The sequence below is a fragment of the Streptomyces sp. NBC_01198 genome, assembly GCF_036010485.1.
In the GTDB taxonomy this organism is placed as follows: Bacteria; Actinomycetota; Actinomycetes; order Streptomycetales; family Streptomycetaceae; genus Actinacidiphila.
This window is the reverse complement of record NZ_CP108568.1, coordinates 3751540-3809210: the sequence shown is the minus strand read 5'-3', so window position 1 is coordinate 3809210 and position 57671 is coordinate 3751540. Positions and strand designations below refer to the sequence as shown.

Sequence of the window (57671 nt, the reverse complement as noted above, 5' to 3'; positions counted from 1 at the left end):
AGGACGTACTGGGTCGAGCTGATGCACAAGATGGACGTGTCGGGCGGCACCAACGACTCGGTGGTCAGGCACGCCCTGGAACCGGTGGCCGAATTCCTCGGCCCGGAGCTGATGACCTTCTACACCCACGGCGACGCACGCGCCTCCTCCGTCGTCCACGACGTGCTGCGGCTGTGGCTGACCAGCCGCCTGGCGACGTCGTGGCGGCCGCTCGCCGTCGCCTACCAGCGGTGCGTGGCCTGGCTGCCCGGCGCCTGGGCGGCGAAAGTGCGCCCGCTGGTGCTCGACCTGCTCGCCGCCGACGCCGACCGGCTGCCACCGGAGCTGGTGGCCGGCCTGCTGCGGCAACTCGACGGGCTCGTGTCCCGTGACCCGGACTGCGCGGCGCCGCTGCTGTCGGCGGCGGTGGCGGCGCTGGCCTCCCGGCCGTCGCCGCCGGCCCGCCAGGACCTGCTGGCCGCGGCGCGGAACGCGGCCCGGCCCTTCGCGGTGGACGACGTACGCGGCTGGGAGGCCTGGCTGACGGTCCACGACCACGGCCTCGCGGGCGCGGTCTTCGGCGGCACCGCCGCGGAACGCCTCACGTCGTCCGACCTGGACGCGCTCCCGCCGACCCTCCGGCACCGGATCCGCCGGGTCGCCGCCGTGGACTACCCGCAGATCCCGCTGTGAGCTGCTGCGAGCCGGCGTGAGCCGCTGTGCGCGCGCCTCACGCCGGGTGGCGCAGGCGCAGTTCGCCGAGCACGCGGGTGGTGCGGCCCAGGTCGCGTATCAGCTCGGACGGCGGGACGGCGAGGACCGCGCAGCCCGCGTGGGCCAGGCAGTGCCGGGCGACGCCGCCGTGGAAGAGCCGCCGGAGGCCGCCCCGGCGCCCGGTGCCGATCACGAGCAGGTCGTCAGGCCGGTCGGCGAGCGCGACGAGCGCGCCCGCGGCCTCGTCCCTGGCGGTGATCAGCCGCAGCCGCACACCGGGCGGTTCGCCGCCGAAGGCGTCGGTGAACGCCTGCCGCAGGCGCTCGCCCGCCGCGTTCTCCAGCGCCGCGAGCACGGTGGCGCAGGAGAAGTTCCTGCGGGAGCCGGCCTCGCCGCCGGGCGGTGCCCAGTTTCTGACGGATGTACAAGCCGCCGCGTACGCGGCGTACAACGGGGCGCCGTCCCGTCCGGAGTTGGAGCGGTTCTTCTTCCTGGACGTTGCTGACTGGGAGCTGATCGAGGGCGAGCGGCGGTCCCACAACCGGCTCGGCTTCACTGTCCAGCTCACGACCGCGCGCTACCTCGGTGTGTTCCTGGACGACCCGACTGACGTGCCGGCTGAAGTCGTCGACTACCTCGCCGAGCAGCTCGGCATCGCGGACGCGTCGGCACTGAAGGCGTACGGGGAACGGGAGAACACCCGGCTGGCCCACGTCCGTGAGCTGCGGAAGGTCCTGGAGTACACGGAGTTCGCCGAGGCGGAAGCCGAGTTGCGGGTGTGGGTGGACGCGCGGGCGTGGACGACCGGGGAGGGCCCGAAGGCGTTGTTCGACGCGGCGGTGGGGTGGCTGCGTGGGCGGCGGGTGCTGCTGCCCGGCGTGACGACGCTCGCCCGGCTGGTGGCCTCGGTGCGGGAGGCGGCGAACCAGCGGATGTGGGACAGCCTCTACGGGCTGCTGAGCACCGGTCAGCGGGCGGTGCTCGACTCCCTGCTGACCGTGCCGCCTGGCGCGCGGGTGTCGGAGCTGGACCGACTGCGGCGCGGCCCGGTGCGGATCTCCGGGCCGCAGATGAAGTGGGCGCTTGAGCGGGCGGCGGAGATCGACGCGTTCGGGATGGGTGAGCCGGAAATTTCCGGGATACCGCCGCGGCGACTGGCGGAGCTGTCGAGGCAGTGGGCGGCCGCCACACCGGGTGGGTGCGGCGGCCGGGTGGGATCGGCTCCTGGTTCGAGTCAGTCAGCCCGGAGCAGGGTGTGCAGCTCGGTAGTGTCGATGATGTGGGCTCGTGAGGGAAAGACCTGGTGGAGCAGGACGTTGTGGACTTCGGTGTCCGGGTCGGCGACGCCGTCGGACAGGACGTAGAGCTGGTAGTCGCGGTCTGCCGCGTCGATGACGGTGGACAGGACGACTCCGCTGGTGCTGATGCCGGAGACGACCAAAGTGGTGATGCCGCGCTCGCGTAGCTGCTGGTCAAGGTCGGTGGTGGACATGCCGCCGTAGCGGATCTTGCGCACGATGATGTCGCCGTCCTGGGGAGCCAGGCGCTCGTGGATGGCAGCGGCAGGGTCCTCGTGGTGCATGACGCGGTGCTGGGCCAGCGGGGCGAAGGACTTGTTGGAGGCCGGGATCGCGGCCCAGTCGGCATCGGTGAAGCCGACGCGTACGTAGGCGATGGTGCCGCCATGTGCGCGAACGTCGGCGATGGCCGCTTCCACACGACCGAGCAGCGCGTTGCGGTCCTCGCCTTCGGGCACAAAGGCCAGGATCGCGGGCTGGTAGTCCATGACGAGAAGCGCGGTGTGGGTGGGGTCAAGCGCGGGGGCAATGCTCACGCGAGTGTTCTCCTTAACCGGTGGTGTGCCAGGTCGACGCGGACGCGCACCGGCGGACCGGCGGCGGCCTGCGAGTGGCAAGTTGTGGTGCCTCATGAGTGGCTGCGGGACAGTTCCGGCTCGTGGTGCTGCGACGTCTGGTCCTGTCGGGGAAGCAGGAGCGGGGTGGTCAGGATGAGCAGGCCCGCGACCGTGAGAGCGGTGCGTGGGCTGGTGACGTCGGCGAGCAGCCCGGCGAGCGCGGTGAGGACGGCGATCGACGCCTGCTGACCGATCGACCAGGCCGACAGGGCGCGGGCGACGAGATGCCTGGGGGTGTGCTCGAGCCGGTAGGTGGCGAGCACCGGGCTGTACAGGCTCATGTTGATGATGATTGCCAGCTCGACGGCCATCACGGTGACGAGGCCGACGATGCCGGGACGGGTGAAGGCCAGGCCGATCAGCCAGACGGCGCGCAGGGTGCCAACGGTCCGGAAGACCCGGTGCCGGCCGAAGCGGGCCACGACACGGCGGGCCAGCCGCGAGCCGATGAGGCCGCCGAAGCAGGGGACGGCGAAGGCGAGGCCGTACTCCCAGGGTGGGAAGCCGAGTTGGCGGAGCAGGAGCACGGCCAGCAGCGGCTCGGTGGCCATGATCAGACCGCCGACGAGCAGGTTGTTGAGGTAGAGCGGCCGCAGACCGGGGTGGCCCATGATGTGTCGCCAGCCGTCGAGCAGTGCGCCCGCTCGGATCGGGCTCTTGTCGGTCGTTCGCGGCGCTTCTTCCTGGCCGCGGATCGCGGTGATTCCCAGCGCGGAGAGCAGGTAGCTGAGCGCGTCGGCGACCACGGTGGTGACTGGCCCGAACAGGCCGACCGCCGCCCCGCCCAGCGGTGGCCCCACCGCGATGGAGCTCCAGTTCGTGGACTCGAACCGCGCGTTGGCGACGAGAAGGTCGTCCGGCCGCACGAGGGCCTTGAGGTAGGCGCCGCTGGCCGCGTTGAAGGCGATCTTGGCTGCGGCGACCACCGCCGAGACCACGAGCAGCTGGACGAAGCTGAGCCACCCGAAGGCGTAGGCCACGGGGATCGTCGCCATGGCCGTAAACCGGGTCAGGTCCATCATGATCATGACCGGGCGCTTACGCCGGAACTCCACCCACGGCGCGAGCGGCACCGCGATCAGCGCACCCACCGCAGGCCCCACCGCGGACAGCGCGGACACCTCAGCGGGTCCAGCGTGCAGCACCAGCACGGCGATCAGCGGCAACGCCCCGAACCCCAGCCCGGACCCGTAGGCGCTCACCGCATATGACGTCCACAGCCAGCCGAACTGCCGGCCCAACCGTCTCCTGCCCACCATACTCAGCGCACTCCCCTTGAGGTCCCACCCGAACAAACTGACGTTGACCGATGAGAGATAAGCGGGCAGGACAACAGCAGGTCAAACAACCGACCCGCCAGCAATCCACAACAATCAGTTGTTCACTAAGGTGGGTCGGCGTGGACCTCGAAGCAGTACGTACCTTCGTCGCCGTCGCGGAAGCGGGCCAGTTCCAGAAAGCCGCCGCCGACCTGTCGATCACCCAGCAGGCCGTCTCCAAACGCATCGCCACGCTGGAGCGCACCCTCGGCGTGCGATTGTTCACCCGTGCCCCACGCGGCGCCGAGCTCACCATCGACGGGCAGGCGTTCCTGCCCCACGCATGCGAGCTGCTGCGCGTCGCCGAGCGTGCAGGCGCGTCCGTGCGCCCCGGCCGCCGTCCGCTGCGCGTCGACGTGATCTCCTCGCGCAGCGCTCAGTCGGGCCTGATGCGCGACTTCCACCGCGCACACCCCGACATCGACCTCGACGTGATGATGCTGTTCGACATCGAGACGGCCGTCACCGCCATTCTCTCCGGTGCGATCGACACGTCCTTCCGCGCCGTCGCCGCGCCCGGCCGGCCCCTTCCCGAGGACATCGCCTCCGTCCGGGTCCTCGACGAACCGCTCCAACTCCTCACCGGCCCCGCCCACGCACTGGCGGGCGCGCGGTCGGTGACCGTCGCCCAGCTCACCGGGCACCGGATCTGGATGCCCGGCATCGCCCCCGGTACCGAGTGGGGCGCCTACTACGACGACCTCGTCGCCGAGTTCGGCCTCACCATCGAAGTGACCGGCCCCAACTTCGGCACCGACGCACTCCTCGACACCATCGCCGACACCCCTGCCCTGGCCACCTTCATAGGCGAGCCCACCCGCCTCATCTGGCCCACCGACCACGGCCTGCGCCGCATCCCGGTGACCGACCCGACGCCCGTCTACCCGCACTCACTCCTCTGGCACCGCGACAACCCCCACCCAGCGCTGGCCACCCTCCGCACCCACCTCGCCGCCACGACAACCGGCCACGACGCCGCTGGGACCTGGGCACCGGGCTGGGCGATTCGGCGCTGAGCGCCCCCGTCCGCGCGGGCCGGCCCTGCCCTGCCCTGTGCAGGCGGTCAACGGCGGGCGTCGCCGGGGGCGAGCGGGCTGGTCAGCTCGGAGATCGCCTCCGGGGAGGGCTTGAAGTGGCGGCGGACGTTCTCCGGCTTCTTGTGCCGGGACTTCGCCATCAGCATCAACAGCGAGGCACCCTGCTCGCCGAGATGGGTCAGGGCGGAATGGCCGTACCCGTGCAGGTCCCAGCCCGTACCCGGCCCGCGCAGGGCGGTGTGCTCGTCGAGCAGGGCGCGGGCCTGCCCGTACGACAGCCTGGCCGGCCCGGTGTCCGGGCACACGTCGCGGGAGCTGACGACCTTGCCCGGCCCTGGGCGGCGATGGGTGACGAACACCGGCCCGCGGGTGCGGCCCTTGAGCAGCCGGGGCAGCAGCCGGGCGGTGCCGGCATCCCAGTCACGGGCTCCAGCACGCGAGGCAGGGCCGACCGGGTCCGGCCGCGCGCTGCAAGAAGGGGGGCGGCCGGTCAGTCCGCGACCACGACCTGCCAGACGATGGCCAGCCGCGGGGCCTCCAACAGCACCCAGTGCGCGTACATCCCGGGCATCACCTCGGCCCGCAGCCCGACGCCGTCCGGGGTGCCGACGCCGATCGCGGAGGCGTCCGCCAGGCGGTCGAGCGCTTCGTGGACTTCCTGCTGCCGCTCTGTCCCGTATGTGCCAAGCTCCATTGCGACTTCTGCCGTGGTCGTCACCCTTACGCCGCTCACCTGTCCACCTCTTCTCCCGCCGCGGACGCTGCCGCGGTGCGCCTTCCGCCGTTCCAGAGCGTCTGCCCGCAAACCGCGCGGGCAGACTCCCGCCCCGGTGGTGCACGGGCTCCTCACCCCTATGAACGGGCGGATCAGGAAAGTCAGGCAGATCCCATCATCTGATGAGATGTCGAACCCCTGGGTCTTCCTACGCTGGCGGGGTGAGCAAACAGGGGGCGGGGGATATGCGGTGGCCGGCGATCGCCGGGCACCTGGACTGGATCGACGGGGTGCTCGGCGGCGAGCGGATACCGGCCGCGCGCAGAGCGGAACTCGGCGAGCGGCTGCGGGTCGTCCAGGCGCGGGCCGCCGATCCGCTGCTGCGGATCGCCGTGTTCGGGGAGGCGTCCAGCGGCAAGAGCACGCTGCTGAACGGGTTCGTACGGCGCCGGCTGCTGCCGTCGTCCAACGACGTGACGACCCGGACCACGACGGTGCTGCGCCAGGTCGGGGGCGCCGAGGCGCTGGTGGCGACCGTGTCGGGGCGGGGGGACGTCAGCTGGCCTTCGGGGTCGTTCACCCAGTGGACCCGGCCGCCCGGGCCCGGCAGTTCGGCGACCCTGGAGCAGGCGCTGCAACGGGTGCTGACCACCTCGCTCGCCGAGCAGGTGCTGCGGCTCGAAGTACGCCAGCACGCCCGGCTGCTCGGGGACGGCATCGTGCTGCTCGACACCCCGGGCTTCTCCGTGGTGGACCGCGGCCACCGCGAACTGGCCGAAGCGGCCGTCCGGCAGGCGGACCTGGCGCTGGTCGTCGTCCCGGCGACCGCGGCGATGTCGATGACGCTGGTCGACTTCCTGTCCGGGCCGCTGCACGACCACCTCGACCGGTGCGCCTTCGTCCTCACCAAGACCGACCTGCTGGACCCCGACGACATCGACGACGTCACCGACCTGGTCGAGCGACGGCTGCACGAACTCGGCGTCGCCGAGCCTGTCGTGCTGCCCTGCGCGCCAGGCCGCGCTCTCGCGGCACTCACGGCCGGCACCGCGGACGGCGGCGGGGCGCCCGACGCGCACGTGGCGCGGTTCCTCGCCGTCGAGCGGCGGATCGCCGAACTGGCCGCGGGGCAGCGGCAGTCCGCGGTGGCGGCGACCGTACTCGGCCTGCTGTCCGGGCTGCTGGCGGCGGTGGAGGAGACCGCGGGCGAGCAGCGGGTGCGGCTGGCCGCGGAACGCGAGGCGCTGGGACGGCTGTCGCTGCCCGACTTCCCGGCCTTCCTCGACCACTGGACCGCCGGCGCCCTGCGCGGGGCCGAACGCGCCCTGGACGGGACGACCCTGCTGCTCCGCCTCGACGCGGCGATCGCCTCGCTGGACGCCGAGGTCGTCGAGGCGGTGGCCGGCGACCGGATCGCCCAGGTGAACGACGCCGCGGCCGCGGTCTCCCGGCTGGTACGCGAACGCCTGCGCCGCGACGCCCAGAACACCGTGGACGCCGCCGCCGGGCGGGCCGCGCAGGCGCTGAGAGGCGCGGCCGACGAGCTGGCGCGCGACTTCGGCCGCCAGTACAGCGCGCTCGCCGGGCTGGCCGGCGAGCGGCGGACCGCGGCCCCGGTCACGCTGTCGGCGGCGGCGGTGCCCGCGCCCGACCTGTCGGCCACCGACGAGGCACTGGCCCGGGTCGGCAGCCAGCTCGCCCTCAGCGACAACTGGCGCACCGGCGGCGGGGCCGCGGCCGGCGCGCTGGCCGGCAGCCTGGTCGCGCCGGTGGTCGGCACCATCGTCGGCGGGATCCTGGGCGCGATCATCGGCAAGCGCGGCCCGGACGCGGCCCGCGAGCAGTTCCTCGCCCAGGCCAGACCGATCATCGCCGAGGCCCAGGAGACCGTGGCCGAGGCGGTGACCGACGCCGTCGGGCAAGTGGGCGCGGAGCTGGGGGAGAGCGTCGTGGCGCTGCGCGCCCGCTACCTGACCCAGTGGAGCGAGGAGATCGCCCGGCTCAACGCCTCGCAGGCCCGCCGGCAGGCCGCACTGGCCCAGAAGATCGCCGCCGCCGAGCGGATCGCGCTCGAAGCGCGCCGCCGCCGTACCGACATCGCCTCGCTGCGCCACGACATCAGGCGCACCCCGGCCTCAGCGAAGGAGTGACCGCCGTGGACGCCGAACGAGCCACCGCCCCCACCTCTCCACCCACCGCGACAGACCCCCCGCGGCCCCCGCTGCCCCGGGACGGCGCGTTGACCGCCGGACACGGCGCGGGGGCCGGGATTCCGGCGCCCGACAGCGCGTTGACCGCCGGGGGCGGCCAGGACGCGCGGTACGTGGCGGCTGACGAGCCGCCGACCGGCGACGCCGCCGGGAAGCCCGGCGATCCAGCCCACTCCGGTGTGCCGCCCGCGGGGACCGGCGGGATCGCCCGAGGCGCCGGAACGGCCGCTGCGGAATCCGGCGGGACGGCACCCGGCCGTGCGCTGTCCGGCGGGGCGGCCGGCAGGGGTGGCGGCGGGCCCGAGGGCGGGCCCCGGGGGGATTCGGTGCCGGACGTCAGCGTGCAGACGCCGGGATGGCTGCGGGAGGCGCGGGCCCTCGCCGAGCAGGCCGCGCTGCCGGAAACGGTCGCGGTGCTCGACGAGCTGGCGGCCGGGCGGGGGCGGCCGACCTTCCGGATCGTCGTGGTCGGCGAGTTCAACCGGGGGAAGTCGACGCTGCTCAACACGCTGCTCGGCCGGGAACTGCTGCCCACAGGGCCGCTGCCGGTCACCCGCACGCCGGTCGCGGTGCGGGCAGGGGCCGAGGACGTGCTGAGCGTCGAGTGGCCGGACGGCTCGCGGGAGGAGCGGCGGCCGGACGCCCCCGACGCCTGGCGCGGCCTGATCCTGCACCCGGACGCGCCCGCGGCCCGCGCCGCCGCGTCGGAGCCGGCCGCCGCGGGCTCCCCCGCGCTCACCCTCACCGTCGCCGGCGACTGGCTGAGGTCGCTGAACGCCGAGCTGCTGGACACCCCCGGCGTCAACTCTGTCGCCGAGGAGCAGTTCGAGCAGGTCAGGCAGGCGGTGGCGAGCAGCGACGCCGCGCTCTTCGTGGTCTCCGCGCTGTCGCCGCTGGGCGCCACCGAGCGCCGCCTGCTGGAGGAGGAGGTGCTGTGCCGCCACGTCGTCCACGCGGCGGTCGTCGTCACCATGCTCGACCTGCTCGACCCGGACGACCGGGAGCCCGCCCTGCTCGACATCCAGCAGCGGCTCGCGGACCTGTCCGCGATCCGGGTGCTGCCCGCGCCCGCCCCGTGTGCGGCGGAACCGGCCGCGCAAGGGAGCGCGGTGTCGGCCGCGGTGGCGGAGTTCGCCGCCGCCGGCGGCCGGGCGCTGTGGCGGGACCGGCGGATCGCCGCCCAGGTCGCCGACCAGTGCGCCGCCCTGAGCGCCTTCGCCGCCCGCGCGCTGGCCGCCGGGCGGGGCGAGGACGCGGAGGCCGAGCGCGAGGCGGCGCGGCAGGCGGCGGCGGAGACAGGCCGCCGCTGGGAGCAGCTGCGGATCGACCTGACGTCCCGCCGGCTGGCCCTGGGCGCCGCCGTGCGCGAGGAGATCCACAAGCGGCGCGAGGACCTGGTCGAGCGGCTGCGCTGGGAGCTGGAACGGGCCCAGGACCCGCAGCTGTGGTGGGGGCGCGACCTGCCGGTCCGGCTGCGCCGCGAACTCGCGCTGATGGCCGGCGCCTGCGAGCGCACCGTCGCGCTGCCCGCGCTCACCGAGGACACCCGCTGGCTGGACCAGGCGATCGCCGCGCTGCTGCCGGACGTGCCGCGCGGCCCCGCGCCGAGCGGCCTGCGGCTCACCGCCGAGCCGCTGCTGTCCGGCGAGGTGTCCGACCTGAGCAGGACGCGGCTGTTCAACCGCCTCGGCGCCCAGGGCGGGGCGATCCTCGGCTACCTGGTCGCGGCCGCCCGTTCCGCGGCCATGCCGATGATCTACGGCGCCGGCTTCAGCATCGTCGGCGGCCTGATCGCCGAGGCGTCCATCAGGTCGGCCACCGAGGAGCAGCGCCGCGAGGTCGACGCGGTGCTGGTGAAGGTGGTCGGCGAGAGCACCGCCGCCTTCCAGCGGCAGACCGCGCAGGTGGTCGCCGACGTGCACGGCGAGCTCTTCGAGCGCCTCGACCGCTCCCGCCGGGCCTGGCAGCGGGCCGCCGACCCCGACACGGCCGCGGCGCAGCGCCCCGGCGCCGACTGGGCGGACCTGGCCAGAACCGCGACCGGCCTCGCCACCCGTATCCGTACCGCCCTCCGGGGCTGAGGCACAGACAGCCGACGGCACAGAACAGGAGAACCGGGGACCATGACGACGGAACAGAGCGGCTACGAGGCCGCCGCAGGACAGCGCTCCCGGCTGACCGGCATCGGCCGCCAGGTGGCCGACATCGCCGCGCGGATCGGCAACGCGGGCGCCAAGGACTCCACCGCCGCCCTGCTGGAGCGGCTCGACAACGACGCCTTCCACGTGATGGTGGTCGGCGACTTCAAACGCGGCAAGTCCACCTTCGTCAACGCCCTGCTCGGCGCCCAGGTGCTGCCGGTCAAGGCCACCCCGGCCACCGCGGTGATCACCGAGGTGCGGTACGGCGACACGCCCACCGCCCGGCTGTGGCGGGAGGACGCGGCCGCCCCAGAGACGGTCGACCCCGCCCGGCTGACCGACCTGATCACCGTCAACAACGAGGCGCGCGACGAGCGCAACCCGTACGTGAAGGCCGAGGTGTTCTGGCCGCTCGAACTGTGCAGGCACAACGTCGTCCTCATCGACTCGCCCGGGCTCAACGAGCACGCCACCCGGGACGAGATCACCCTGTCGCACCTCAGCAAGGCCGACGCGGTGATCTTCCTGCAGCACGCGATCGCGCCGATGAGCCTGAGCGAGTCGCGCTTCCTTGAGGCGTATCTGGACAGCCACGACCCCTTCTTCGTCTTCACCTACTTCGACGCGATCGAGCCCGGCGACCGCGACGACGTGATCCGCGCCGCCCGGCAGCGCATCGTCGGCGTGCGCGGCGACGACCGGGACCGGGAGCGGCTGCACTTCGTCGACGGCCGCAGCGCGCTGCGGGCCAGGGAGGCCGGCGACGCCGAGGCGTTCACCCGCTCCGGCGTGGCGGAGCTCGCCCAGGCCCTGGAGCGCTACCTGTCCACCGAGCGGCACAAGGTGAAGCTGCTCTCGCCGGCGCGGGCGCTGCGCGGTGTCGCGCGCGAGCTGGACCGGGCCGTGCCGTACGAGATCGCGCTGCTCGACTCCCGCACCGAGGACCTGGAACGCCGCTGGAAGGCGGCGCAGCAGCCGCTGAAGGCGCTGCGCGAGCAGGCCAGGCAGATCAGCGCGGACACCCGCAACCAGACCCGGCAGCTCCAGGACCGGGTGGAGACCATGCTCGGCGGCTTCCTGACGGCCATCGCCGAGAGCGTGCCGTCCTTCGCCGCCCAGGCACCGGTGACCACCAAGCTCGGCCTCAACCCGCTCAAGGCCAAGGAGCGGGCGGAGATGGTGGCCAGGGAGATCGCCGAGGGCACCTCCAAGACGGTCGAGGAGCGGGTCGCCGAGTGGGTCAAGACCGCGCTCGAACCCGTCGTACGCCAGGACATGGAGCAGATCGCCGAGCAGCTGCACGGCGAACTGACCTCCTTCGAGGCACGTCTCGACCAGTTGCGGCTGCAGCTGGTCGACCCCAGGGACGCCGCCGCGTTCGGCGAGCGGCAGGAGGAGGCGCCGTTGCAGCGCTTCCTGGCCGGCGTCGGCGGCTTCGTCTTCGGCGGCGTCGCCGGCGGCATGATGGGCGCCCGCTTCGGGGTCCGCGAGGCGCTGCGCACCATGCCGATGGCCATCGTCATCGCGCTCGCCTGGCTGCTCACCCCGTTCGGCCTGCCGACGCTGGTCGCCGCCACCGTCATCCACGGCCTGGTGCGCGGCGGTCACGCCAGCGACCGGCTTGAGCAGAAGATGCGCGAGGCGATCGGCAGGGAGATGTCCACCCAGATCGCCATGGAGGCGCCCAAGCAGGCCCGCGAGTCCGCGCAGGCCTTCGCCGACGCCACCATGGAGCCCTTCGCCGCGGCCCTGGCCGGCGGTCTCGACGCCCGGATCGCCGAGGTCTCCCGCGCCGTCGAGAGCGCCCGCAGCGCCCGCGAGCAGGGCGCGGAAGTGGTCGAGCAGCGCAGGTCCGAGCTCAAGCAGGCGGAGGAGGAGCTGAACCGGGTGGCCGACGACATCGGCGACGTGGTGGACGAGCTGGCGGTCATGTGATGGCCCGCTTCTCCCGGCGGCTGCTGATGGCGGTGGACCTGCGCCACTACAGCCGCCACCCCTACGACGAGCAGGCCGACGCGCAGTACCGGCTGCGGCTGGTCGTGGAGCACGCGCTGCGCCGGGCCCGCGTGCCGCGGGTCCGGGTGCAGCAGCAGCTCCAGGGCGACGGCCAGCTGGTGGTCTTCCCGCCCCGCACCGACGTGGTGCGGGCGGTGCCCGCACTGGTCCTGGGCCTGCGCGACGGGCTCTACCGCGCCAACCAGGCGCCGGGGGCGTTCGGCCGGCTGCGGATGCGGGCCGCGCTCGGCCAGGGCTCGCTGTCCCGGGCGGACCGCGGCTACGTCGGCGACTGCGTCGTCCTCGTCAACCGCCTGGTGGACGCGGAGGCGCTGCGCCGGGAGCTGGAGCGCAGTACCGACAGCGATCTGGCCCTCGCGGTGTCCGACGACCTCTACCGGGACGCGGTGGTCCCGCAGTCGCGCGGCCTGCCCGCCGCCGACTTCCACCGGGCGGAGATCGCCACCCCGTCGAAGGAGTTCACCGCCACCGCCTGGCTGCACGCGCCCCGGTCCGCGCCTGCCGCGGACTTCGGTCCTGAGCCGGTGATCTGGGGGCACTCCAGGACCCGGACGGCGACGAAGGAGTTCGTGGTGCCCGCCCTGGGCGCCGCGCACCTGGCGGCGACCGCGCTGGCGCACAGCGCGGGGATGCGCGAGTGGCTGCTGCCCGGAGCCCAGCACGGCGCGGCGTCCGAGGCGTCCGCGGCCACCGACTTCGACGACTCGGGCCTGGCCTACACCGAACCGGACCCGCACGACGGCCACCACGACGGGCACCACGGCGACGCGCACCACGACGGCCACCACGGGGACGCACACCACGACGCGCATCACGGCGACCCGCACGACGCCGACGACCACCACGGGGACGACCACCACGGGGACGGTCATCATGCGGACAGCCACCACGGAGACGGCCACCACGCCGACGACCACTACGGCGACCCGCACCACGACGCCGACTCGTACCACCACGGCGACGCGCACCACGGCGTGGACGCCGGGCACGTGGACCAGCCCGGGCACGGGCCGCTGGACGGCGGGCACGGCGGGCACCACTTCTTCCACTTCGGCGGGCACGGCTCGTGACCGGGCAGGACACGGGCGCGGAGATGGCGGGCGCGGTCGCCGCCATGGCGTCGTTCCAGCAGGTGACGCAGCAGGCCGACGCGAAGGCCGGGACCATGGCGACCGTGCACGTCGGGCTCGCCGCGGTCGTGGCGTCCCAGGTGGGGCAGGCGGGGCTGCCTGCGCCGTCGCGTCCGGCAGCCGTGCTGTTCTGGGCGGCGAGCCTGGTGTACACCGTCACCTTCGTGGTGTCCGGCTACCTGCTGATCCAGGTGATCCGGCCGCGCATGGCGGCGCCCGGCGCTCCCAACCGCTTCTCGCTGGACGTCGCCGACCACGTCGGCGCGCGGCCGGAGCGGCTGGTGCACGAGGCCTGGGCGACCGCGGGCGCCATCGCCCGGATCGCGGAGCTGAAGAACGCCTACATCGCGCGGGCGGTCATGTGGGTCGCGGCGGCCGTCGTGACGGCGGGAGCGTGGCTGGTGCTTGCGGGGATGGTGCGATGAGCGCCGTCACGTCGGGGCCGGCGATACCGTCGAGTTGTGCCGTGTCGCGGATGAAGATCCTGCGGTATCCGGTGTCGATGACCTGGTGCTGCCGCAGCGCGCGCAGCACCCGGTGCACGCTCGGCTCCGAGGCGCCTACCAGGGTGGCCAGTTCGGGCTGGCTGAGGGTCACGCCGATGGCGACGCCGTCGCCCTCACGGCGGCCGTACGAGCGGGCCAGCTCGACCAGCACCCGGGCGACGCGGGTGTGCACGTCGCTGCCGCCGAAGTCCTGCCGGCGGCGGGTCGCCCAGCGCAGCTTCCCGCCGACCGCCCGCATGACGGCCTGCGTCGCGCCCTCGTCGACGGACAGGAAGCCGAGGAACTCCTGGCGGCCGATGAGCCGCGCGGCCCCCTTGCCGACGGCGAGAACGGTCGCCGAGCGGGGCTGGGTGTCGAAGCAGGCGAGTTCGCCGACGATGTCGCCGCCGGCCCGGACGGCGAGCAGGGCCTCGCGGGAGTCGTCCATGGTGGCAAGCACCTTGAACCAGCCCTGGAGCAGCAGGTAGACCTCGGTGCCCGGTTCGCCCTCGCGCAGCAGCCGCTCCCCGCCGCTGAAGCGCACCGGCCGGCCGAGCGCGGTGAACCTCTCCCGGGTGCCGGCGTCCAGCGTGCCCAGCACGCTCGCGGGCGGCCAGGGGGCATGGGGTGCGGGTGATAAGCGGGACCGCAGGGTCGTGTTCAAGGGGATCCCCCTAGCAACGCCGTTGCACTGGCCTGCCGGAGGGCCGACCGGAGCTCAGTATGCGGCGAGGATCGCCCGCCACGCGCGGGAATCACCGGGGTTGGTGCGCCCGCTGGCAGTGAGGCACGAGAGGTGTGCGGGAGGCGCCGGCGGGGGGCCGCACGCGCACCGCCGGGCCGCCCACCGCAGTGGACGGCCCGGCGCCGGCCCGCTGGCCGTGCGGGTCGGGTCAGCGCACGTGGACCGTCACCGTGACGGTCTTGAGCACGGCGGGCAGCTTGGTGGTGTCGACCTTCAGGATCTCGCCGTTGTCGGCCTTGCCGGTGGGCGGCAGCACCTTCTGGTGGACGGTCCACTTCCCGTCGGGGTCGACGGCGATGGTGTCGACGCCGAAGTCGTCGTCGTTGGACAGGTACAGCGTCTTGCCGGCGTCAGCGGTGGCGACGCCCTCGACCTTGTCGTGCGGGAAGAACGCGCCGCTGGGGTCGAGCTGGCTGACCAGCGTGCCGACGTTGAGGTACGGCTGCTTCTGCGCGACGTGCACGCCGGCGCCGGTGAGGGTGGCCAGCGCGGCGTTGGTGCCGGCCGTACCGACCAGCGCCTCGGGCGACTTGCCGCCGACCGTCAGGCCGCTGACGTCGGTGGCGCCGTTGATGTCCACCTCGTAGAGCGACTTCTGGGCGAACGGCTCGTAGGCGCCGTCCCGCTCGTCGACGAGGAATTTCGTGCTGGACAGCGCGGTGATCTCGCTGTTGGCGTCACCGGTGGTGGCCGGGTTGTCCAGCAGGTACAGGTACTGCTTGGACTTGTTCGTCCGCAGGTCGACCGTCACGATACGGGTGGGGGAGACGTTGGCGGCCTTGGTGGTGCCGAGGTCCGGCTGCTGCAGCGCGGACTGCATGACGCCCACCAGGGTCGAGCCGTCGGGGGTGACCGTCAGGCCTTCCATGCCCTTGTTCTTGACGCGGTAGGCGAGTTCGGCGGGCAGGTACCCGACGATCTTGTGCTGCGCGTTGTCCGCGCTGTCGCGGTACGGGGTCAGCCGGCCCAGCTCGTAGCCCTTGGCGTCGAAGTGCGTGATGTACGGGCCGTACTCGTCCGAGACCCAGAAGGTGCCGTCCGGCAGCGCCACGATGCCTTCCGAGTCGTAGCCGTAGGCGTCCTTGGCGACCGGGGTCGGGGTGCCGCCGTTGGCGTTCGTCGCGTTGACGTCGTCGATGACCTCGCTGGTGTCGTGCGGCGGGCGGCCGCTGTAGTTCACCCCGCCGAGGCTCTTCGGGCCCTTCAGCGTGACCTGCTTGAGCAGTTCGGCCTTGCCGTCGACCAGCTTGAACTCGCGGATCTGAGGCGTGAAGGAGGTGACCATCTCGGACTTGTTGCCGTCGGGGGCGTCGGCGTTCGGCCCGCGGTCGGTCAGGCCGTAGAAGTAGCCGGACTTGCCGGGCACCGGGGCCAGCGAGGAGCCGTAACCCTCCCCCGAGAGCAGGGTCTTGGTGCCGCCCGGCCCCGCGACCGTGCCGAGCGGCGGCAGCGGGGCGCCGTTCGCCTGGGTGTCCTGGAAGAGCTGTACGGCGTCGGTCGTCGTGTACGTGAAGGTGTCCGTGCCCTTGAAGCCGGACTTCGGGGTGTACGTGAAGCTGCCGTCCGCCCCGACCTGCACGGTGCCGTCGGAGGGTGCGGTGTGCCGCACCACGGCTTTGGCGCCCGCGTCGTTGCGCAGGACGTTGCCGGTCACGGTGCCGTGGCCGGAGAAGGAGTCGGCGACCGCGCCGAAGTCGTGCGTGGGCGCCGACAGCCAGCCGCCGGCGTGGGCCGCGGCGGTGCCCGCACCCACCACGGCGACGCCGGCACTGATCGCGATGACGATCCGGGCGCGTTTGCGGGAGAAGGGTCGTGAAGTCATGGCTTGAACCTGTCGTTCCGGGGTGAACTCCAGGTCGACCCGCGGTGAACCGCCGGTTCACACCTCTCGTCAGCGAGGAATTACCGCCCGCCGGCCGGGCTTTCCAATTGGCCGGCCGACATATAGAACCCGGCCCATTGATCTCGCGTACCACGCCGGGTGATTCCGTAGACGGCCGTGCCCCTTGCTCATTACACTCGCACGAAATCCGGCGAGGCCGGGCCGCACCCGTGAAAAGGCTATCCGGACAGCCGATTCGGTTCGGCGGCTATCCGCACCACGTACGCGATTGATCGGTCTTCCCGGCAACTCCGCAGTCGCTCGTGTTCCACCGCTTTCCACGGTGGTCCGGCACAGTCACCTGGAGGAGAACCGCAGATGACGATGCCTTCGCTCCATTCCCTTGCTCCGCACACCGACTTACAGGTCGCGACGATGCCCGGGTGGGCAGGCACCCTCTCGCTGGCTACGTCGCGCTGATGTTCCCGGTGATAGGCCCCGGGAGGGCCCGCATGACCGCCTTCATCACCGAACCGCACCACTGGCAGGCGCTGTTCGTCCTGCTGGCCGCGGGCACCTGCCCGCCAGCCATCTGGAGCTCGCGGCCATCGTCACCGTCGCCTGCCTGGGCAAGCTGATCGGCGCCCTCGGAGGACTCCAAGGTCGGCGCCTGAGCCGCACGGCCGAAAACGGCGGAGGGGAAGGGTGGCGCGCCCTTCCCCTCCGCTGCCGCACGCGGCCGGCCCGGGCGGTCAGCCCGGCAGGCTCCGGCTCCAGGCCCGCAGCGGCGGCCGACCGCCGGCGGCGCCGACCTCGCCCAGGTCCTCCCACGCCCACGCCCGGTAGGCGGCCTCGGCCGCCGTGTTGCCCGCGGCGACCAGCGCTATCGCCCGGGCCGCGTCGCTGCGGGCCAGCAGGTGCTCCTGCAGCCGGGTGGCCACCCCGGTCCGCCGCGAGCGGGGCGGCACCATCAGCTCGGCGATGACGAAGACCTGCCCGGAGGCGGTCAGTTCCTCCAGATCCGCCGGCAGCCCCGCGCCGACGCCCTTCCACCAGCGCCCCGAGCGGTGCACGCGGAATCCGTACGCGCAGCCAAGCGGTTGGGGATTCTCGGCGACCACCATGTCGAACGCGGGCTGCTGGACGTCGTCCTCGAACCGCCGCAGGAAGTCCTGCCGGTCTCTGAACTCCTCGCCGGCGGCGCCCTCGTCGTACGCCTCGACGAACATGTCGGCGAACGGGCCCCGCTGTTGTTCGGCCTGCCACCGTGTCAGCCGGCGTAGGTAGAAGTCTGCCATGCCTACCCTCTTCCCCCCTCGCCCTACCGGCACGCCGTCGGGGGGCGGGTACCTGCGGCAATCGCCCCAGGACGGCGACCCCGGCGCCCCGTCCCGGGCCCCCGCGGCCGGGGAGGGGCGGTCGGAATGGAAGTGCCTGGTGCGGACAGACGCCGGTGGTGATGAGAACCGGGTTGGTCGGCGTGGCGGTGCTGGTGGCGGCGGCGGGGGTGGCTGCCGCGCTGGCGGTGTCGCCGTGGTGGTGGATCGGGGCCGTCCCGCTGGCGCTGCTCGCGCTGCTGGGGGTGTGGGACCTGGTCCAGCGGCGGCACTCGGTGCTGCGCAACTACCCCGTCATCGGCCACGCACGCTTCCTGCTGGAGCGGATACGCCCCGAGCTGCAGCAGTACTTCGTCGAGCGGAACTTCGACGGCCGCCCGTTCGACCGTGACGTCCGCAGCATCGTCTACGAGCGGGCCAAGGGCACGGACGCGGAGGAGCCGTACGGCACCGAGCGGGACGTCTACCAGACCGGCCACGAGTTCCTCGTGCCGTCGATGGCGCCGCGGCCGGTGCCCGAGCAGCCCCCGCGGGTGCGTATCGGCGGCCCGGACTGCACGCAGCCGTACGACATGGCGCTGCTGAACGTCTCGGCGATGAGCTTCGGGTCGCTGTCCTCGAACGCGATCCTGGCGCTCAACGGCGGCGCGGCGGCGGGCGGCTTCGCGCACGACACCGGTGAGGGCGGCATGTCGGAATACCATCTGCGGCCGGGCGGCGACCTGGTCTGGGAGGTCGGCACCGGCTACTTCGGCTGCCGGACCCGGGACGGCGACTTCGACGCGCGGGAGTTCGCCGACAAGGCGGCCCACCCGAACGTCAAATGCGTCTCGCTCAAGCTCTCGCAGGGCGCCAAGCCGGGTATCGGCGGCGTGCTGCCCGGCGCCAAGGTCAACGCGGAGATCGCCCGCGTCCGTGACGTCCCGCAGGGCCGGACCGTCGAATCGCCGCCCTACCACCGGGTGTTCTCCACGCCCCGGGAGCTCATACGCTTCGTGGCCCGGATGCGGGAGCTGTCCGGCGGCAAGCCGGCCGGCTTCAAGCTCTGCGTGGGGTCACGGGGCCAGTTCCTGGCGGTCTGCAAGGCGATGATCGAGGAGGGCACCGCTCCCGACTTCATCATCGTGGACGGCGCGGAGGGCGGCACCGGCGCGGCGCCGCTGGAGTTCGCCGACAACATCGGGACGCCGCTGACCGAGGGCCTGATCACCGTGCACAACGCGCTGGTCGGCGCCGGGCTGCGGGACCGGGTCAGGATCGGTGCGAGCGGAAAGATCGCCACCGGCAGCGACCTGGTCAAGCGGCTGCTCCAGGGCGCGGACTACGGCAACGCCGCCCGCGCCATGATGTTCGCCGTCGGATGCATCCAGGCCCAGCGCTGCCACACCAACACCTGCCCGACCGGCGTCACCACCCAGGACCCCCGCCGGGCCCGCGCCCTCGACGTGGGGGACAAGACGGAGCGGGTCACGCGCCTGCAGCAGGCGACCGTCGCCAGCGCCCTGCAGATCATGGCGTCCATGGGCGTCACCGACCCCGCCGAGTTGGGCCCGCACATGCTGCGGCGGCGTATCGACCCGCAGACCGTGCGCTCCTACGACGAGCTGTACGACTGGCTCTCGCCCGGCCAGCTGCTGGCCGAGCCGCCCGCTGACTGGGCGGCGGACTGGGCGGCCGCCGACCCCGACACCTTCACCGTCTGAGCGCCGCCGCCCGCGTGCGGCAGCCGGGTGGCCGGTCCGATCCGCCCCGATCTGTCCGGCTACCGTCTCTGATCCTGACCGCATCCCATCTGCCCGGAGGACCTCGTGGCCCGAACCGTAGCCCGCGTCATCGTGGACGCACTGAGCGAACTCGGCGTCAGCCAGGTGTTCGGTGTCGTCGGCGACGCCCTCAACCCGCTGACCGACGCCATCCGCACCACCGACGACGTGGAGTGGGTCGGCTGCCGGCACGAGGAGGCGGCCGCTTTCGCCGCCTCCGCCCAGTCCCAGCTGACCGGCGGCCTCGGGGTGTGCATGGGCACCGTCGGCCCCGGCTCCGTCCACCTGCTCAACGGGCTCTACGACGCGGCCAAGAGCCGTACGCCGGTGCTCGCCATCGCCGGCCAGGTGCCGCTGACCGAGCTGGGCAGCGAGTACTTCCAGGAGGTCGACAACGACGCACTGTTCAGCGACGTCGCCGTCTTCCGGGCGACCATCACCTCGCCGGACCAGCTGCCGCTGTTGCTGGAGACGGCGGTGCGCAACGCCCTGGGCCGCAAGGGTGTCGCCGTCCTGACGGTGCCCGGCGACATCGGCGACCGCGAGCTGACCGCGGACCGCCCGGCCCGCTTCTCCCTCACCACCCCGACCACCCGGCCCGAGCAGGACGCGGTCCGCGCGGCCGCCGAGCTGCTCGACCGTTCCGACCGCGTCACCTTGCTGGTCGGCAAGGGCTCCCGGGAGGCGCGCGAGGACGTCCTGGCGCTGGCCGACCGCCTGGCGGCGCCCATGGTGATCACCCTGAAGGCCAAGGAGGGCATGGAGGGCGACAACCCCTTCCAGGTCGGCCAGACCGGCCTGATCGGCAACCCCGCGGCGGCCTCGGCCCTGGAGGACGCCGACACGCTGCTGATGCTGGGCACCGACTTCCCCTACCGGGACTGGTATCCGCAGGGCCGCACCGTCATCCAGGTGGACACCGAGGCCGCCCACATCGGGCGCCGCGTCCCGGTGGAGATCGGGCTGGTCGGCGACGTGGGCGCCACCGTGCGCGACCTGCTCGCCCAGCTGACCGCCGGGCCGCCCGGGTCGGACGGCGCCCGCGACCGCGGTCATCTGGAGCAGGCCCGCGAACGCTTCACCAGCTGGCGGGAGGCGCAGGCCAGGCTCGCCGCCCCGGGCCACGACAAGGGCCTGATCGGGCGGCTGCGCTCCGCGGTGGACAACCGGCAGCACGACATCCGCCCCGAGGCGCTGGCCGCCGCGGTGGACCGGGCGGCCGCCGACGACGCGATCTTCACCTCCGACACCGGCATGGCCACCGTGTGGCTCTCCCGGTTCGTGGAGATGCGCGGGTCGCGCCGGCTGCTGGGCTCGTTCAACCTCGGCTCGATGGCCAACGCCATGCCGCACGCGCTGGGCGCCCAGTCCCTGGACCGGGACCGCCAGGTGGTGGCCTTCTGCGGCGACGGCGGGCTGAGCATGCTGCTCGGCGACCTGATGACGCTGAAGACCTACCAACTCCCCGTCAAGCTCGTCGTCTTCGACAACCGCCGGCTGGGCATGGTCAAGCTGGAGCAGGAGCAGTCCGGCCTCCCGGAGTTCGGCACCGTCCTGGACAACCCCGACTTCGCGGCGGTCGCCACCGCCGTGGGCCTGACCGGCATCCGGGTCACCGACCCGGCGGAGCTGGACGAGGCCGTACGGACCGCCTTCGCCACCCCGGGACCCGTCCTGCTCGACGTGCTCACCAACCCGGAGGAGGTGGCCGTCCCCGCCAAGCCGACGGTCGAGCAGGGGTGGGGTTTCGCCGTTGCGAAGATGAAGGAACTCGTCCGCAGCCACGGTGACGACAGCCCCGGACAATGACGGCCGCCGTACCGGCAGGCGATTGCCAGTTTGACCGCGCCACGGCGGGTAGGAGCTGTTTGGGAACACAGCACCGGAAATGCCAACAAATCCCGGCCGGCACGGCGTGACCGTGCCGGACGCGCACTGACTCAGGAAGAGGAATCACCCATGTACATAGGCCTTGGCACGGTAGTGCTCATCATCGTCATCGTCGCCGTCGTCATGCTTCTGCGACGCAGCTGACGGCCGCCCCCCAGGGCCTCGCGGCCCTTCCACCAGGCGCCCATCGACGGCCGAACCCCCTTGCCGCCGGACCCTTGTCAGTCCCCCCTGCTAGCTTGCACGGCGGGAACAAGGCCGGTCAGAGAACCTTCGAGGTCCGCGGTCAAGGGGGGTGGGCACAAAGGTCCCCAGGAGCCACCTCGGGACTGTCACGCATGCCACGACCCCACCCCCCTCCTCACCCGCTGTCGGGCTTGCCGTCCTGGTGCTCCTCGATGTGCTGGTATTTCAGGCCGCCCATCATGAAGAGCAGGGTGGCCACCGTGAACGCGATCACCGCCAGCGAGACGCCGATCGTCTCCAGAGCTCTCATCCGCAGGTCCTCCTCCTAGGCGCCGCCTGTCGTCCCGGCGGCGGCACGGGGTCATCGAGGTCCTCCTTCTCACCGTCTCACGGTCACCGGCCGTCGGCAGGTCGGGCCACCGGCGCGGATCACCATCCCCGCCGATCGACGGGCGCTCCCGGTCGCTGCCCCCGGTTCGCCGGAATACGGGACCGTGCGCGCCGGGCCGCCGGCCGCGTCGCGAAAGGGGACGGGCGCGGCATGATGGAGTCATGCCGACCCGACCTGTGCTCGTCTACGACGGTGACTGCGCCTTCTGCTCCACCTCCGTGGCGTTCGCCGAGCGGCGGATCCGCCCGCGCTGCGTGACCGTCCCCTGGCAGTGGGCGGACCTCCCGTCCCTCGGGGTCGACCAGCAGCGGGCCGAGCACGAAGTGCTCTGGGTCACGCCGCCGGGCGTCGTGTACGGCGGCGCCGAGGCCGTGGCGAAGCTGCTGCTCAGCGCGGGCGGGGTCTGGGCCGTCGCGGGCGCCCTGCTCCGCATGCCGCCGGTCCGCTGGGTGGCGCGCGGCGTCTACCGGCTGGTCGCCGACAACCGCGACCGGATGCCGGGTGGCACCCCTGCCTGCGCGCTGCCCGCCGACCGGCGGCCCGCGGCGGGAGCCGGCACGTCGTCGAAGCGCCCCGACTGAGGCGTCGTACGCGCCTACTGAGCCGTCATACGACCCGACTAAAGGGCCATCCGTGCCAGTTCACGATGTCCCGGGCGTGGCGGGCGACGGCGTCCCGCTGTTCGGGCGCCGTGAGTGTGACCTGTGAATATGCCAGTTCGAGTTGAGCCACCCAGGGTGCGCGAAACGCGTTTCACCCATATGCCTCCGCAAAGGACCCTCTCTCGATTCCTACGCTGATGCCGTCTCTTTCCTGGGGCTGTGTCGGTTCAGGCGATGGGGAAGTCGCAGCCTGTTGCCGGGAAAAGGGCGCGGGTGATTTCGTCCGTCAACCGGCGGCTCGCCCTCCAGGCTTCGTTTCTCCAGAGGGAGTAGGCTCTTCGATGAAACTGTTGAATGTCATGGGAGTGCCGGCCCGGCGCGCCCTGTGCACGTCGATCGCGTCGGTCACGCTGATCGCCGCGGCCACGGTGGCGATGACGCCGACGCCTGCGACCGCCATCGCGACCGCCGTTCCGCTCGGAACGGTGGACAGCTTCGCGGTGCTGGGCGGCCAGTCCGTGACCAACACCGGTCCCACCACGGTCACCGGTGACCTGGGAGTGAGCCCGGGTACGGCGATCAGCGGTTTCCCGCCCGGTCTGGTGAACGGTGCGACCCACGCCGCCGACGCGGTCGCCCTGCAGGCCCAGAGCGACCTGACGACGGCCTACAACGACGCGGCCGGCCAGGCGCCGGACGCGAGCATCAGCGGCGACCTCGGTAACCAGAACCTGGCCCCGGGCGTCTACAACGCGGCCTCCTCCATCGGGCTGACCGGCACGCTCACCCTGGACGCGGCCGGCGACCCGAACGCGGTCTGGGTCTTCCAGATCGGCTCCACCCTGATCACCTCGTCCGCCAGCCGGGTGCTGCTGGTCAACGGCGCCTCGCCGTGCAACGTCTTCTGGCAGGTCGGCAGTTCGACCACGCTCGGCACCAACACCACCTTCGTCGGCACGATCATGTCGCTGACCTCGACGGGCCTGAACACCGGCGCGACCGTCAACGGGCGCGCGCTGGCCCGCAACGGCTCGGTGACGCTGGACACCAACGTCATCACCCGGCCGCAGTGCGGTACGACCACCGGCGGAACGACCACCACCGGGGGTACGACCACCACCGGGGGTACGACCACCACCGGCGGCACCACCACCGCGGGGACCACGGGGGGCACCACCGGCGGCGTCCTGGGCGGCGCGACCACCGGCGGCCTGCTCGGCGGCGTGCTGGGCGGCGTCACCACGGGCGGCCTGCTCGGCGGCTCGATCGCCGGCAACACCGTCGGCGGCAGCACCATGGGCAACGTCCAGGGCAACACGCAGGGCAACACCCAGGGCAACACGGCCGGCAACACCGGCGGCGGCAACGGCAAGCCTCCGCACCACGGCAAGCCCCCGCACCACGGCAAGCCGCCGTACGAGGAGAAGCCCCCGTACCAGCCCCCGTACGAGCACAAGCCGCCGTACGACAACAAGCCGTCCTACGGTGACCAGCCGTCCTACGGCGACCACCCCCAGTACGGCGACCAGCCGCAGTACGGCGACCAGCCGCAGTACGGCGACCAGCCGCAGTACGGCGACGACAAGCCGGACACCGACTGGCCCGCGGCGGACAGCGACGACCAGCAGGCCGAGCAGTCCTGACACCCGGCCCGTGATTCCGGCCCGGTGGGCGCCCCGCGCGCCCGCCGGGCCCGGTCGCGTCACCGGGCCGGTCCGCACGGCGGGTTCCATCACGGCGGTCCAGCACCGCACCGCACGGCACGGCACAGCACGAACAGCGGCAAGACTTGCGAGAGGAGGGCCGGGATGACATCGACTGGCCCACAGGACGTACAGCACACCGGTGAGCCGGTGGGCGGGGAGGCAGCGGGGGGAGTCCGGCTCAGAAAGCCGCCGGCGGCAGCCCGTCGCGAACCCCCGGGCCTGACAGGGCCGTTCGCGGCCGCCGACGGCACCGACCGGCTCGCCGCCCTGCCGCTTCCGCTGCGCTTCGCGACCAGAGCGGCCGCCGCGCTGCTGGTGGCGGTCTCGCTGCTCCACGTCGCCTTCGTCTTCCTGCACGTGGCGCCTCCGAACCCCATCTCGCAGCGTTACGCCCGGCAGATCCAGGGCTGGGTCTACCCCTTCTTCGAGCAGAACTGGCGCCTGTTCGCGCCCGATCCGGAGTCGGCCGTGCCGCAGATCTCGGTCCGCACGGCCAGCACGTCCAGCGACGGCACGCACTCGGTCAGCGGCTGGCACGACCTCACGGCGATCGACAACGCCGCGGTCAGGCACGACCCCTTCCCGAGCCACACCAGCCAGAACATGCTGCGCCGGGCGTGGAGCGGCTACCTGGACACCCACGGCACCAGCGACGTCTCCTACTCCGACCGCGCGCTGATGTGGCAGGAGTACCTGCGGAACATCGCGGTGGAACGCGCCCCCGCCAGCGGGCACGGTTCCGTCACCGACATCCAACTCCGGGTCCGTACGGTCCCGGTGGCGCGGAACGATGCCACCGGCCACACCCTCCCGGTCTCGCCCTCCGCGGTCGACACCCGCGAACTGCCCTGGTGGAAGGTGACCTCGCATGGCCACTGACAGGACCGCTCTCCCGGCGACCGGGACGGCGAAAGCGGCAGCGGCCGCGACGGACGCCGCCCCGCGGGCGGATGCCGCAGGCACCGCACCGGCGTCCCGCCTCAGCGCCGGCGGCCTGATCGCCCTCCTCAGCCGCCGCCCGATCTCGCTCTACGCGGCCTCGGTGCTGCGCATCGGCTACGGGCTGTGCTATCTCGCCTTCCTGCTGCGGGAGTTGCCGCACCGCGACGAGATCTGGGGCCCGGACTCGCCGTGGACACCGGCACTGGCCGACGAACTCTTCCGGCAGACCGGGTGGTTCAGCCCCCTGACGCTGTCGGACAGCACGGTGTATCTCGACGTCTGCTACGCGATCGCCCTCGTCGTCTGCGCGCTGCTCGTCCTGGGCTGGCGGAGCCGGGCGATGTCGGTGCTGTTCGCGCTGGTGGTCGTGTCGTTCCACGCGCGGGCCATCTTCATGACCGACGGCGGGGACAACCTGATCCTGCTGATGGCCCTCTACCTCACCTGCACCGCCTGCGGCCGACGCTGGTCACTCGACGCGCGCCGCACGGCACGCCTGGCGGCAGGGGGCGGCCCGGGGCGCTGGGCGATGTGGCGGGCGAGCAGCGACACGTGGTCGCAGTTCGACCTGGCGCGCCGGTCCCTGGTCACCGCGCTCCACAACTGCGCCATGTTCGTCATCGCCGCGCAGGTCTGCCTCCTCTACGGTTCTGCGGGCCTGTACAAGGTCCAGGGGCCGTCCTGGCAGTCAGGCACCGCCCTGCACTACGTGGTGAACCTCGACCTCTTCCGCCCCTGGCCCGCGCTGTCGGCGCTGGCCGACAGCCACCCGCTCTTCATCGCCGCCGCCAGCTACCTGACGGTGCTGATCCAGGTGGCCTTCCCCTTCGCCCTCTTCAGCCGCCTGAAGTACGTGATCCTGGCCATGCTGCTGGCGATGCACCTGGGCATCGCGGCCCTGATGGGGCTGCCGCTGTTCTCGGGGGCGATGATCGTCGCCGACGCGGCGTTCCTCCCGGACCGCTTCTACCGGTCGGCCGCCCGCCTGCTTCGCCGCGCCATCCCCCACCGGCCCGCCGGGGCCACCGCGCCCCGCACCCCCCGCGTCCCGCCCCAACCGGGCACCCCCGGCCTGACCCGCCACTCCTGACCGGGGGGCGGCGGCGTCAGCAGAGGCGGTGCCCCGCCGTCAGAAGAGGCGGGTGCGCAGCGCGCCGATCCTGGTCAGGGCGGCGGTGAAGGCCGGTCCTGGCAGGGTGCCGTTCTGGAGGGCGGCGGCGAGCGCGGAGACGATCGCCTGGCCGTGGGCGACGTCGCCCGAGGCGTCGAGGATGAGGTCCATGCCGGCCGCCGCGGCGGTGACCGCGTTCTGGGCGGGGGTGCCGAAGGCGCTCAGCGCGCCCGCCCCGATCGCGTCGGTGACGGTCACGCCGGTGAAGGTGAACCGGTCGCGCAGCTCGCTCTGGACCACCGTCGGGGACAGCCCGGCCGGGTGCGCGGCGTCCAGCTGGGAGTAGATCGCCCAGGACACCATCACCAGGTCGGCCCCGGCGGTGAGCGCGGTGACGTAGGGGACCTCGTCGAGGTGCCGCAGCTGGGACAGCGACTGCGTCAGGGTGACCGGCCGCAGGTCGGTGTTCTGCGCGGCGGTCGCGGCCCCGAGGCCCGGGAAGTGCTTGGCGGCGGCCGCGACGCCGGTGGCCCGCTGGGCGGTGATGAACGCACCGCCGCAGCGGGCGACAAGCTCCGGGTCGGTGCTGTAGGAGCGCTGGTACTGGTCGTCGAAGTCCCCGGCCGTGCGGTAGACGTCGAGCACCGGCGCCAGGTTGACGTTCATCCCCACGCTGCGCAGCAGGTTGCCCGCGCCGGTGCCCGCGTCCGCGGCGCCGCCGGCCGGGTCGGCGGAGGCGCCGATCTGCTTGGCGGACTGGACCGGCGCGCCGGGCAGCCGCCGTATCTGCCCGCCCTCCTGGTCGGTCATCAGGAGCAGTGGCGCGGGGGACGGGCTGCCGGCGTTCGCCTGCCGGATCAGCCCCACGGCCGAGGTGATCTGGGCGAGGCTGCTGATGTTGCCGCCGAAGAAGATGACGCCGGCCGCCTGGCCCGCCCTGATCTGGTCGAGCAGGCTCTGCGGGACCGTCGTCCCGGAGTAGGAGAAGACGACCCGCTGCCCGGCCTGCTGCTGCGGGGCCAGCGCGGCGGGCCTGGCGACCGCGGCCGGCGCCGCGGCCGGGCCGCCGGAGCGGCGCCGGCCGCCGAGCGGGCCCGCCGCGGCGACTCCGGCGCCGGCCGCCAGGACGCTGCGGCGGGAGAGGGGATGACCGGGGCCGGCCATGGCGTGCCTCCTGGGAGTCCGGCGGATGGTGCCGGGGCGGGCGCCCGGCCGGAACCGGCCGGGCGCGGGCGGATCAGCCGTTGGCGAGTGCCTGGACCCGGCTGAAGTCGCCGTTGAAGGCGTCCTGGTCGCCGGGGAAGACGCCGCTGTCGGCGAACTGCCAGATCGTCTGGACCGGCCAGTGGTAGGGCATGGTGCCCGGGCTGCCGTTGTAGTTGGCCAGCGCCAGCGGGTTGGTGGACGAGAAGTCACCGGCGTTGCCGGTGCACTGGCTCCACCAGGACGTCGCGGTGTAGATGGTCACCCAGCGGGTGGTTTTGGCGTGGTACTCGTTGCTGAACGCGAGGATCCACTTGACCATCGAGGACGCGGACAGGCCGTAGCAGGTCGCGCCGTACGGGTTCCACTCGATGTCGAGCATGCCGGGCAGCGTCTTGCCGTCCTTGGACCAGCCGCCGCCGTGCGCGAGGAAGTAGTCGGCCTGGGCGGCGCCCGAGGAGGTGTCGGGTGTGGCGAAGTGGTAGGCCCCGCGGATGAGGCCCGCGTTGTAGGACCCGTTGTACTGCTGGGCGAAGTAGGGGTTCACGTACGAGGTGGACTCGGAGGCCTTGACGTAGGCGAAGCGGCCGCCGTTCGCCGCGACCGACGACCAGTTGACGTTGCCCTGGTAGCCGCTGACGTCCAGCCCCGGCGTCCCCGCGACGTTGGGGGTGACGGTCAGGTGCCCGCCGGTCGCCGGCTCGTGCAGGGCCGTCTGCGAACCGGCCCAGTCCAGTTCGGGGTGGGTGATGTGGTTCGCGGGCGTGGTGGCGCCGGGGTCGGCCGCGGCGGCCGGGACCGCCGTAGCGCCCAGCGCGGCGCAGGCCAGCGCCGCGCAGGTGGCGAGAACACGCTTCTTGGCAAGAGCATGCCAAATTAACATGGGGAACCTCCGGATGTGAAGCGTGATTCGAGTGGGACGGGCGCGTCGCCCACGCCAAGAGTGAAGGAAACTTTCGTCTCGCACAAGGCGCATGAAAGGAAGTTCTACGCGCGGTGCGCGGGGGTGGCCGGAAAGGGGTCAGAGCCAGCCGTTGCGGCGGAAGCCGCGGTGGATGGCGATGCAGGCGGTGGCCATGGCGGACAGGACGATCGGATAGCCGTACGTCCAGTGCAGCTCGGGCATGTGGTCGAAGTTCATGCCGTAGATGCCGCAGATCAAGGTGGGCACGGCGATGATGGCGGCCCATGCGGTGATCTTGCGCATGTCCTCGTTCTGGGCGACGGTCACCTGCGCGATGTTGGCCTGGAGGATCGAGTTGAGCAGGTCGTCGTAGGAGTTGATCTGCTCGTTGGCCTTGGACAGGTGGTCCTCCACGTCCCGGAAGTATTTGTGGATCCCCGGGTCGATGAGGTCGTACGGCCGCTCCGTGAGCAGCTGCAGCGGCCGGCTGAGCGGGGTCACGGCCCGCTTGAGCTCCAGCAGCTCGCGCTTGAGCTGGTAGATGCGGCCGACGTCGGCGCCGCGTCCGCCGAGGGGCGAGAAGACCTCGGACTCGACCGCGTCGATGTCGTCCTGCACGGCGTCCGCCACGTCGAGGTACTGGTCGACGACGTGGTCGACGATGGAGTGCAGCACCGCCGAGGGGCCCTTCGCCAGGTGCTCGGGGCTGCGTTCCAGCTCCTCGCGCAGGTGGCCGAGCGAGCCGTGCCCGCCGTGCCGGACGGTGATGACGAAGTTCGCGCCGGTGAAGACCATGATCTCGCCGGTGTTCACGATCTGGCTGGTCGTGGTCAGGCGGTCGTGGGGGACGTAGGCGACGGTCTTCAGGACGGTGAAGAGCATGTCGTCGTAGCGCTCGAACTTGGGCCGCTGGTGGGCGTGGATCGAGTCCTCCACGGCCAGCGGGTGGAGCCCGAACAGCTCGGTGACGCCGGTGAACTCCTGCTGCGTCGGCTCGTGCAGGCCCATCCACACGAAGCCGCCGGACCGGCGTACCTTCCGCACGGCCTCAGCCGGCGTGCAGTCGTCCAGCTGGCGCACCCCGTCGCGGTAGACGACGCAGTTGACCACGGCGCTGCCCAGCGGGGAACGGCCGGGGTGGCTCAGGTCCACCCTGCGCGGCCTCCGCTGGACCCGGCGGGCCGCGGCCCGGAGATTGCGGATCAGGGGCACGACGGAATCCTCCTCAAGGTGGCGTCGCCAGTATGCCGAGGTCGGGGGGCCGGATCAGGGAGCACCGGCGCCGTGGTCCGGTCCGAAGGCGATCAGCAGGACGAGGGTGGCGATCCAGGCGACGATCGCTCCGGTGATCAGGTACGGCGCGTACTTGCGCATGGTGGGACCACTCTCCTTTCTGGGCCGGCTTATGCGGTCGTGTGACGCGGTCGGGTGACGCGGCCGGGTGGCGCCACCTGGCCACGTCCCGGGTGACGCGGCCGGGTGACGCGCCCCGCTCGGGCGGTTTCGCCGCTTTTGCGGCCACACCATTGTCGCCCGGCCGGCGGCGGATGCCGGGCGGCCACTCAGGGCGCGGAGGCGGTTCCCGCGGCGGGGACGAGGCGAGGGACGGCCCGGACGTAGACGACCATGCCCAGGACCTCCACCAGGGTCTGGGTGACCACCACGAGGGCGGCGGCCGCGAGGTCGTCGGGCAGGGCGAGCGCCAGCGGCAGGACGACCAGGGAGTTGCGGGTGGCGCCGGAGAAGACCACCGCGCGGGAGGCCGGGACGCCCAGCCGGAACAGCCGGGCCACCGACCGGCCCGCGAAGGCCATGACCAGCAGGAAGATCACGTAGACGGGGACGACGGCGCCGACGTCACCGAGATGGCCGCCGAGCCGGGGGATCTGGGAGGCGACGACCGTCAGCAAGGTGGCGGCCATCAGCGGGACCATGGCGGAGGTCGCGGCCCCTGCGGCCCTCCGCCCGGCCGGCCGGCGCCGTGCCCACGCCTGGACCGCCCAGGCCAGGGCGAGCGGCAGCACGATCAGGAACAGGAACGCCCGCAGGAACGGCCCGGCGTGCACGACGCCGGACAGCCCGGAGCCGAGGAAGGCGTAGAGGAAGAGCGGCAGCAGCAGCGTCTGCGCGACCAGCAGGACCGGGGTGAGGGCGAGCAGCCGGCGGTTGTCGGCGCCGGCCAGGCCGCTGAAGACGATCACGTAGTCGACGCATGGGCACAGCAGGACCAGCAGCACCCCGAGGCGTACGGCCTGGTTGCCGGGCAGGAAGCTGAACATCGCGGCGACCAGCAGCGGCACGACCGCGAAGTTCACGGTCAGGGCCGCGCCCAGGAAGCGGCCCCCGCGGGCCGCGCGCAGCAGATCGGCGGCGGGCACCTGCAGGAACGTGACGAAGAGCAGCGCGCCGAGTACCGGGTTGACGGCGTGCTCCAGGCCGGGCCCGGCGCCGGGGGCGGCCCGGCCGAGCAGGCCGCCGACGGCCATCGCCGCAAGGTAGACCGCGACCTGGTGCCGCTCCATCCGCCAGGCCAGGCCCTGCGGCCCCTCCTCCGACACCCCGGTGACTCCTCGTCGCGCGGGCGCCCCGCCGCGGTCGGTGGGGGCGTCCCCCCGCCATCCTCCCTGGTGGCGGCCCCGGCGGACGACGCGGGCGGCACCGGGGGGCACGTCCACGCCCGCGGGCGCGGGGAACCGCCACCAGGGAGGCGCGGCCGCCCCCGCGTTCCGCGGCGGCCCGGGGCGGCCGCTCAGGTGCGGCCCGCGAAGGGGACCTCGGCCGGGGCGGTGTCCCGGGCGCCGGGGGTCGCGTCGAGGGGGTGCGTCCACAGCCCGCGGGCGCGCAGCAGCGGCAGGACGCCCTCACCGAACCAGTACGCCTCCTCCAGGTGCGGGTAGCCGGACAGGACGAACTCGTCCAGGCCCAGCGCGTGGTATTCGGCGATCCGGTCGGCCACCTCGGCGTGGCTGCCGACCAGCGCGGTGCCCGCGCCGCCCCGGACCAGGCCGATACCGGCCCACAGGTTCGGCGCGATCTCCAGGTCGGCGGTGCTGCCGCCGTGCAGCGCCAGCATCCGCCGCTGGCCCTCGGACTCGCTGCGGGCCAGGCCCGCCTGGATGGCGGCGACGGCGGCCGGGTCGAAACCGGCGAGCAGCCGTTCGGCCTCGGCCCACGCCTGCTCGCGGGTGTCGCGCGAGATGACGTGCAGCCGGATGCCGAACCGGAGCCGGCGCCCCTCCTCGTCCGCCAGCGCGCGGATCCACTCGATCTTCCTCGCGACCGCGGCCGGCGGCTCGCCCCAGGTGAGGTACACATCGCTGTAGCGGGCCGCGACCGCCCCGGCAGCCGGCGAGGAACCGCCGAAGTACACCTCGGGCACCGGGTCCGGCAGCCGGCTGAGCCGGGCGCCCTCCACCCGCAGGTGCTCGCCGGCCAGATCGACCGTCCCGCCCGCCCACAGCTCCCGCACGATCTGCAGGAACTCGCCGGTGCGGGCGTAGCGGGCGTCCTTGTCGAGGAAGTCGCCGTAGGCGCGCTGCTCGTGGCTCTCGCCGCCGGTGACGACGTTGAGCAGCAGCCGTCCGCCGGAGTGCCGCTGGAAGGTCGCGGCCATGTGCGCGCCGAGCGTCGGCGAGACGGAGCCGGGGCGGAAGGCGACCAGGAACTTCAGCCGCTCGGTGGTCTGGGCGAGCATGGCGGTGGTCAGCCAGGCGTCCTCGCACCACGCCCCGGTCGGGGTCAGCGCGCCGACGAAGCCCATGTCCTCGGCCGCGCGGCCGATCTGGGTGAGGTAGCCGAGCGTCGCGGGCCGGTCGCCGCCCGCGGCGCCCGCCGGGGTGCCGTGGCCGCCGCCGACGACATGGCGGCTGTCACCGTAGGTGGGCAGGAACCAGTGGAAGGTCAGGGACACGGGAGCTCTCCGTTCGGGTGTGCCGCGTCGGATGCGGCCGGGGGCTGTGGCGGCCGGCAGGGCCCGCGGGCTACAGCAGGCCGTGCCGCGGCGGCCGGGTGCCGTTCAGCACGTAGCGGCCGATGTGCTGCACTTTCCAGCGCGCGGGGTCGTGCAGGGTGTGGGTGCGCGCGTCCCGCCAGTAGCGGTCGAGGTTGAGCGAGCCGGCCGCCGAGCGCGTGCCGGCCAGCTCGAAGAGCGCGCCGGACACCTCGACGGCGGCGGTCGCGGCGAAGGCCTTGGCCGCCGCCACCGCGATGGACGCCTCGGCGGCGCTGTCGTCGGTCAGGTCGGCCCGGGCGGCGTCCGCCGCACGGGCGGCCGCGACCAGCAGCGCGTCAGCGGCCCGCACCTGCACGGCGAGTTCGCCGACCCGCTGGATCAGCAGCGGGTCCTCGGCCGCGGTGTCGAAGCCGCTCTCGAACCACGGACGGCTCTTGGTGCGGACGAACTCCACCGCCTCGGCCAGCGCGCCGCCCGCGATGCCCGCGTCGATGGCCGCGTGCAGCAACTGGGCCACGGCTCCGTGCAGTTGGGGGCCGGTGAAGGTCAGGTGGTGCGGCACCACCCGGTCCGCGGGCACGATGACGCCCTCCAGCCGCACGGTTCCGCTGGCCGTGGTGCGCTGGCCCATTCCCTCCCAGTCGTCCACCACGGTGACGCCGGGAGCGTCGGCCGCCACGTAGGCGACGTGCAGCGCGCCCTCGTCCCCGGCCCGCGCGAGTACCGGGATCCAGTCGGCGAACAGCGCGCCGGTGGCGTAGTGCTTGACCCCGGTCAGCACCCAACCGGCGCCGTCCTCGGCCGGTTCCAGCCGGGTGCGGAAGTCCTGCACGTGCTTGGTGCCGGCCTCGGACTGTGCGTTGCCGAAACGCTTGCCCGCCAGCAGCTCCCGGAAGAAGAAGTCCTGCTGCCCGGGGGTGCCCTGGGCGCGCAGCACGTTGACGTACGCGAAGTGGCTCTGCGGGATCTGGGCGAGGCTGCCGTCCGCGGTGGCCAGCAGCCGGAAGATCTCGGCGAGGGTGACCAGGCTGACGTCGGCGCCGCCGTGCGCGGCCGGCACGGTGACCGCCAGCAGCCCGGCCGCGCTGAGCCGGTCGAGCTCGGCCCGCGGCAGCCGGCGTCCGGCATCGCGTTCCGCGGCGCCGGACCGGAACTCGGCCGCGAACGCGGCGGCGGCCGCGAGCGCTTCCGCGTCGTCGGCGATCACGTGCGCCGGCCCGGGCGGGGGCGGGGACGGGCGGTCGGTCGAGGGCCGGGGGGGAGCGGTCACGAGGAGTCTCCTGGGAGTCGAGGCGGGGCGGGGAACCTGGTGCCGTCCTGGCGCGGGCGGTCCGGCGGCTGCCCGCTCGGATGTCGGCGTCCGCCGCCCCCGACTGCCGGGTGCCGGTCCGGCAGCCGCCGCGGAGAACTGCCGGCGGCTCCCGCGCGGGGTCCTTCCGGCCTGCGGAACCGGTGCCGCGCGGGTCGCGGGGAGGCGGGGCGCGGCCGGGAGGCGGCCGGTCCGTGGAGCCGTCCGGGGGTCGGGAAGCAGCGGGGGCGTCAGCGCCCGCGAGCGGCGCTCAGCGGCAACAGAAGGCGCTGGCGACGCGTGCGAGGTCGATGTGACGCCGCCGGGTCAGGATGCCGGGCATATCGATCACCTTCTCGCTCTGCGCGTCGCGGGCCGGGCAGGTCCGGGCACGCCGGGTGACGCGGGCTTTCGCCCGACCGCCACAGTAGGCGCGGGTGCGGCCGCCGGTCGAGACGGCATTGGCGAACGGTTGATAGGGTTTCCCTTCCACCTGCGGCCGACATGGTGCCGCACCGTGCCGGATTGGTGACACTGCGATGCGGATCGAGCAGCTCGAGTACATCGAGGCGGTCACCCGGCTCGGCTCGCTCCGCCGCGCGGCCGACGAACTGCACCTGTCCCAGCCCGCGTTGAGCGAGACGGTGCGCAACCTGGAACGTGAGCTCGGCGTGGACCTGCTGGACCGCCGCCGCTCCGGGGCGAAGATCAGCGACGGCGGGCGCGAGTTGCTGCCGCACATCATCGGCGTCCTGGACGCGGTGGACCGGCTCCGGCAGGCCGCCGACCACCAGCACCGGACCAGCCGTACGGTACGGCTCGGCACGGTCAACGCGGCCACGGTGCCGCTGCTGGTGCCGGCGATCCGCGCCTTCCGCGCCGCCCACCCCGCCACCCAGGTCGAGGTGGTCGCCGCGCAGGAGGCCGAGATCCACCGGGCGCTGCTCGAGGGCCGGTTCGACCTCGGGCTGGTCAACTACCTCAAGGGCGACGACCTGCCGCCGGAGTTCCACACCACCGAACTGCTGCGCGGCCGGGCGGTGGTGTGCCTGCGCCCGGACAGCGCGCTGGCCGCGCTGCGCACCGTCGGCGTCGAGGACCTGCTGACCGAACCGCTGGTGGTGATGCGGGCCGGCTACGTCATGCACCGCTACCTGCACCGGCTGCTGGCCGGGCGGACCCCGACCTTCTCCTACTCCACCGACGGCGCCGAGATGGGCAAGCTGATGGTTGCCGAGGGGCTGGGCGCCACGGTGCTGCCGGACTTCAGCGTGATCGGCGACCCGCTGGAGCGCAGCGGCGCGCTGACGTACCGGCCGCTGGCCGGCGACGCCACCGAGGTGCTGATGGTGGTGCAGCGACGGCTGTCCGGCCCGGTGCCGCGGGCGGCCCACGACCTGCACCAGCTCTTCGTGGCCGAGGCCGCCGCCCACCGGCCCCCGCCCGTCCCCGCGGCCGGGGATCCCGGCGCCGCAGGCGTGGCGTCGTGAGCCGACCCGGTGCGCCACCTGCGGGAACCTCGGGCGGCGAGCCGCCCGACCGGACGCCGGTGGCCCGCTTCGAAGCCGGCGTCTCCGCGCTGGTGCGGTGGAGCGAGAGCAACCACATCCGCCTCGCGGTGGCCCGTCGGTCCGGCTGCGACCTGGCGTCCAGCGAGCTCCGGCTGCTGGAGCACTTCGACCTCGTCGCGCCCATGCGCGTCTCGGACGTCGCCGAGTGCCTGCACGTCGACGTCTCGACCGTCTCGATCCAGCTGCGCCGCCTGCGGCAGGAGCGGCTCGTCGAGGGGCTGCCGGACGGCAGCGACGGACGGGTGACGCTGGTCTCGATCACCGCCGAGGGCCGCGTGGTGATGGCCAGGGTGCGGGCCGCGCGCCGCGAGCTGCTCGGCGAGGTCTTCGCGCAGCTGCCCGCCGCCGAGCTGGAACAGGCGGCCCGCGTCCTGCTGCTGGTGCAGCAGCACATGCTGGGCGACGCGCGCAGGACCGGCGGCTGACCCGGCGGCCCCCTGGGGGAGCGGCTTGCACGTGCCCGCGCGCCGATGCTTTGATAGTTCAAAGTAATGTCGGGTGAAACGCCGGCGCCCGCAGACCCTGCACCGCGCGGATCCCCCGGGACCTCAGGAGGCTCCGCGATGGCTACGGCAGTGATCACCGGTGGAACGGCCGGTATCGGCAGGGCGCTCGCCGAGACCTACCTGTGCCGCGGATACGACGTCCTGGCCATCGGCAGCAGCCCCCGCAACGGGCGGGACTTCCTCGGCTACGCGAAGGACGCCGGCGCCGGCGACCGCGCCCATTTCCTCGCGGCGGACCTGAGCGAGGTGGCCGGCACCGAACGGCTCGCCGCCACGATCGCCGGCCGGTTCCCCGTGGTGGACGTCCTGGTGCTCGCCGCGCGCTACCACCGCTCGACCCGGCTGGTCACCCCGGAGGGGTTCGAGAGCAACTTCGCCCTGTTCTACCTGAGCCGCTTCCTGCTCAGCCACGGTCTGGTCGGCCCGCTGAGCCGTGCCGGGCGCCCGGTGGTGCTCAACTTCGGCGGCGCCGGCCAGGCGGGCCCGGTGCGCTGGGACGATCTGCAACTGGAGCGCGACTACAGCGGAACCGGCGCGATGGCGCACGCCGCCACCCTCAACGACCTGCTGGGGCTCAGCTTCGTCGACCTCCACCGGGAGACCGGGATCAGATACCTGCTCAACCACCCGGGCGTGGTGGCCACGACCTTCGCCGGCGAGTACGATCCGGTCACCGCGGCGCGGGTGGAGTATCTGAAGGTGATCGGCAAATCGGCGGAGCAGAGCGTCTCCCAGATCCTCCCCTACCTCGACCGCCCGACCACCGCCCGCCTCACCGCCGTCCACGAGGGCATCCAAGTCCCCCTGGAACCCCGTCCGTTCACCCGCCACGAGGCGGCGCGCCTGCACGAGGCCACGACGAAGCTCCTTGCGGAGGCGAGATGCTGAACCGCCGGGCACGCAACACGGCCGCCCTTGCGGGAAACGCCGCCGCGGCCTCGGCCGGCCTGGCGGCGGTGGCCATCGGCACCGAGACCTCGGGCTCGATCCTGAGCCCCGCCGCCAACTCCGACGTCGGCGTCAAGCCGACGGTCGGCCTGGTCAGCCGCACCGGGATCGTGCCGGCCAGGACGCTCGCCGACGTCATCGCCTACAACGCCGCAAACAGCGGGCGGGCGCTGAAGTTCGGGCAGGTCCTCGCCACCGCCTCGCAGGCCATGGACCTGAGCCCCGGCAGCGCCGACACCGCGAAGTACCTCGCCGACCGGGCGCAGGACCTGGAGGACAGCAAGGACCGCATCGACCGCGATCAACCCGAGCCTCTTCGACACCGCGGTCCGCTGATCCCACCAGCCCCTTTGGTGGCCGCCGGGCTCCCGCGTACCCGATGACCGATGGTTTGTCGCCAATCGTAGTTTTCTCTGTACATGACATTTACGAGTCGTGATCGCCTCCTTACGATGCGTAGCACGTACCCCACGGCACCGAGTCCAGGACGGGACGCAGCCCGGCGAAGCCACTCTCCGCGCCGGACCGTGTGCACCCGGGGGAATGGAGACCCGTCGTCCGGCACCGCTCTGCCGCACACCTCGCCGCCGCGCTCGCCCGCGGTGCCCGTGGGCACAACTCGCGAGAAGGTGAAGACCGGACATGCCTCCAGACAGTCCTACCGCCAGAACCTCCGGACAGCTCCGCCGAGTTCTCGGCGCCCTGGCCACCGTGGTCGCCACGCTGGTGGCGATCGTGCTGATCCCCACCAGCACGGCCGCCGGCTCCGCCACTCCCTCGCCGCTGAGCTCGGCGCAGTGGCACAGCGCCATCACGCGGCTGGCCACCCCCGCCAAGGGCTGCTACACCGCGTCCTATCCGGCGCTGGCCTGGCGGAGCACCGGCTGCGGTGCCGCGCCGGCCCGGCCCTACGCGCCCAAGCCCGGCGCGAACGCGGCCGGTCCGCACCTGCCGGTCGTCGCCCCCGCCGGTGCGCACCCGGCCCCGGGGCTGACGCCGGACCTCGTCGGCAACGGCATCGACTACTCCGCCGGGGTGTCCGGCGTGCTCAGCGGGGCGACCGGCTCGTTCCCGACCGTCTCCGGCGTGACGAGCGAGACCGGCGGCGGCGTCCCGAACTCCTACTCCCTGCAGCTGAACAGCGCGCCCTTCACCAGCCCGATCTGCGCCGGGCACGCCGGCTGCCACGGCTGGGAGCAGTTCATCTACTCCAACCCGGGCTCCGGTGCAGGCGCGGCCTTCATCCAGTTCTGGATCCTGAACTACTACACCGGCTGCCCGGCCGGCTGGTGGTCGTACGGCAGCGACTGCTACACGAACGGCCCGGCGGTCGCCGTCACTTCGCAGCCGATCAGCAATCTCGCCGGCCTCAGCCTGTCCGGAAACGTGACCGGCTCGACGGACACCGTGATCATGACGACCGGCGGCGGCAGCGTCAGCGCCTCGACCGCCGACAGCACCCTGGGCCTGTCCGCGGCGTGGAACGCGGTGGAGTTCATGATCGGCGGTGACGGCGGCGGCTCCGGAGCGATCTTCAACGCCGGCTCCACGATCACCGTCAAGACCGTCACCCACAACGGCACGACGAACGCGCCTGCCTGCCTGCTCGAGGGCTTCACCGGCGAGACCAACAACCTGAACCTCGTCAACTCGCCCACCTACGCCACCGGGGCGTCACCCTCGCTGCAGAGCATCCAGAGCAACATCCTGACGACGCCGCCGTCATGCGCCTCCGCGCAGGGCACCGGCGACACGCACCTGCAGACCTTCGGCGGCACCTACTACGACTTCCAGGCGGACGGCACCTTCACGCTCGCCCGGTCCTCGGCCATGACGGTGCAGTCGAACCAGATCCCCGGCGACTCGCTCGGCTGGCCGGGCGCCGCCGTCAACAGCGGGGTCGCCACGCAGATGGGCGCCGACACCGTTGCGGTGTGCGCCTCCCGCGGCCTGGTGGTCGACGGCAGCGCCACGGCGCTGGCCTCCGGCGGGACGATCGACCTCGCCTCGGGGGACCGGATCACCAGGGTGGGCAACCAGTACGCGGTGACCAACCCGCAGGGCGACAACATGACGGCCACGGTCAACCCCGGTTACGTGGACGTCCACGTCGGCCTCGGCACGTATCCGCAGCCGGTGAGCGGGCTGCTGGCCGACGCGCCGGGCACCACCAACCAGCTCAGGACGAGCACGGGCACGGTCATCCCCATCCCGGTCGACCTGCAGACGCTCTACCAGGTCTACGGCGACAGCTGGCGGGTCCCCGCGGGCCAGTCGCTGGTCGCGGTCTGCGGCGAGCAGACGAAGAACTCCGACCCGACCACGCCCCTCTGGGCCGACCAGCTGCCGAAGGCCGTGCACGACAAGGCACTCGCGCTCTGCCAGAAGGACGGCGTGAAGAACGCCACGCTGCTTGAGGCCTGCACCCTGGACGTCGGCGTGCTCGGCGACGGAGCTGCGGGCGAGTTCATCGGCGAGGCCGCCCCGGCGAACGTGGCGTTCAGCGAGGACACCGCGGGACCGGTCGGGGAGAACGTCGCCGTCACGCTGCCGGCGGGCGCGCGGGACCGCTACGTCCGGCTCAACTTCACTGCCAACAGCGCCCAGACCGGCGCGCAGGCCGGCGAGTTCGCCGTCTACGACGCCACTGGCCGCAACCTGGCCCTGCACGCCCCGGTCACCGCGAGCAGCGAGACCGGCGGGCTCCCCGCCGCGAACGCGGTGGACGGGAACGCCGCCACCTACTGGCAGAGCAAGGTCGGTGCCTGGCCCTCCACGCTGACCGTCGACCTCGGCGCGGCGAACGCGCTCAGCTCCCTGGCCATCGCGCTGCCACCCGGCTGGCCGACCCGTACCCAGACCCTGTCCGTGCAGGGCTCGACGGACGCGTCCAGCTGGACCACCCTCGTCGGACCGGCGACCTACACCTGGACCTCGCCGTAGCGGCGGCCGGTGAGCCGCGGTCCCGGGACCCCGCGGGGTTCCGGGACCTCAGGCCCAGGTGGTGAAGGCGAGGACGACGTTGTGGCCGCCGAAGGCGAAGGAGTTGGAGAGCACCGCGGTGAGCGGCAGTTCGCGGGGGTCGGCGGCGACGACGTCGAGGCCGACGGCCGGATCGGGGTCGTCCAGGTTCACGGTGGGCGGCACCACCTGGTGGACCAGGGCCTGGACGCTCGCCACCGCCTCGATCGCGCCCGACGCGCCGAGCGCGTGCCCGGTCATCGACTTGGTGGCGGACACCGGCACGGTGGCGGCCGCCCTTCCCAGGGCGCCGTGCAGAGCCAGCGCCTCGGAGGCGTCGTTGAACTGGGTGCCGGTGCCATGGGCGTTGACGTAGGACACGTCCTCCGGGCCGAGCCGGGCCGCCGCGAGGGCGCTGGTGATGGCCTGCCGCGCACCGGCGCCCTCGGGGTGCGGCGCGGTGATGTGGTGGGCGTCGCAGGAGCGCCCGTAGCCGCGCAGTTCGGCAAGCACCGTGGCGCCGCGCCGGGCGGCGTGCCCGGCCGACTCCAGGACGAGGACGGCGGCGCCCTCGGCGAGGACGAAGCCGTCCCGGTCGGCGGCGAAGGGCCGGCTCGCCAGCGCCGGCGCCTCGTTGCGGCGGGACAGCGCCCCCATCCGGGCGAACCCGGCGACGGTCAGCGGGTTGACCGCCGCCTCCGTGCCGCCGGCCACCACGACGTCGGCCTCGCCGCACACGATCATCTGGTAGGCGGCGACCAGCGCTTCCGCGCCGGACGCGCACGCGGTGACCACCGAGGTGCACGGGCCGGTCAGACCGAGGTCGACGGCGATCCTGGCGGCGGGCGCGTTGCCCATCGCCATCGGGATGAAGCGGGCGCCGAGCCGGCCGGGGCCGGACTCGATGAGCGTACGGGTGTTGGCCAGCCAGGTGTCCAGGCCGCCGGCGCCGGTCCCGACGGCCACCCCGCACCGGCTGGGCACCTCCGCCGCCAGGTCCAGGCCGCTGTCGGCCAGCGCGAGCGTGGCGGCGGCGCGGGCCAGATGGGTGCAGCGGTCGGCGGCCAGCGCCTCGCGGCGGTTCGGCGTCAGCGCGTCGGGCAGCTCCACCTCGCCGGCGATCCGCGAGGACAGGCCGGCGGCGTCGAAACGGGTGATGGGGCCGATGCCGCTGACACCCTTGATCTGGGCCTGGTGGAAGTCCCGCGCGCCGACGCCGATCGTGGTCACCGGCCCGAGCCCGGTGACCACCACCCGGGATGATCCGTTCACGCCCGGACCTCCCGGGAGCCGGCCGTGGCACCGGCGCCGGGGTCGACGCCGCGCTCCAGCAGGAAGTCGACGACGTCGCCGATGGTGTCCAGCGAGGCCAGGGTGTCCTCGGGCGAGTCCAGCGGCCCGCCGAGCTCCTCCTCGACGACGGTGAGCAGTTCCACCATGTCGAGCGAGTCCATCCCGAGGTCCTCGCGGAAGCGCGCGCCGGGCACGACCTCCTCGGGGAGCAGCCCGAGGCGGTCCACGAGCACGTCGGCGATCCGGCTGCGCAGCAGGTCCGCGGAGGTGGCGTTCGTTGTCACAGGTCAAGTCCTCACGGGTGGGTGGTGGCCGGGACCGGTCGGGTCCTCAGCGGTGGGCGGAGGCCGGGGACCGGCGGGCTTCGAGACCCGCGTGCAGGCCGAGGTCGCGGCAGACGGCGTCGGCGGCGGCGACGAACCGGTCGGCCTCGTCGCGGTCCAGGACCAGCGGGGGCTGGATCCGCAGCGTCCGGCCGTGGTTGGCGGTGACGAAGGTGAGGATCCGGTGGTCCCGGGCGAGGGCGTGCACGAAGCGCAGGCACATCAGGTCGCCCAGGGTGGACTCCAGAGCGCCGCCGGCGTGCCGGATCGCGTCGCGTACGTCGTCGGGCATCCAGTCGGCAAGCGCGTGCAGATCGCCGGGCAGCCTGGTGAGCAGTTCGTCGGCCAGCGAGCGGGCGGCGCCGGCGAAGTCGCCGTCGAATTCGACGGCGTTCATCAGCCCGATGCCGCGCACCTCCCGGATGAAGTCGTAGCGGTCGGCGAGGCCCTGCAGCCCGGCACGCAGGTGGGCGCCCAACTCGGCCGCGCGGGCCGGGAGTTTCTCCGCCTCCAGCGCGTCGAGGGTGGCCAGGCCCGCGGCGGCGGCGAAGTTGCCGCCGCCGAAGGTGGAGGAGTGCAGCATCGCGCGGTTGCTGCTGCCGTAGGCGACGTCCCACAGCTCGGCCCGCGACAGCGTGACGGCGATCGGCACCATGCCGCCGGACAGCGATTTGGCCAGGCACAGCACATCCGGCTCCAGGCCGTCGTGCTCGGCGGCGAACATCGCGCCCGTACGGCCGAGTCCGGTCTGGATCTCGTCCAGGACGAACGCGGCACCGGCCCGGCGGCACAGTTCCTGGGCCGCCTTCAGGTAGCCCGGCGGCGGCAGGACGACTCCGCCCTCGCCCTGCACCGGCTCGACGACGAAGGCGGCGGCCCCGTCGATCACGGCCGCCAGCGCGCCGGCGTCACCGTAGGGGACCTCGACGCAGTCGGGCAGCAGCGGGCCGAAGGCGGCGCGGTGCGCGTCGCGGCCGGTGACCGACAGGGCGCCGAGCGTTTTGCCGTGGTAGCTGTTGCGGGTGTAGACGAGGCGGCGGCGGCCGGTGCCCGCACGGGCCAGCTTGAGCGCGGCTTCCACCGCCTCGGCGCCGGAGTTGCTGAAGAAGGCCCGGTCGAGACCTGGCGGCGCGACGGCGCACAGGCGCTCGGCGAGTTCGGCTGTCCGGGCGGGCATGGAGACGTACTGCACGAAGGTGGGCTCCCCGTCGTCCATGAAGCTGCGCAACGCCCGCGTCACCGCCGGGTGGTTGTGCCCGAGGTTGAGGCAGCCGTAGCCGGCCACGAAGTCGAGGTAGGGAACGCCGTCGGCGGTGGTCAGCGTGCAGCCGCGCGCCCGGGTGAAGACGCGGTCCATGTGGTGCGCGGCGAACAGCTTGGCCATCGGCGGGTTGACGTGCGCAGCGAAGCGCCACCTGGTGGCCGCGGTGAGGTCGGCGGCGGTCGCCGGGGCGGCGCGGGAGGCGGTGTGGTGCACGGCCAGCCGGGCGATGTCGGCGTCCGCGAGCGGCCGTCCGAAGGCGGCGAGCGGCGTGGGGCGGAAGCCGTGCCGGCCGGCGAGTTCGCCGATCGTGCGGACCATGCCGATGTCGAGGTCGCGGCCGAGCGAGCAGGACGCGGCACGCCCCTCCAGGGCGAGCACCATCGTCTCGGCGAGGCAGCCGTTGAGCTGCTGGCTGGGCCCCGGCACGGATCCGTCGCCGAACCTGACCTCGTCCGCCGCCGTGACCAGGCCGCCGTCGATGACCAGCACGTCGTGCCCGGACCGCGGTGCGGCGGGCACGTCACGCGGCAGCGCCACGTCCACGACGATCGAACCCGGGTGCAGCCGGGCGGTGTCCACCACGCCGCCGGTGGACGAGGCGGTCACGTACAGGCGCGGCCCGTCGTAGCAGTCGCCGATGTCGTCGTGCAGCGCGACCCGTTCGCGCTGCGCCGGACCGAGGTGCCGCAGCAGCGCGTCCGGCGAGCGGTTGCCGCGCCGGGCCACCAGGTCCAGCGGGAAGCCGTCGTCGAGCAGCAGCCGGGTCATGGCAAGGCCGATCGAGCCCGGGTAGCCGACGACCACGATCCGGGTGCTCTCCACCGGCAGGTCGAGCAGCCGCACGCAGTGCAGCACCGCGTGGTGGGCGGCGTAGGTGGTCAGCGAATTGCCGCTGGTGACGGGGGTGTTGGTGTGCTCGGCCGTCCACAGCCCGCGGTCGCCGACGATGGACGTGGCACCGCCGAGCCCGACGATGTCCGCGCCGGCCTCGCGCAGCGCCAGCACCTCGGCGGCGACCACGTCCTTGGCGGTGCCCGGCAGCCGCAGCAACTCCCCCGCCGTGTACGGCAGGTAGCGGACGTCGCCGGTGCAGTACGCGCCCGTCGCCGACGTGACCGAGGACAGCAGCGGCAGCCGTACGTGGTGGCGGTGGGCGTCCTCGCGTACGGTGCCGCGCTGGTCTTCGAGCAGCCGGCTGACCAGGTCCATGCCGCGGACCTGGTTGCGGTGGCCGGGACTGGTCGGGTGGGCCAGGAATCCGAATTTCACCGTGTGCTCCCAGTGCGGGGTGCCTGCCGGGAAGGCGGCGGGGACGGTTGGCGGGTTGTCTGCTGGGCGGTCTGCCGCGATGTCTGCTGAGCGCTCTGCGTCGGGGTCTGCGCCGGGGTCTGCCGCGCGGCCTGCCGGGGGGTGCCGCCCATCGCGAGTGCCAGATCCGAGAGGTGGTCGCGCTGCCAGCCCAGCGAGGACAGCAGGCTCAGGCCGTCGCCCTCGTTGTTGTGCGCGAGCAGCACGGAGTAGAGGTTGACCGTCGCGGGCCGGGTCAGCTGGTCGCGCAGCGCCTCGGGGTCCACGCCGGTCAGCCGGCGGCGGTGGACGGTCACCGGGCCGAAGGACTGCTCCCGCTCGTCGTCCAGCACGTGCAGGATCCGGGTCTGGCGGGCCGAGGCGGCGCCCGCCCGGCCCTCCCGGTAGGTGCGGATGACGGAGTGGCCGCCGTCGATCAGCCGGAAGACGCTGACGTTCCCGGCCGCCCGTCGCCCGTCCAGGCAGATGTGCTCCACCAGCGTGGGCACCATGTCAGGGACCAGCGCGGCCGCGCCGTCGCCGACGAAGGCCAGCACGTTGTCCTCCCGGGTCAGCGCCAGCGCGGGCACCGCCTGCAAGGCGTCGCCCATCAGGGCCCTGCCGTACCAGCCGGAGAAGCCGGGCCCGGTACGCGGCAGGTTGCGGACCGCGGACAGGCCGCCGCGGCCCACGTCGTAGACGCCGGTGTAGGTGTAGCCGTGCCGGGTGATCAGGTCGTCGAGCACGGCCGCCAGGCGGTGGAAGAAGTAGTTGGCGCTCATCGGCGTGACGGGCAGCAGGTGCACCACGTCCGACGGGCTTTCCGCGGTACGCGCGATGGCGGCGCGTCGCTCGGCCCGCAGGCGCTCGGGCACCGCAAGCCGGCGCCGCACCTCGCGCAGGAAGCCTTCGCCGTCGGCGTGCACCGGGTGGTCGGCGAAGGGGGCCAGGTGCCCGGCCTCCCGGGTCACCTGCACGATCCGCAGCATCCGGTTCAGCGTGCGGGCGGCGAAGGGCGTCGCGGCCTCCGCGATCCGGCTGTTGAGGAAGAACAGCGCCTGCCGGTCGCGGCCGCGCAGCCGGCCGCCCTCGTGGAGGAAGTCGTGCACGCGGGCGGAGTAGCCGTACATGCCCAGCGTGCCGAGGTACTCCTCGACCCGCCGGCCCTCGTGGTGGCCGGCGACCGTACCGGGCCGGGTCAGGGAGTCGGCCAGCGCGAGACCGGCGGTGGCGGCGACGTCGTACATCAGGCCGCGCTGCTCCGCGTCGACGGCCCCGCACTGCCACAGCACGTGCGCCGGGCCGTTGTTGACGATGTCCATGACGGGCGCGAGCGCGTCCTCGGTGACCACCGCCCTGGGCCTCGCGGCCGGCCGCGGCACCGACGCCGCCCCGACCGCGGCCGGCACCCGCAGCACTTCGGGGGTGGCCAGCAACACCACCGGGCCGCTGTCCCGCGCGTACGCCGTGAACGCGGCCGCCAGGTCCTGGTCCAGGCGCTCCGGGTCGTCCAGGTAGAAGCAGGGCATCCGCCGGGCGCGCAGCACCTCGCGGGAGTCCTCGGCGGCATGAACGGTGCCCTGGAAGGGATACCAGGCGTTCCGCGGGGAGTCGGCGCAGACGATGAAGCCGCGGGCCCGGGCCTCGCGGAGGTTGGCCAGCGTGCCGCGGAACTCGTCCACCATGCCGCTGGTCGCCACGATCAGCGAGGGGGCGCCGTCCACCTGCCAGCGGGCCAGGGCGCCGCAGGCCAGGCTGTGTTCGCTGGGGCCGCGCAGCACCGGGTTGCCGGGTGCGGCGACCAGTTCCTCCAGGTCGGAGATCAGCCCGCTGACCGCCGACCCGGTGTAGTAGTGCAGCCCCCAGGCGCCGCCCGCCTCGCCGTGGAGGAAGCCGGCCAGCGCCGCGGCCAGCGCCGAGGTCGCCGTCCGGGCGGCCGCGCGCAACGCGCCCGCGCCCTGCCGGAGCTGGAGGATGTCGGTGAGGCAGCACACGACGTCGCCGGCCAGCACCCAGGCCTGCTCGGGCAGCACACGGTGGGTGAAGGGCGAGGCGACGTGCACGGTGTCGGGTACGTCCGCCTCGTAGACCACCACCGAGCTGCCGGACGGCTCGAAGGCCGCCGCACCGGTCAGGTCGGCGCGCAACTGCTCCAGTTCCGCTTCGAGTTCGCGGTCCAGCGGCGCCGCGCTGATGCCGGCCGCCGCCGCGTCGATCAGCACCAGCGCGAGCACCGGCGTCCCGCCGGGGCCCGCGGGCTTCCGCAGCAGCGTGTGGCCGAGGTCCGCGAGCGAGTCGGCCCGGACGAGCCGGAATCCGGCGTCGGGCAGGACGGCGTCCAGGAAGCGGCGGGAGCGGCCGAGGACTTGCGCGTAGGCGGGTTCGGCCGGCGCGGCCGGGCAGCCGGCCCCCGCCGCCTCTCCTGCGTCCTCCTCCAGCCGGCGGCCGGAGTCCCCGGCCAGGTCCCGCAGCGCCGCCCGCACGGTCCGGTGGAACAGCGGACGCTTCCCCACCGCCGCCACCAGGAACGGTGCGGCCCGGCCAGCCGCGTCATTATCCGTGCTCAAGACGAGCTCCTCCTGCGCCTGTTCCCGTCGGCTCATCGACACCCCCGGACTTCGATGTCCAAGGGCGCAGTATGTTCCGGGCGCACTGCAGAGGTTCTGTACGTTCTCTGGACGATCCTCCGGACCTGCGCGTACAGGCAGGTACGGGTCGGTAAGGGGTCGTACGGGACGGCCGCCGTACGGGACGGCCGCCGTACGGGTGCGGCCGCCGGCGGCGGGCGGGCGTAAGGCCGCACCCGCCGCCGGGGAATCAGGAGTCGGTGAGCCCGAACCTGCGGTGCAGCCGGCGAAGCGGGCCCGGGGCCCACCAGTTGAAGCGCCCGAGCAACCGCATCAACGCCGGCACCAGCAGCCCCCGTACGAGCGTGGCGTCCACGATCACCGCCAACGCCAGCCCGGCGCCCAGCAGTTTGAGGATGCTCAGCTGCGAGGTGGCGAGCGCGCCCAGCACCGTGGCGACGACCAGGGCCGCGGCGGTGATCAGCCGGCCGGTGCGTTCGAGGCCGAAGGCGACGGCCCGGGTGGTGTCGCCGGTGGCCAGGTACTCCTCCCGGATGCGCGACAGCAGGAAGACGCTGTAGTCCATGGACAGGCCGAAGGCGACGCAGAACATCAGGATGGGCACGGTGACCTCCAGCCTGCCGGTGCTCACGAAGTCGCCAACGAGCCACTTGAGATGGCCGTCCTGGAACACGTAGACCATCGCGCCGAAGGACGCCGTCAGGCTCAGCACGTTCAGCACGAGCTGCTTGACCGGGATGACCACGCTGCCGGAGAAGAGGAAGAGCAGGACCAGCATGCTGGCGGCGATCACGCCGCCCGCCCACGGCAGCCGGCCGGCCAGCACGTCCTTGGTGTCCACCTGGCTCGCCGCGGCGCCCCCCACCAGGGCCGGGCCGGGAGCCGGCGCGGGCACCGCGCGGACCGCGCGGGCGTGCCGTTCGCCCGCGGCCGAGGACGGGTCGACGTCGGAGAGCACCGACAGCCAGGTCCCCTTGCCGCCCGCCGGCGCCGGATTCGCCGTCCCCGCGGGCGCCACCTGCCGGCCGGCGCTGAAGCCGCCGGCGGCGGAGTCCACCCGTACGGTGTGCGGCACCTGGGACAGCCGCCGCGCGTACCCGGCCAGCGCCGTGCCCTGCGCGGCCGCGTCCAGCTCCGGCAGCACGACGACGTCGGGCGAGGTCTGCGCCTGCTGGAACTGGTCGCGCAGCACGTCGGCGGCGACCTGGGCGTCGCTGTGCCTGGGCAGCACCCGGTCGTCCATCAGCGCGAACCTGGCCTGCAGGAAGGGCAGCGCCAGGGCGACCAGCAGCACGGCCACCACGCCGCCGACGGCCACCGGGCGGCGCATCACCACCATCGCCAGGCGGTGCCACACCCCCTGCTCGGGCCGCCGGGCGCCGGGGAGCCGGCGGCGCAGCGGCGCGAACAGGTCCCACCGGTCGATGCGGAGGCCGATGACGGCCAGCATCGGCGGCAGCACCAGCAGCGAGGCCGCCGCGGCCAGGACCACGACCAGCACGCCCGCGTAGGCGAGCGACCGCAGGAAGTACAGCGGGAAGACCAGCAGCGCCGCCAGCGACAGCGCCACCGTCAGCGCTGAGAACAGCACCGTACGCCCGGCGGTCCGCAGCGCCGCCGCGACCGCCTCCGTCACGTCCCGGCCCGCGGCCAGCTCCTCGCGGTAACGGCTGATGATGAACAGGCTGTAGTCGACGGCGAGTCCGAAGCCGAGCGCGGTGGTGATGTTCAGCGCGAAGACGGACACCGAGGTGACCTGGGCCAGCCCGGCCAGCATCGCGTACGTGACGGCGACCGCCACGACGCCGACCAGCACCGGCAGCAACGCCGCGAGCAGCGAGCCGAAGGCGGCCAGCAGGATCAGCAGGGTGAGCGGCGCCGCCAGCACCTCGGCCCGGGTCAGGTCGGCGGAACTCTGGTCGTCGGCCTCGGAGTTGACCTGCGAGAGCCCGGTGACCCTCACGTCGAGCGGCCCGTGCGCACCGCGCAGGACGGGCGCCAGGTCGTGCGCCCGGTGGAAGGCGGCGTCCTCGTCGCCGGCCAGCTTCACCAGGACCAGCGCCGTACGGCCGTCCCGGGAGCGCAGGGTGGGATCCCCGGTGGACCAGAACGACCGGGCGTAGACGACGCCCCGGGCCCGCGCCGCCTGCCCGGTGAGGGCCTTGCCCGCCTGCTCCGCGTCCGGCGCCGTCACCCCCGCCGCGGTCTCGGCGACCAGGATCAGGTCCGGGGCGCCGGCGTGGAAGCGCTGCGCCAGCAGCCGGTCCGCGGAGACGGACTCGGCGGACTGCGGGGTGTACCCGCCGCTGGACAGCATCCCCTCCACACCCCCGCCGGCAACCGCCGCCGCGCCCGCGACCAGCGCGACCAGCAGCAGCGTGACCCGCCGCCGGCCGACCAGTAAGCGCGCCAGCCGGGCGAGCCTGCCGCCGGCCGGCGCCGACCGGCTGCCCGTCTCCGGCGGGACCTGAGCTGTTGCCGACATGGGTGATCCTCCCGTGAGTGGTGTCGTGAGCCCTCCCGGCCACGCGCCCCGGCACGCGGCGCCGGACCCGCCCGTGCAGCCGCCACCACGGCCCGTCGGGCCCCCGTTGCCGCTCCGATTGTGTCCCAGCGGCCCACCCCCCACCACAACCAAACCCCCCGCCACGCCCCCCCGCCTCCCGCGGCCGGCCGGTGGCCGGGGTGTCACGCCGTGTCGGTCAGGCGGTCCAGGAAGGCTGTCTGGGCGCGGACCAGGGCGGTGCGGGCTGCTGGGAGGGTGAACCAGGACACTCGGTCCAGTTCGGGGAATTCGGTGGTGCGGCCCGAGCCGCGGGGCCATTCCATGGTGAAGGTGCCGGGCACCATGGCGGCCGGGTCGAGGTCGGCCTCGATCGCCCATACCGTCACGCGCTTGCCGGCCGACTGCACCACCTCGCCGAGCGGGAGCGGGGTGCCCTCCGGGGCGGGGAGGCCCAGCTCCTCGCGGAATTCGCGGCGGGCCGCGTCCCAGGGTTCCTCGTCGCCCTCGTACTCGCCCTTGGGCACCGTCCACGCGCCCGCGTCCTTGCGGGCCCAGAACGGCCCGCCCATGTGGCCGAGCAGCACCTCAAGGCCGGCGGGGGTGCGGCGGAAGAGGAGCAGGCCCGCGCTGCGTCTGATGTCAGCCATGAGGCAAGTCTCCACGCCGGAGGGCGACGAGGCTCCGCGGCGCCCGGGGACGCGGAATAGCGTGCGCCGCCCGGGCGCTTGCCGGTGCATGACGCTGGCGGAGGGGGTGGCCGCGCCCGGCAGTGCCGTGCGCGGGATGGCGGCCTGGGACATGGTGGCCGTGACGGTCCGCCGGATGGCGCCCGGGGAGGGGTTGGACGAGGCGGACGGGGCGATCTGGGCGCTGGTCCTCGACGGTGACGCGCGGCTGGAGACCGCGGCGGGGGCCGAGGGGCTGCAGGCGGGGGACGCCTTCCACGTGGACGCCAGAAGCCCCTACCGGCTGGTCGCGCTGACGGGCGCCGAGGTCGCGGTGGGCGCGCTGCGGGCGGTCCCGCCGCTGCCGAGCCCGCTGGTGGTGCGGGACTTCGCCGGGAGCAACCGCGGCATCGCCGAGCTGGTGCGGATCTGCCCGCTGGACCCGAGGGACGGGCCGCCGCTGTTCGCCGCCAGTTACGGCGGGCTGATCCAGGCAGCGATGGTGGGGACCCTGGACCGGAGCGCGCCGCAGGACTCCGACCCGCGGCTCACCGCGCTGGTCTCGGTGCTCGACGCGCATCCCGGGCGCCCCTGGACGGTGGAGAGCATGGCCCGGGTGGCGCATCTGTCCCGCTCGTCGCTGGGCGAGCGCTTCCGCCGCGAGCTCGGCCGCAGCCCCGCCCAGGTGCTGCGGGAGGTGCGCATGCGGCACGCCCGCGACCTCCTCGCCGGGACGGCCAGGCCGGTCGAGCAGATCGCCTTCGCCGTCGGCTACGGCTCGGCCGCGGCCTTCAGCCGGGCGTTCTCCGCCTACCACGGCAGCTCGCCGCAGGCGTGGCGCTCACGGCCGGGAGCCGCGCAGTGCGGCGAAACCGGCGCTGCCCGCCAGCGCGGCGACGGCGCCGAGGAGTAGCGCCCCGCGCACCCCGCCGCCGTCGACCACGGCCCCGCCGATCGCCGACCCGGCAGTGATGGCCACCTGGAAGGCCCCCACCTGCAAGGAGAGCGCCGACTCGACGCGCTCCGGCTCGGCGCGGGTCACCCACAACTGGGTGGCGACCGGCACCATGTTGAAGCCGAAGCCCCAGAGCACGATCGCCGCGGTCGCGGCCGGGAGCCCGGAGGTCGTCCCGAGCGCCAGCAGGCTTGCGGCCAGCAGGGCCGGCGCGGCGATCACGGCGACCCACAGGCGGCGGGCGAGCGCGCCGGCCGCGAGGTTGCCCGCGAGGCCGCCGACGCCCCAGCCGAGCAGCAGCCAGACCGTGCTGCCGGCGGTGACGCGCTCGATCGCTAGGCGGATGTACGGGTAGGCGGCGAAGTTGCCGAAGGCCACCAGCGCGATGCAGCCCACCCCGGCCATCAGCCGGCGGTTGGCCAGCGCCTGCCGGAGCATGCCGAGCCCTGCTCCGGGTTGGGCCGGCACCGGCGGCAGGGTCGCCGCCACCGCGGCCACCGCCAGCACGCTCAGGCCCGCCGCCGACCAGAACACCGGCCGCCAGCCCACCGCGTCGCCGAGGACGGAGGACAGCGGTACGCCGATGATGGTGGCCGCGCTGACGCCCAGCGCCAGGCTCGTCGAGACGACGTGGTCGCGTCCCGGCGCCGCGTGCGTGCCCGCACCGAGCGCGAACGACCAGAAGCCGGCGATGGCGACGCCCAGCAGCAGCCGGCCCGCAAGCAGCAGCGGGAAGTCCGGGGTCAGCGCCACCACGACGTTGGACACCACGGCGGCGGCGAGCAGGCCGAGCAGGACGGTCCTGCGGTCGGCGCGCGGCAGCAGCACGGCGATGGTGGGCGCGGTGACGGCGCCCGCGACCGCGGTTGCCGCGACGGCCAGGCCCGCGGTCCCCTCGCTGACTCCGACGTCGGACGCCATCGCCGGCAGCACGCTGGCCGGCAGGAACTCGCTGCCCACCAGGGCCGCGATCCCCAGGGTGAGCGCGGCGACGGGCGCCCAGGAGGCCGCGCCGGGCCCGGCGCCCCGCACCGGGGAGGCCGCCTCCGCCGGAGAGGCACCCTCCACCGGGGAGCCGGCCGCGACGGAACTGCCGGGCGCCGCCGCGGACTCGGGACAGGTCACATAGCCCTCAGAGGTCATGCGCCCCAGTCTGCTGCGCACGATCCGCCGCGGCTTGACCGTCCGGCCGCACTCCTTGATTCCGAGGCCGGACCTGCACCGGGGCGTGAGGCCCGACCTGCACCGGGGCGCGGGGCCCGACTCGCGACTCGCCCCGAGGCAAGAGGCCACAGGGCGGGGCGGCCGACTCCCCCGGAGCCGGCCGCCCCTGGCGGTACGCGCGCGGGCGGTGCTACTCCCCGCGCCCCGCACCGCGGTCGGGCGCGCTCATGTCCCCCGTCGCCGGGGTGCCGTCGGCCAGGCCGTAGCGCAGGTGGACGGTGCCCTTCGGGCCGGCGGCGGGCGGTTCGAGGAGGGTGAGGTTCGTGGGCACGGCGCCGCCGTCGAACACCTTCTTCCCGACGCCGAGCGTGATCGGGTGCACCCACAGGTCGAGCCGGTCGAACAGCTTCTCCCGCAGCAGGGTCTGCACCAGGTCCAGGCTCCCCACGACCTTCACGTTCTCGTGCCGGTCGCGGACCTCCCGCACCGCGGCGGCCAGGTCGGGGCCGAGCTGCGTGGAGCCCGCCCACGACAGGTCGGGCGTGCCGCGGGAGGCGACGTACTTCGGGATGCTGTTGAAGAGCGTGGCGATCCCGTTGTCCTGGCCGCCCTCCTGGTGCGGCCAGTAGCCGGCGAAGATGTCGTACGTCCGCCGGCCGAGCAGCAGGGCGTCCGTGCCCTCGTACGCGGCACCGATCTGCGCGCCGGAGACCTCGTCGGTGAGCGGCGCCTGCCAGCCGCCGAACGGGAAGCCGGCCGGGTCCTCGTCCGGGCCGCCGGGTGCCTGCCCGACGAGGTCGAGGGTCGCGAACAGTTCGAGGTGGATCAGGCCCATGGCGTGCTCCCGGGTGAGGGGTTCTTCTCGGTCGGAAGGTAGACCGGCGGGCGGCCGCGGACTCATCGGTCCACCGGCGATCAACTGACAGTGATGATGTTCGTGGTGACGCTACGGGTGGGCCTGACTCGCCAACTGACTGACGTCTCGACTGTCCTGTTTGGGATTTGTCGGCCCGCCGGGCGTCACCACGCACGCGGCCGGACGGGCGCTTGTGACTTCATAGGAGCTTGGTCCAGAAGCCCCGTCACTGTCTTGTCCACCCGCCCGACCGGCGCGTGCCGCCCTCGGAACGGACACGCCACAAGGACGGACATGACCAGCATGACGCACGACGGCCCGCAGATCACCGGCGGAGTCGACACCCACGGCCTGACCCACCACGCGGCGGTGATCGACACCATCGGCCGGCACCTGGCTGACCAGGAGTTCCCGGCCACGATCCGCGGCTACCGGGATCTGCTGGCCTGGATGCGTTCACTCGGCGAGCTGGCCGCGGTGGGTGTGGAGGGCACCGGCGCCTACGGGGCCGAACTCGCCCGGGTGCTCACCGCCGCAGGAGTCACAGTCATCGATGTCGACCGTCCGGACCGCAAAACCCGGCGGATGAAGGGCAAGTCCGACCCGATCGACGCCTACGCCGCCGCGACAGCCGTACTGTCCGGGCGGGCCACCGGCACCCCCAAGAGCCGGGACGGCGTGGTCGAGGCCGTGCGCGTGCTGCGGACCGCTCGCCGCAGCGCGGTCAAGGCCCGCACCCAGGCGATGAACCAGATCCGGGGCCTGCTGGTCTCGGCGCCTGCGATGCTGCGCGAGCAGGTCGCGGGAGTGGACCGGGCCACGCTGATACGCACGCTCGCCCGGCTGCGGCCCGGCGACGACCTGTCCCGCCCGCTGACCGCCACCCGGGCAGCCCTGCGCCGCCTGGCCCGCCGCCACCAGGCGATGGACGCCGAGATCGCCGAGCTGGACGCGGAACTCGGTCCGCTGACCCGGCAGGCCGCTCCCGCACTGCTGGAACTGTTCGGCGTCGGCCCCGAAACCGCCGGCCAACTGCTGGTCTCGGCCGGGGACAACCCCGAACGTATGCGTTCGGAGGCCGCCTTCGCGCACCTGGCCGGGGTCGCACCGATCCCGGCATCCTCCGGCCGCACCCACCGCCACCGCCTCAACCGAGGCGGCGACCGGGCCGCGAACAACGCCCTGCACACCATCGTGCTCGTCCGCATGCGCTACGACGAGCGCACCCGCACCTACGTCGAACGCCGCACCAAGGAAGGCCTGTCCAAAAAGGACATCATGCGCTGCCTCAAACGATTCGTCGCCCGCGAGGTCTACCGCGCCCTGACCAGCACACCGACCGAACAAGCCACACAAACCGACCTTGCTCCTGCCGCTTGACATCTATAGGAGCATCCGCCTGACCGCCTGACCGCCTGACCGCCGCCGCCACGGCCAGGGCGAAAACCGGTCCAGGTCAGACGTCGATGTTCGAGCCCATGATGATGGTCCGGGCGCGCGGCAGCCCGAAGTGCTCCGCGGCGTCCGCCGTGATGTACGAGGTGGCGACGAACAGCCGCTTGCGCCACGGCCGCATCGTGGGCGCCTTGCCCGGGCGCAGCTCGATCGTCGACAGGAAGTACGTCGCCTCGTCGAGCGCCAGCGGCCCCTCGGTCCTGGCCGGGTCGAGCAGCGCCAGCGCGCCCGGCACGTCGGGCGTCTCCATGTAGCCGTAGCGGGCCGTGACGTGGATGATGCCGTCGTCGGTGTAGCCGAGGTCGTCGATGATGACCCGCTCGCCGGACTGGACGCGCGGCACGGGCTCGGTCTGGATGGACAGGATCACCACCTGGTCGTGCCGTACGTGGTTGTGCTCGACGTTGGCCCGCATGGCCAGCGGGGTGGTGTGCCGGTCCCGGTTGAGGAAGACGGCCGTGCCGGGGACCTGCAGCACCGGCGTCTCCTTGCGGTGCAGGTGGTCGACGAACTCGCGCAGCGAGCCCTCGCGCTGGGCCCGCTCGGCGGTGACCGTCCGTCGTCCGTGCTGCCAGGTGGTCATGATGGTGAACGCGGTCAGGCCGATGAGCAGCGGCAGCCAGGCGCCGTGGATGAGCTTGGTCAGGTTGGCGGCCACGAACAGCAGGTCGACGGAGAGCAGGGCGGTCGCGCCGCAGGTCACCAGCCACAGCGGCGTGCCCCAGTTCGTGCGGGCGGCGTAGAAGAAGAGCAGCGTGGTGATGGTGATGGTGCCGGTGACCGCCGTTCCGTAGGCGAAGGCCAGCTGCGTCGAGGTGCGGAAGGCGAAGATCAGGGTGAGCACCGAGGCCAGCAGCACCCAGTTGATCAGGGGCACGTAGATCTGGCCGATGGTGGACTCGGAGGTGTGCGTGATCCGCAGCCGCGGCAGGTAGCCGAGTCCGGCGGCCTGCGAGGCGACCGAGTAGGCGCCGGTGATCACCGCCTGGGAGGCGATCACCGTGGCCGCGGTGGCCAGCAGCACCATCGGCAGCCGGCCCCACCCCGGCACGAGCAGGAAGAACGGGCTGCTGATGTTGTCCGTGTCGGCGATGATCCGCGCGCCCTGGCCGAAGTAGCTGAGGATGCAGGCGGGGAAGACCAGGAAGAGCCAGGCGCGGGTGATCGACCGGCGGCCGAAGTGCCCCATGTCGGCGTACAGCGCCTCCGCTCCGGTGACCGCGAGCACCACCGCGGCCAGCGAGAAGAAGGCGGTGCCGAAGTGGCCGAACAGGAAGCCCAGGGCGTACGAGGGCGAGATCGCCTTGAGGATCTCCGGGTGGTCGGCGATGCCGGCGATGCCGAACCCGCCGATCGCGGTGAACCACAGGACCATCACGGGGCCGAACACCCGCCCCACCGCGGCCGTCCCCCTGCTCTGGACCAGGAACAGCGTCACGACGATCGCCGCCGTGATGGGCAGCACCGCGTCGCCGAGCGAGGGTTCGACGATCTTGAGCCCTTCGACCGCGGAGAGCACCGAGATCGCGGGGGTGATGATGCTGTCGCCGAAGAACAGCGACGCGCCGAAGATCCCCAGCCCGGTCAGGACGACGGCGGTGTGCGGGCCCCGCTTGCCGTGTCCGGGCCGCAGCAGGGTGATCAGCGCCATGATGCCGCCCTCGCCCTCGTTGTCGGCGCGCATCGCCAGCAGCACGTAGGTGACCGACACGATGATCGTGATCGACCAGAACACCAGCGAGACCACCCCGTACACGTTGCGCACCGAGACCGGGACCGGGTGCGGGTCGTCGGGGTTGAAGACGGTCTGCAAGGTGTAGAGCGGGCTGGTCCCGAGGTCGCCGAAGACCACGCCGAGCGCGCCGACCGTCAGTGCCAGCCGGGCGGTCTCGTGCGCGCCCGCACCCGCGCCCCGGGCCTTGACCACCCGCACTGAGCCGTCGTCAGACCCGCTCTCCTGCCGACGATCAGCCATGACAGTCCTCCTCCGCGCGGTCTTCGTGGCCCGGCCCGACGCATCACGCGGACGATATCCCGATCTGTCCCGCTTCCTGGGCATGTGCCCGGCCAGCGCGCGGGTAGGAGCGGTTCTCCGGCGGGCGCCGCACCCGGCAGGAAAGTGCCGCCGGCCGGCGCGATGAGTTCCGGCGCCCGCGCCGGTACGTACCGGCGGGCCTGCCGCAGGCCCGGACGGACCCCATGACGAGGAGCGAACGATGACCATGACCCGAGCGGACGACGAGGCCGCCATCAAGGGTGTGCTGGAAGGCGTCTACAAGGCCTGGGACGCCGGCGACGCCGACGCCTTCGTCGCGGAATACCGGGACGACGCCACCGCGATCCTGCCCGGCTCCTACCGCAGGTCGAAGGAGGAGGTCCGGGCGAGCATGGCCGCGGGCTTCGCGACCTTCCTCAAGGGCAGCACCACCGTCGACACCCTGGACAGCATCCGCTTCCTGGGCGAGTCCGCCGCGGTCGTGGTGAGCGAGACCGCCGTCAGGTTCCCGGGCGAGACCGAGGTCCCCGCCGGACGCACGGTCTACGCGACCTGGGTGCTGGAGAAGCGCGACGGCGGCTGGCTGCTGGTGTCCTACCAGAACAGCCCGGCCGCGCCGGCGGCCTGACCCGTACGGGACCGCGCTGAGCGGACGCTCGAACCCGTCCGCCCCGGTGCCGGAGGACCGGCGACGCGGGGCGGACGGGTTCGTGGGCCGGCCGCGGGGCCGTCAGGGCGACGGGGCCGTCGGGGCGACGGGACGCCGTAGGGTCACGGTGAAGGCCCGGCCTGCCCGGTCCGCGGACATCCGCCGGATCCGGCCTGTCGAGGTGAGGCACGCAGAAGGAGACCTGGTGGGCACCGACGTGTCGCTGATCGACTTCACCGGCCGGGTCCAGCGGAACGCCGGGCTCGACGTCCGGTGGATCCACGGGTCGCCGTCGGCCAAGCACAACACCGACCCCGACATCCAGGTCCACGCCTACGACGAGCACACCTTCGTCCTGCGGCAGAACATCGCGGTCCACTTCGAGGCGCCCTTCCTCTACCTGCTGTTCGGGAACGCCTCCGCGGTGCTGATCGACACCGGCGCCACGGCGAGCGCGGAGTACTTCCCCGTGCGCCGCGTGGTCGACGAGCTGGTCGCGGGGTGGCTCGCCCGCCACCCCCGGGAGGACTACCGCCTCCTGGTGCTGCACACCCACGCGCACGGCGACCACATCGCGGGCGACGGGCAGTTCGCCGGCCGCCCCGGCACCACGGTCGTCGCCGCCGACCTGCGCACCGCCTGGGCGTACTTCGGCTTCCACGACGACCCCGGCGCCGTGGCCCGCGTCGACCTGGGCGGCCGGACCCTGGAGTGCCTGGCCACCCCCGGCCACCACGAGGCCGCGGTCACCTTCTACGACCCCTGGACGGGATTCCTCCTCACCGGCGACACGGTCTACCCCGGCCGCCTCTACATCCAGGACCGCCAGGCCTTCACGCGGACGATCGCCCGCCTGATCGACTTCAGCGCCCGCCGCCCGGTGACCCACGTGCTGGGCTGCCACATCGAGATGACCCGCACCCCCGGCGTGGACCACCCCATCCGCACGGTCCACCACCCCGACGAGCCCCCGCTGCAGCTGACCACGCACCACCTGCGCGAGATCGCCACGGCCCTGGCCACGACCGCGGACCGCCCCGGCCGCTACGCCTTCCCGCTTTTCATCCTGTGCCTCGACACATGAGCCGGGTGGGTGGCCCCGGGCCGCACCGGCGGCCCGCCGCCTGCGGCTCAGCGGTCGGCGCTGTTGGTGAGCAGCGCTCGCGTCCATGTCGTCAGCT

Annotated in this window: 48 protein-coding genes and 2 pseudogenes (2 of these 50 only partly in view); 24 read left to right on the top strand and 26 right to left on the bottom strand. The window is 73.4% G+C overall.

Features of this window, described 5'->3' with window-relative positions; all coding sequences use genetic code 11:
- Positions 1–672, top strand: the end of a protein-coding gene (locus OG702_RS17085; protein WP_327293492.1) for an NACHT domain-containing protein. 2610 nt of this gene lie to the left of the window's left edge; the window shows 672 of its 3282 coding nt (coding positions 2611–3282); its start codon lies off the left edge, out of view; its stop codon occupies positions 670–672.
- 37 nt (positions 673–709) lie between these two features.
- Here OG702_RS17085 and OG702_RS17080 read toward each other — a convergent pair whose 3' ends face one another.
- Positions 710–1144, bottom strand: a complete 435-nt coding sequence (locus OG702_RS17080) for a universal stress protein (protein WP_327289745.1) — start codon at positions 1142–1144, stop codon at positions 710–712.
- On the opposite strand from OG702_RS17080, the pseudogene OG702_RS17075 reads away from it, so the two are divergent.
- Positions 1068–1865: pseudogene (locus tag OG702_RS17075) on the top strand (DUF4158 domain-containing protein); the annotation flags it as partial. The gene OG702_RS17080 and the pseudogene OG702_RS17075 overlap by 77 nt on opposite strands.
- 62 nt (positions 1866–1927) lie before the next feature.
- Here the strand turns inward: OG702_RS17075 and OG702_RS17070 are convergent.
- Entirely contained in the window at positions 1928–2527 is a 600-nt protein-coding gene (locus OG702_RS17070; protein ID WP_327289744.1) for a cysteine hydrolase family protein, read from the bottom strand.
- A gap of 92 nt (positions 2528–2619) precedes the next feature.
- A complete protein-coding gene (locus tag OG702_RS17065) occupies positions 2620–3867 on the bottom strand; it encodes an MFS transporter (RefSeq protein ID WP_327289743.1) in 1248 nt (415 codons plus the stop codon).
- A 140-nt stretch (positions 3868–4007) separates the two neighbouring features.
- Between OG702_RS17065 and OG702_RS17060 the strand changes: the two genes are divergently transcribed.
- Entirely contained in the window at positions 4008–4943 is a 936-nt protein-coding gene (locus tag OG702_RS17060; protein ID WP_327289742.1) for a LysR family transcriptional regulator, read from the top strand.
- A 47-nt stretch (positions 4944–4990) separates the two neighbouring features.
- On the opposite strand, the pseudogene OG702_RS17055 reads toward OG702_RS17060, so the two are convergent.
- A pseudogene (locus OG702_RS17055) lies at positions 4991–5383 on the bottom strand (site-specific integrase); the annotation flags it as partial.
- Between the two features lie 71 nt (positions 5384–5454).
- A complete protein-coding gene (locus tag OG702_RS17050) occupies positions 5455–5658 on the bottom strand; it encodes a hypothetical protein (RefSeq protein ID WP_327293491.1) in 204 nt (67 codons plus the stop codon).
- A gap of 242 nt (positions 5659–5900) precedes the next feature.
- Here OG702_RS17050 and OG702_RS17045 point away from each other — a divergent pair, with 242 nt between their 5' ends.
- The 5 genes from OG702_RS17045 (at position 5901) to OG702_RS17025 (ending at position 13601) form a co-directional block, all read left to right on the top strand.
- Positions 5901–7829, top strand: a complete 1929-nt coding sequence (locus tag OG702_RS17045) for a dynamin family protein (protein ID WP_327289741.1) — start codon at positions 5901–5903, stop codon at positions 7827–7829.
- 386 nt (positions 7830–8215) lie between these two features.
- Positions 8216–9970, top strand: a complete 1755-nt coding sequence (locus OG702_RS17040; RefSeq protein ID WP_327289740.1) for a dynamin family protein — start codon at positions 8216–8218, stop codon at positions 9968–9970.
- A 42-nt stretch (positions 9971–10012) separates the two neighbouring features.
- Entirely contained in the window at positions 10013–11965 is a 1953-nt protein-coding gene (locus OG702_RS17035) for a dynamin family protein (protein WP_327289739.1), read from the top strand.
- Positions 11965–13116, top strand: coding sequence for a hypothetical protein (locus tag OG702_RS17030; RefSeq protein WP_327289738.1), 1152 nt, complete (start codon positions 11965–11967; stop codon positions 13114–13116). Before OG702_RS17035 ends, OG702_RS17030 begins: the two co-directional genes overlap by 1 nt.
- Positions 13113–13601 carry a hypothetical protein gene (locus OG702_RS17025; protein WP_327289737.1) on the top strand — a complete coding sequence of 163 codons (489 nt, stop codon included), beginning with the start codon at positions 13113–13115 and terminating at the stop codon, positions 13599–13601. The genes OG702_RS17030 and OG702_RS17025 overlap by 4 nt, the downstream gene beginning before the upstream one ends.
- Here the strand turns inward: OG702_RS17025 and OG702_RS17020 are convergent.
- Positions 13534–14262, bottom strand: coding sequence for a Crp/Fnr family transcriptional regulator (locus OG702_RS17020; protein ID WP_327289736.1), 729 nt, complete (start codon positions 14260–14262; stop codon positions 13534–13536). The genes OG702_RS17025 and OG702_RS17020 overlap by 68 nt on opposite strands.
- A 292-nt stretch (positions 14263–14554) precedes the next feature.
- The gene (locus OG702_RS17015) at positions 14555–16228 is read right to left on the bottom strand and encodes an esterase-like activity of phytase family protein (protein WP_327289735.1); all 1674 of its coding nucleotides are present in this window, start codon (positions 16226–16228) and stop codon (positions 14555–14557) included.
- Between the two features lie 512 nt (positions 16229–16740).
- Between OG702_RS17015 and OG702_RS17010 the strand changes: the two genes are divergently transcribed.
- Positions 16741–16866: a hypothetical protein gene (locus tag OG702_RS17010; RefSeq protein ID WP_327289734.1), complete on the top strand. Its 126-nt coding sequence runs from the start codon at positions 16741–16743 to the stop codon at positions 16864–16866.
- Between the two features lie 114 nt (positions 16867–16980).
- Here the strand turns inward: OG702_RS17010 and OG702_RS17005 are convergent, their stop codons facing one another.
- On the bottom strand, positions 16981–17526 hold the full coding sequence (locus OG702_RS17005; protein WP_327289733.1) for a GNAT family N-acetyltransferase: 546 nt from the start codon (positions 17524–17526) through the stop codon (positions 16981–16983).
- A gap of 161 nt (positions 17527–17687) precedes the next feature.
- Between OG702_RS17005 and OG702_RS17000 the strand changes: the two genes are divergently transcribed.
- The gene (locus OG702_RS17000; protein WP_327289732.1) at positions 17688–19268 is read left to right on the top strand and encodes an FMN-binding glutamate synthase family protein; all 1581 of its coding nucleotides are present in this window, start codon (positions 17688–17690) and stop codon (positions 19266–19268) included.
- 105 nt (positions 19269–19373) lie between these two features.
- Positions 19374–21137, top strand: coding sequence for a thiamine pyrophosphate-dependent enzyme (locus tag OG702_RS16995; protein ID WP_327289731.1), 1764 nt, complete (start codon positions 19374–19376; stop codon positions 21135–21137).
- Positions 21138–21579: 442 nt separating this feature from the next.
- On the opposite strand, the gene OG702_RS16990 is transcribed toward OG702_RS16995, so the two are convergent.
- Complete coding sequence (locus OG702_RS16990; RefSeq protein WP_327289730.1) at positions 21580–21714, bottom strand: hypothetical protein; 135 nt, start codon at positions 21712–21714, stop codon at positions 21580–21582.
- Positions 21715–21956: 242 nt separating this feature from the next.
- On the opposite strand from OG702_RS16990, the gene OG702_RS16985 reads away from it, so the two are divergent.
- From OG702_RS16985 to OG702_RS16970, 4 genes are all read left to right on the top strand, one after another.
- Positions 21957–22376 carry a thiol-disulfide oxidoreductase DCC family protein gene (locus OG702_RS16985; protein WP_327289729.1) on the top strand — a complete coding sequence of 140 codons (420 nt, stop codon included), beginning with the start codon at positions 21957–21959 and terminating at the stop codon, positions 22374–22376.
- A gap of 362 nt (positions 22377–22738) precedes the next feature.
- Positions 22739–24040 carry an ice-binding family protein gene (locus OG702_RS16980; protein ID WP_327289728.1) on the top strand — a complete coding sequence of 434 codons (1302 nt, stop codon included), beginning with the start codon at positions 22739–22741 and terminating at the stop codon, positions 24038–24040.
- Between the two features lie 165 nt (positions 24041–24205).
- Positions 24206–24982, top strand: coding sequence for a DUF5819 family protein (locus OG702_RS16975; RefSeq protein WP_327289727.1), 777 nt, complete (start codon positions 24206–24208; stop codon positions 24980–24982).
- Complete coding sequence (locus OG702_RS16970) at positions 24972–26135, top strand: HTTM domain-containing protein (protein ID WP_327289726.1); 1164 nt, start codon at positions 24972–24974, stop codon at positions 26133–26135. The genes OG702_RS16975 and OG702_RS16970 overlap by 11 nt, the downstream gene beginning before the upstream one ends.
- A 39-nt stretch (positions 26136–26174) precedes the next feature.
- On the opposite strand, the gene OG702_RS16965 is transcribed toward OG702_RS16970, so the two are convergent.
- The 7 genes from OG702_RS16965 to OG702_RS35500 form a co-directional block, all read right to left on the bottom strand.
- Positions 26175–27320: a glycoside hydrolase family 3 N-terminal domain-containing protein gene (locus tag OG702_RS16965; RefSeq protein WP_327289725.1), complete on the bottom strand. Its 1146-nt coding sequence runs from the start codon at positions 27318–27320 to the stop codon at positions 26175–26177.
- A gap of 73 nt (positions 27321–27393) precedes the next feature.
- The gene (locus OG702_RS16960; protein WP_327289724.1) at positions 27394–28242 is read right to left on the bottom strand and encodes a lysozyme; all 849 of its coding nucleotides are present in this window, start codon (positions 28240–28242) and stop codon (positions 27394–27396) included.
- A 138-nt stretch (positions 28243–28380) separates the two neighbouring features.
- A complete protein-coding gene (gene corA / locus OG702_RS16955; RefSeq protein WP_327293258.1) occupies positions 28381–29469 on the bottom strand; it encodes a magnesium/cobalt transporter CorA in 1089 nt (362 codons plus the stop codon).
- Between the two features lie 356 nt (positions 29470–29825).
- Positions 29826–30785, bottom strand: coding sequence for an arsenic resistance protein (locus OG702_RS16950; protein ID WP_327293257.1), 960 nt, complete (start codon positions 30783–30785; stop codon positions 29826–29828).
- Positions 30786–31012: 227 nt separating this feature from the next.
- Entirely contained in the window at positions 31013–32173 is a 1161-nt protein-coding gene (locus OG702_RS16945; RefSeq protein ID WP_327289723.1) for an LLM class flavin-dependent oxidoreductase, read from the bottom strand.
- Positions 32174–32243: 70 nt separating this feature from the next.
- Positions 32244–33485: an SfnB family sulfur acquisition oxidoreductase gene (locus OG702_RS16940; RefSeq protein ID WP_327289722.1), complete on the bottom strand. Its 1242-nt coding sequence runs from the start codon at positions 33483–33485 to the stop codon at positions 32244–32246.
- Positions 33486–33774: 289 nt separating this feature from the next.
- Positions 33775–33846, bottom strand: a complete 72-nt coding sequence (locus tag OG702_RS35500) for a putative leader peptide (protein ID WP_442814716.1) — start codon at positions 33844–33846, stop codon at positions 33775–33777.
- Positions 33847–34042: 196 nt separating this feature from the next.
- Here OG702_RS35500 and OG702_RS16935 point away from each other — a divergent pair, with 196 nt between their 5' ends.
- From OG702_RS16935 to OG702_RS16915, 5 genes are all read left to right on the top strand, one after another.
- Positions 34043–34993: a LysR family transcriptional regulator gene (locus OG702_RS16935; RefSeq protein ID WP_327289721.1), complete on the top strand. Its 951-nt coding sequence runs from the start codon at positions 34043–34045 to the stop codon at positions 34991–34993.
- On the top strand, positions 34990–35499 hold the full coding sequence (locus OG702_RS16930) for a MarR family winged helix-turn-helix transcriptional regulator (RefSeq protein WP_327289720.1): 510 nt from the start codon (positions 34990–34992) through the stop codon (positions 35497–35499). Before OG702_RS16935 ends, OG702_RS16930 begins: the two co-directional genes overlap by 4 nt.
- 138 nt (positions 35500–35637) lie before the next feature.
- Positions 35638–36468, top strand: a complete 831-nt coding sequence (locus OG702_RS16925) for an SDR family NAD(P)-dependent oxidoreductase (RefSeq protein WP_327289719.1) — start codon at positions 35638–35640, stop codon at positions 36466–36468.
- Positions 36462–36911, top strand: coding sequence for an amidase family protein (locus tag OG702_RS16920; protein ID WP_327289718.1), 450 nt, complete (start codon positions 36462–36464; stop codon positions 36909–36911). Before OG702_RS16925 ends, OG702_RS16920 begins: the two co-directional genes overlap by 7 nt.
- 259 nt (positions 36912–37170) lie before the next feature.
- Positions 37171–39471 carry a discoidin domain-containing protein gene (locus OG702_RS16915; protein ID WP_327289717.1) on the top strand — a complete coding sequence of 767 codons (2301 nt, stop codon included), beginning with the start codon at positions 37171–37173 and terminating at the stop codon, positions 39469–39471.
- Between the two features lie 48 nt (positions 39472–39519).
- Here OG702_RS16915 and OG702_RS16910 read toward each other — a convergent pair whose 3' ends face one another.
- From OG702_RS16910 to OG702_RS16885, 6 genes are all read right to left on the bottom strand, one after another.
- Positions 39520–40761 (bottom strand): beta-ketoacyl-[acyl-carrier-protein] synthase family protein, encoded by a 1242-nt coding sequence (locus tag OG702_RS16910; protein ID WP_327289716.1) that lies wholly within the window; start codon positions 40759–40761, stop codon positions 39520–39522.
- Complete coding sequence (locus OG702_RS16905; protein WP_327289715.1) at positions 40758–41066, bottom strand: acyl carrier protein; 309 nt, start codon at positions 41064–41066, stop codon at positions 40758–40760. Before OG702_RS16905 ends, OG702_RS16910 begins: the two co-directional genes overlap by 4 nt.
- Positions 41067–41112: 46 nt before the next feature.
- Complete coding sequence (locus tag OG702_RS16900) at positions 41113–43638, bottom strand: aminotransferase class III-fold pyridoxal phosphate-dependent enzyme (protein WP_327289714.1); 2526 nt, start codon at positions 43636–43638, stop codon at positions 41113–41115.
- The gene (locus tag OG702_RS16895; protein WP_327289713.1) at positions 43635–46223 is read right to left on the bottom strand and encodes a hypothetical protein; all 2589 of its coding nucleotides are present in this window, start codon (positions 46221–46223) and stop codon (positions 43635–43637) included. Before OG702_RS16895 ends, OG702_RS16900 begins: the two co-directional genes overlap by 4 nt.
- A 250-nt stretch (positions 46224–46473) precedes the next feature.
- On the bottom strand, positions 46474–48729 hold the full coding sequence (locus OG702_RS16890; RefSeq protein ID WP_327289712.1) for an MMPL family transporter: 2256 nt from the start codon (positions 48727–48729) through the stop codon (positions 46474–46476).
- Between the two features lie 203 nt (positions 48730–48932).
- On the bottom strand, positions 48933–49397 hold the full coding sequence (locus OG702_RS16885) for an NUDIX domain-containing protein (protein ID WP_327289711.1): 465 nt from the start codon (positions 49395–49397) through the stop codon (positions 48933–48935).
- An 88-nt stretch (positions 49398–49485) separates the two neighbouring features.
- Here OG702_RS16885 and OG702_RS16880 point away from each other — a divergent pair, with 88 nt between their 5' ends.
- Entirely contained in the window at positions 49486–50328 is an 843-nt protein-coding gene (locus OG702_RS16880; RefSeq protein WP_327289710.1) for an AraC family transcriptional regulator, read from the top strand.
- Here OG702_RS16880 and OG702_RS16875 read toward each other — a convergent pair.
- Both OG702_RS16875 and OG702_RS16870 read right to left on the bottom strand, forming a co-directional pair.
- Positions 50257–51513, bottom strand: a complete 1257-nt coding sequence (locus OG702_RS16875) for an MFS transporter (protein ID WP_327289709.1) — start codon at positions 51511–51513, stop codon at positions 50257–50259. The two genes, OG702_RS16880 and OG702_RS16875, sit on opposite strands and share 72 nt — an antisense overlap.
- Positions 51514–51724: 211 nt before the next feature.
- The gene (locus OG702_RS16870; RefSeq protein ID WP_327289708.1) at positions 51725–52369 is read right to left on the bottom strand and encodes a dihydrofolate reductase family protein; all 645 of its coding nucleotides are present in this window, start codon (positions 52367–52369) and stop codon (positions 51725–51727) included.
- A 315-nt stretch (positions 52370–52684) separates the two neighbouring features.
- Between OG702_RS16870 and OG702_RS16865 the strand changes: the two genes are divergently transcribed.
- Entirely contained in the window at positions 52685–53770 is a 1086-nt protein-coding gene (locus OG702_RS16865) for an IS110 family transposase (protein ID WP_442814307.1), read from the top strand.
- 76 nt (positions 53771–53846) lie between these two features.
- Here OG702_RS16865 and OG702_RS16860 read toward each other — a convergent pair whose 3' ends face one another.
- A complete protein-coding gene (locus tag OG702_RS16860) occupies positions 53847–55820 on the bottom strand; it encodes a potassium transporter Kup (RefSeq protein ID WP_327289707.1) in 1974 nt (657 codons plus the stop codon).
- Between the two features lie 241 nt (positions 55821–56061).
- Here OG702_RS16860 and OG702_RS16855 point away from each other — a divergent pair, with 241 nt between their 5' ends.
- Both OG702_RS16855 and OG702_RS16850 read left to right on the top strand, forming a co-directional pair.
- Positions 56062–56469, top strand: coding sequence for an SgcJ/EcaC family oxidoreductase (locus OG702_RS16855; protein WP_327289706.1), 408 nt, complete (start codon positions 56062–56064; stop codon positions 56467–56469).
- Positions 56470–56695: 226 nt separating this feature from the next.
- Entirely contained in the window at positions 56696–57574 is an 879-nt protein-coding gene (locus OG702_RS16850; RefSeq protein WP_327289705.1) for an MBL fold metallo-hydrolase, read from the top strand.
- 47 nt (positions 57575–57621) lie between these two features.
- On the opposite strand, the gene OG702_RS16845 is transcribed toward OG702_RS16850, so the two are convergent.
- Positions 57622–57671, bottom strand: partial view of a dTMP kinase gene (locus OG702_RS16845; RefSeq protein ID WP_327289704.1) — the final stretch only. It continues 172 nt past the right edge of the window; 50 of the gene's 222 nt are visible here — the last part of the coding sequence; its start codon lies off the right edge, out of view; it ends in the stop codon at positions 57622–57624.

Bases quoted from the DNA above. Each gene is read 5' to 3' on its own strand.
- OG702_RS16960 (WP_327289724.1), bottom strand. From the start codon at position 28,242: ATGTTAATTTGGCATGCTCTTGCCAAGAAGCGTGTTCTCGCCACCTGC.
- OG702_RS16975 (WP_327289727.1), top strand. From the start codon at position 24,206: ATGACATCGACTGGCCCACAGGACGTACAGCACACCGGTGAGCCGGTG.
- OG702_RS16885 (WP_327289711.1), bottom strand. From the start codon at position 49,397: ATGGCTGACATCAGACGCAGCGCGGGCCTGCTCCTCTTCCGCCGCACC.
- OG702_RS16965 (WP_327289725.1), bottom strand. From the start codon at position 27,320: ATGGCCGGCCCCGGTCATCCCCTCTCCCGCCGCAGCGTCCTGGCGGCC.
- OG702_RS16855 (WP_327289706.1), top strand. From the start codon at position 56,062: ATGACCATGACCCGAGCGGACGACGAGGCCGCCATCAAGGGTGTGCTG.
- OG702_RS16865 (WP_442814307.1), top strand. From the start codon at position 52,685: ATGACCAGCATGACGCACGACGGCCCGCAGATCACCGGCGGAGTCGAC.
- OG702_RS17000 (WP_327289732.1), top strand. From the start codon at position 17,688: ATGAGAACCGGGTTGGTCGGCGTGGCGGTGCTGGTGGCGGCGGCGGGG.
- OG702_RS16920 (WP_327289718.1), top strand. From the start codon at position 36,462: ATGCTGAACCGCCGGGCACGCAACACGGCCGCCCTTGCGGGAAACGCC.
- OG702_RS16985 (WP_327289729.1), top strand. From the start codon at position 21,957: ATGCCGACCCGACCTGTGCTCGTCTACGACGGTGACTGCGCCTTCTGC.
- OG702_RS16990 (WP_327289730.1), bottom strand. From the start codon at position 21,714: ATGAGAGCTCTGGAGACGATCGGCGTCTCGCTGGCGGTGATCGCGTTC.
- OG702_RS16970 (WP_327289726.1), top strand. From the start codon at position 24,972: ATGGCCACTGACAGGACCGCTCTCCCGGCGACCGGGACGGCGAAAGCG.
- OG702_RS16925 (WP_327289719.1), top strand. From the start codon at position 35,638: ATGGCTACGGCAGTGATCACCGGTGGAACGGCCGGTATCGGCAGGGCG.
- OG702_RS16935 (WP_327289721.1), top strand. From the start codon at position 34,043: ATGCGGATCGAGCAGCTCGAGTACATCGAGGCGGTCACCCGGCTCGGC.
- OG702_RS16875 (WP_327289709.1), bottom strand. From the start codon at position 51,513: ATGACCTCTGAGGGCTATGTGACCTGTCCCGAGTCCGCGGCGGCGCCC.
- OG702_RS17035 (WP_327289739.1), top strand. From the start codon at position 10,013: ATGACGACGGAACAGAGCGGCTACGAGGCCGCCGCAGGACAGCGCTCC.
- OG702_RS17010 (WP_327289734.1), top strand. From the start codon at position 16,741: ATGACCGCCTTCATCACCGAACCGCACCACTGGCAGGCGCTGTTCGTC.
- OG702_RS17015 (WP_327289735.1), bottom strand. From the start codon at position 16,228: ATGACTTCACGACCCTTCTCCCGCAAACGCGCCCGGATCGTCATCGCG.
- OG702_RS17050 (WP_327293491.1), bottom strand. From the start codon at position 5,658: ATGGAGCTTGGCACATACGGGACAGAGCGGCAGCAGGAAGTCCACGAA.
- OG702_RS16870 (WP_327289708.1), bottom strand. From the start codon at position 52,369: ATGGGCCTGATCCACCTCGAACTGTTCGCGACCCTCGACCTCGTCGGG.
- OG702_RS16950 (WP_327293257.1), bottom strand. From the start codon at position 30,785: ATGGAGCGGCACCAGGTCGCGGTCTACCTTGCGGCGATGGCCGTCGGC.
- OG702_RS16980 (WP_327289728.1), top strand. From the start codon at position 22,739: ATGAAACTGTTGAATGTCATGGGAGTGCCGGCCCGGCGCGCCCTGTGC.
- OG702_RS16890 (WP_327289712.1), bottom strand. From the start codon at position 48,729: ATGTCGGCAACAGCTCAGGTCCCGCCGGAGACGGGCAGCCGGTCGGCG.
- OG702_RS17065 (WP_327289743.1), bottom strand. From the start codon at position 3,867: ATGGTGGGCAGGAGACGGTTGGGCCGGCAGTTCGGCTGGCTGTGGACG.
- OG702_RS17005 (WP_327289733.1), bottom strand. From the start codon at position 17,526: ATGGCAGACTTCTACCTACGCCGGCTGACACGGTGGCAGGCCGAACAA.
- OG702_RS16860 (WP_327289707.1), bottom strand. From the start codon at position 55,820: ATGGCTGATCGTCGGCAGGAGAGCGGGTCTGACGACGGCTCAGTGCGG.
- OG702_RS16915 (WP_327289717.1), top strand. From the start codon at position 37,171: ATGCCTCCAGACAGTCCTACCGCCAGAACCTCCGGACAGCTCCGCCGA.
- OG702_RS17030 (WP_327289738.1), top strand. From the start codon at position 11,965: ATGGCCCGCTTCTCCCGGCGGCTGCTGATGGCGGTGGACCTGCGCCAC.
- OG702_RS16880 (WP_327289710.1), top strand. From the start codon at position 49,486: ATGACGCTGGCGGAGGGGGTGGCCGCGCCCGGCAGTGCCGTGCGCGGG.